General features: G+C 63.1%; 42 protein-coding genes (1 of these 42 cut by a window edge). 5 read left to right on the top strand and 37 right to left on the bottom strand.

Features of this window, described 5'->3' with window-relative positions; all coding sequences use genetic code 11:
- Positions 1–268: 268 nt before the first annotated feature.
- From GGR62_RS14530 to GGR62_RS14370, 33 genes are all read right to left on the bottom strand, one after another.
- A complete protein-coding gene (locus tag GGR62_RS14530; RefSeq protein WP_184408570.1) occupies positions 269–1,021 on the bottom strand; it encodes a 3-deoxy-manno-octulosonate cytidylyltransferase in 753 nt (250 codons plus the stop codon).
- A gap of 43 nt (positions 1,022–1,064) precedes the next feature.
- On the bottom strand, positions 1,065–2,339 hold the full coding sequence (locus tag GGR62_RS14525) for a hypothetical protein (protein ID WP_184408569.1): 1,275 nt from the start codon (positions 2,337–2,339) through the stop codon (positions 1,065–1,067).
- 112 nt (positions 2,340–2,451) lie between these two features.
- Positions 2,452–3,522, bottom strand: coding sequence for a hypothetical protein (locus tag GGR62_RS14520; RefSeq protein WP_184408568.1), 1,071 nt, complete (start codon positions 3,520–3,522; stop codon positions 2,452–2,454).
- A gap of 8 nt (positions 3,523–3,530) precedes the next feature.
- Positions 3,531–4,214 (bottom strand): class I SAM-dependent methyltransferase, encoded by a 684-nt coding sequence (locus GGR62_RS14515; protein WP_184408567.1) that lies wholly within the window; start codon positions 4,212–4,214, stop codon positions 3,531–3,533.
- A gap of 75 nt (positions 4,215–4,289) precedes the next feature.
- Positions 4,290–4,907 (bottom strand): acetyltransferase, encoded by a 618-nt coding sequence (locus GGR62_RS14510; protein WP_184408566.1) that lies wholly within the window; start codon positions 4,905–4,907, stop codon positions 4,290–4,292.
- On the bottom strand, positions 4,904–6,034 hold the full coding sequence (locus GGR62_RS14505; RefSeq protein ID WP_184408565.1) for an aromatic ring-hydroxylating dioxygenase subunit alpha: 1,131 nt from the start codon (positions 6,032–6,034) through the stop codon (positions 4,904–4,906). The genes GGR62_RS14510 and GGR62_RS14505 overlap by 4 nt, the downstream gene beginning before the upstream one ends.
- Positions 6,035–6,074: 40 nt before the next feature.
- Positions 6,075–6,722, bottom strand: a complete 648-nt coding sequence (locus GGR62_RS14500) for an acetyltransferase (RefSeq protein ID WP_184408564.1) — start codon at positions 6,720–6,722, stop codon at positions 6,075–6,077.
- A 14-nt stretch (positions 6,723–6,736) separates the two neighbouring features.
- Positions 6,737–7,504, bottom strand: coding sequence for an SDR family oxidoreductase (locus GGR62_RS14495; RefSeq protein ID WP_184408563.1), 768 nt, complete (start codon positions 7,502–7,504; stop codon positions 6,737–6,739).
- Positions 7,505–7,546: 42 nt separating this feature from the next.
- Positions 7,547–8,587, bottom strand: a complete 1,041-nt coding sequence (locus tag GGR62_RS14490; protein WP_184408562.1) for a ketoacyl-ACP synthase III — start codon at positions 8,585–8,587, stop codon at positions 7,547–7,549.
- Positions 8,588–8,592: 5 nt separating this feature from the next.
- Positions 8,593–8,817, bottom strand: a complete 225-nt coding sequence (locus GGR62_RS14485) for an acyl carrier protein (protein ID WP_184408561.1) — start codon at positions 8,815–8,817, stop codon at positions 8,593–8,595.
- Positions 8,818–8,881: 64 nt separating this feature from the next.
- A complete protein-coding gene (locus GGR62_RS14480; protein ID WP_184408560.1) occupies positions 8,882–9,991 on the bottom strand; it encodes a DegT/DnrJ/EryC1/StrS family aminotransferase in 1,110 nt (369 codons plus the stop codon).
- Between the two features lie 117 nt (positions 9,992–10,108).
- Positions 10,109–11,590 carry a sigma-54 dependent transcriptional regulator gene (locus tag GGR62_RS14475; RefSeq protein ID WP_184408559.1) on the bottom strand — a complete coding sequence of 494 codons (1,482 nt, stop codon included), beginning with the start codon at positions 11,588–11,590 and terminating at the stop codon, positions 10,109–10,111.
- Positions 11,587–11,967: a response regulator transcription factor gene (locus tag GGR62_RS14470; protein ID WP_184408558.1), complete on the bottom strand. Its 381-nt coding sequence runs from the start codon at positions 11,965–11,967 to the stop codon at positions 11,587–11,589. Before GGR62_RS14470 ends, GGR62_RS14475 begins: the two co-directional genes overlap by 4 nt.
- A gap of 8 nt (positions 11,968–11,975) precedes the next feature.
- On the bottom strand, positions 11,976–13,376 hold the full coding sequence (gene rpoN / locus GGR62_RS14465; RefSeq protein ID WP_184408557.1) for an RNA polymerase factor sigma-54: 1,401 nt from the start codon (positions 13,374–13,376) through the stop codon (positions 11,976–11,978).
- A 225-nt stretch (positions 13,377–13,601) separates the two neighbouring features.
- The gene (locus tag GGR62_RS14460) at positions 13,602–14,234 is read right to left on the bottom strand and encodes a response regulator transcription factor (RefSeq protein WP_055854470.1); all 633 of its coding nucleotides are present in this window, start codon (positions 14,232–14,234) and stop codon (positions 13,602–13,604) included.
- A 70-nt stretch (positions 14,235–14,304) separates the two neighbouring features.
- Positions 14,305–14,871: a PilZ domain-containing protein gene (locus tag GGR62_RS14455; RefSeq protein ID WP_184408556.1), complete on the bottom strand. Its 567-nt coding sequence runs from the start codon at positions 14,869–14,871 to the stop codon at positions 14,305–14,307.
- Entirely contained in the window at positions 14,871–15,164 is a 294-nt protein-coding gene (locus tag GGR62_RS14450; RefSeq protein WP_184408555.1) for a hypothetical protein, read from the bottom strand. Before GGR62_RS14450 ends, GGR62_RS14455 begins: the two co-directional genes overlap by 1 nt.
- 8 nt (positions 15,165–15,172) lie before the next feature.
- The gene (gene fliS / locus GGR62_RS14445) at positions 15,173–15,586 is read right to left on the bottom strand and encodes a flagellar export chaperone FliS (protein WP_184408554.1); all 414 of its coding nucleotides are present in this window, start codon (positions 15,584–15,586) and stop codon (positions 15,173–15,175) included.
- Positions 15,587–15,735: 149 nt separating this feature from the next.
- A complete protein-coding gene (gene fliD, locus GGR62_RS14440; protein ID WP_184408553.1) occupies positions 15,736–17,061 on the bottom strand; it encodes a flagellar filament capping protein FliD in 1,326 nt (441 codons plus the stop codon).
- Between the two features lie 236 nt (positions 17,062–17,297).
- Entirely contained in the window at positions 17,298–18,497 is a 1,200-nt protein-coding gene (locus GGR62_RS14435) for a flagellin (RefSeq protein WP_184408552.1), read from the bottom strand.
- On the bottom strand, positions 18,448–18,756 hold the full coding sequence (locus GGR62_RS14430; RefSeq protein ID WP_184408551.1) for a hypothetical protein: 309 nt from the start codon (positions 18,754–18,756) through the stop codon (positions 18,448–18,450). Before GGR62_RS14430 ends, GGR62_RS14435 begins: the two co-directional genes overlap by 50 nt.
- A gap of 57 nt (positions 18,757–18,813) precedes the next feature.
- Complete coding sequence (gene flgL / locus GGR62_RS14425) at positions 18,814–20,019, bottom strand: flagellar hook-associated protein FlgL (RefSeq protein ID WP_184408550.1); 1,206 nt, start codon at positions 20,017–20,019, stop codon at positions 18,814–18,816.
- A complete protein-coding gene (gene flgK / locus GGR62_RS14420) occupies positions 20,019–21,893 on the bottom strand; it encodes a flagellar hook-associated protein FlgK (RefSeq protein WP_184408549.1) in 1,875 nt (624 codons plus the stop codon). Before flgK ends, flgL begins: the two co-directional genes overlap by 1 nt.
- Positions 21,894–21,904: 11 nt before the next feature.
- Positions 21,905–23,089 (bottom strand): flagellar assembly peptidoglycan hydrolase FlgJ, encoded by a 1,185-nt coding sequence (locus GGR62_RS14415; protein WP_184408548.1) that lies wholly within the window; start codon positions 23,087–23,089, stop codon positions 21,905–21,907.
- A 1-nt stretch (position 23,090) separates the two neighbouring features.
- The gene (locus GGR62_RS14410; protein WP_184408547.1) at positions 23,091–24,209 is read right to left on the bottom strand and encodes a flagellar basal body P-ring protein FlgI; all 1,119 of its coding nucleotides are present in this window, start codon (positions 24,207–24,209) and stop codon (positions 23,091–23,093) included.
- A 10-nt stretch (positions 24,210–24,219) separates the two neighbouring features.
- On the bottom strand, positions 24,220–24,912 hold the full coding sequence (flgH, locus tag GGR62_RS14405; protein WP_184408546.1) for a flagellar basal body L-ring protein FlgH: 693 nt from the start codon (positions 24,910–24,912) through the stop codon (positions 24,220–24,222).
- 38 nt (positions 24,913–24,950) lie between these two features.
- On the bottom strand, positions 24,951–25,736 hold the full coding sequence (gene flgG / locus GGR62_RS14400) for a flagellar basal-body rod protein FlgG (protein ID WP_006452262.1): 786 nt from the start codon (positions 25,734–25,736) through the stop codon (positions 24,951–24,953).
- A gap of 942 nt (positions 25,737–26,678) precedes the next feature.
- Entirely contained in the window at positions 26,679–27,434 is a 756-nt protein-coding gene (flgF, locus tag GGR62_RS14395; RefSeq protein ID WP_184408545.1) for a flagellar basal-body rod protein FlgF, read from the bottom strand.
- 144 nt (positions 27,435–27,578) lie between these two features.
- Positions 27,579–28,802, bottom strand: coding sequence for a flagellar hook protein FlgE (flgE, locus tag GGR62_RS14390; RefSeq protein WP_184408544.1), 1,224 nt, complete (start codon positions 28,800–28,802; stop codon positions 27,579–27,581).
- A gap of 31 nt (positions 28,803–28,833) precedes the next feature.
- Positions 28,834–29,505 (bottom strand): flagellar hook capping FlgD N-terminal domain-containing protein, encoded by a 672-nt coding sequence (locus tag GGR62_RS14385; protein WP_184408543.1) that lies wholly within the window; start codon positions 29,503–29,505, stop codon positions 28,834–28,836.
- Positions 29,506–29,542: 37 nt separating this feature from the next.
- Positions 29,543–29,950 carry a flagellar basal body rod protein FlgC gene (gene flgC / locus GGR62_RS14380; protein WP_002813454.1) on the bottom strand — a complete coding sequence of 136 codons (408 nt, stop codon included), beginning with the start codon at positions 29,948–29,950 and terminating at the stop codon, positions 29,543–29,545.
- A 3-nt stretch (positions 29,951–29,953) separates the two neighbouring features.
- The gene (gene flgB, locus GGR62_RS14375) at positions 29,954–30,355 is read right to left on the bottom strand and encodes a flagellar basal body rod protein FlgB (RefSeq protein WP_184408542.1); all 402 of its coding nucleotides are present in this window, start codon (positions 30,353–30,355) and stop codon (positions 29,954–29,956) included.
- A 320-nt stretch (positions 30,356–30,675) separates the two neighbouring features.
- A complete protein-coding gene (locus GGR62_RS14370) occupies positions 30,676–31,620 on the bottom strand; it encodes a chemotaxis protein (RefSeq protein ID WP_184408541.1) in 945 nt (314 codons plus the stop codon).
- Positions 31,621–31,917: 297 nt separating this feature from the next.
- Here GGR62_RS14370 and flgA point away from each other — a divergent pair, with 297 nt between their 5' ends.
- From flgA to GGR62_RS14350, 4 genes are all read left to right on the top strand, one after another.
- Complete coding sequence (gene flgA / locus GGR62_RS14365) at positions 31,918–32,562, top strand: flagellar basal body P-ring formation chaperone FlgA (RefSeq protein ID WP_184408540.1); 645 nt, start codon at positions 31,918–31,920, stop codon at positions 32,560–32,562.
- A 66-nt stretch (positions 32,563–32,628) separates the two neighbouring features.
- Positions 32,629–32,940 carry a flagellar biosynthesis anti-sigma factor FlgM gene (gene flgM / locus GGR62_RS14360; protein WP_184408539.1) on the top strand — a complete coding sequence of 104 codons (312 nt, stop codon included), beginning with the start codon at positions 32,629–32,631 and terminating at the stop codon, positions 32,938–32,940.
- A 16-nt stretch (positions 32,941–32,956) separates the two neighbouring features.
- Entirely contained in the window at positions 32,957–33,289 is a 333-nt protein-coding gene (locus GGR62_RS14355) for a flagellar protein FlgN (RefSeq protein ID WP_184408538.1), read from the top strand.
- Between the two features lie 167 nt (positions 33,290–33,456).
- Positions 33,457–34,683, top strand: a complete 1,227-nt coding sequence (locus GGR62_RS14350; protein WP_184408537.1) for an ATP-binding protein — start codon at positions 33,457–33,459, stop codon at positions 34,681–34,683.
- Positions 34,684–34,821: 138 nt separating this feature from the next.
- Here GGR62_RS14350 and GGR62_RS14345 read toward each other — a convergent pair whose 3' ends face one another.
- A complete protein-coding gene (locus tag GGR62_RS14345; protein WP_184408536.1) occupies positions 34,822–36,543 on the bottom strand; it encodes an EAL domain-containing protein in 1,722 nt (573 codons plus the stop codon).
- 3 nt (positions 36,544–36,546) lie between these two features.
- On the bottom strand, positions 36,547–38,679 hold the full coding sequence (locus tag GGR62_RS14340; protein ID WP_184408535.1) for a PAS domain S-box protein: 2,133 nt from the start codon (positions 38,677–38,679) through the stop codon (positions 36,547–36,549).
- A 118-nt stretch (positions 38,680–38,797) separates the two neighbouring features.
- Here GGR62_RS14340 and GGR62_RS14335 point away from each other — a divergent pair, with 118 nt between their 5' ends.
- A complete protein-coding gene (locus GGR62_RS14335; RefSeq protein ID WP_184408534.1) occupies positions 38,798–41,584 on the top strand; it encodes an EAL domain-containing protein in 2,787 nt (928 codons plus the stop codon).
- 856 nt (positions 41,585–42,440) lie between these two features.
- Here GGR62_RS14335 and GGR62_RS14330 read toward each other — a convergent pair.
- Together GGR62_RS14330 and GGR62_RS14325 are read right to left on the bottom strand one after the other, a co-directional pair.
- Positions 42,441–42,764 carry a hypothetical protein gene (locus GGR62_RS14330; protein ID WP_184408533.1) on the bottom strand — a complete coding sequence of 108 codons (324 nt, stop codon included), beginning with the start codon at positions 42,762–42,764 and terminating at the stop codon, positions 42,441–42,443.
- A 129-nt stretch (positions 42,765–42,893) separates the two neighbouring features.
- Positions 42,894–43,452, bottom strand: partial view of a methyl-accepting chemotaxis protein gene (locus GGR62_RS14325; protein WP_184408532.1) — the end only. It continues 632 nt past the right edge of the window; the window shows 559 of its 1,191 coding nt (coding positions 633–1,191); its start codon lies beyond the right edge, outside the window; the stop codon is at positions 42,894–42,896.

The following is a 43,452-nucleotide window of genomic DNA, read 5'->3' as shown; positions in this document are numbered from 1 at the left end:
CCTCAGCGTCACCGAACGTCAGTTGCATGGATCACTCCTCAACATGAGGCGGGTAGTGTCGCGTATCTGTGGTGCGTTGTTCAGAGGTTCCCTAGAGCGGTTTCGTGGTCGTGTGGCTCTTTCGATCTGCCCAGCGGCGCTGACTGACCGAATATCCTCAGAAAAATGGCGATCAGCGGGCAGGCGTTGGCGTGTTCGGTTTCTCTTGCGTCGGCGGTACCGCAGGCCGACGATTATGCTTTTTGAGTATCGTTGTCTACTCTGTTCATTACTGCTCTGCTGGCGTTTCGGCTAAGGACTGGGCGCGCAGCGCCTGCTCCACGCGCTGCACATCCGCCGGCGTATCCACGGCGATCGACTTGTCACTCATCTGCACCATACGCACTTCAAAGCCAAGTTCCAGAAAACGCAGGATCTCGATGTCCTCGATTTCTTCCAACGTTGTCTTGCAAGATACCGACGCAAACGCCCGCAACGCCTGCTTGGGAAATGCATACGCACACACCTGCCGCCAGGCACGCCGAAACTCGCCTTGCTTGGTGATCGGGATCGACGCGCGCGACATGTATAACAGGCGCCCGTCAGGGCGTACGACCACCTTGGGCACGCTCGGGTTACGGAACTCGTCGATGTTGGCGACCTGGCAGTAACCGTTGATCACATCATTCGGCGCCGCTACCGCCGCATCGATCAGCAAGCGCACGTCTTGCGGATTGAATAGTGGGTCATCGCCTTGCACATTGATGTAGGTATCCACATCGAGCTGCTGCGCGACCTCGGCGACACGATCGGTGCCGGTCAGGCAGTCGCTGGAGGTCATCAAGGTGCGGATACCAGCCTGTTCGCAGGTACGTTGAATCACATCGCAGTCGGTGGCGACCAGAATCTGCTCGGCCGGCGCGGCCTTGGCGCATTGCTGATAGGTACGCACGATCATGGGCACGCCGCCCAGTTCGATCAGCGGTTTTCCGGGCAGACGCGAGGAGTCGCGCCGCGCAGGGATGATGATGGCGTAAGTCATAGAAGCCTCCTGGCAACCGATGGCGTTGAATAGCGAGGGCGGCTCAGCCGACTCTGCCTTGCCAAAAATCGGTGGAGTTGAGATCCAGCCGGCTGACTGCCTCGGCAGCCTCCAGCACTGCATCGCTGTCGGTGAACAGCCGGTTCCACAAGTCCATCGAGAAACCGTAGCTGTTGTCGCGAGCCACATTGAACAACGGGACGAACTTCAACGACGACCAGCTCAGATGCGGCTCCAGTGCCAGCAGCCGAGACTGTGCAAACCGGTAGCTATCGACCAGGGTCTCGGCTGGGAATCCAAGCCGGCGTGCGTAGTCCTTCCACAACGACGATTCGAACGTGTAATGGCTAAGATCCTGGAAGTGCCGCTCGGGTGCAAGTTCCAACATCGGCGACAATTCCTCATCTGCATAACTCGCCGGCCGCAAATCCTCAGGCATCGACCACAACGCCACCATGTCATCAGTCCTGCCGAGCATGGCTTTTTCGGTGAAATGAAATGGCATGTGCTGCCACGCGGCGGCCAGCGAGACGGCGATCTTTCCGCGATTACGCGTGCCGCGAAAGTGCGCGTTGATGGCCTCACGGACCGAGCCGGTCAGCACGTTGTCGCTGCGGCAACGCACGGCAAATTCGATGCCTTGCTCGGCAAGATGCTCGGCGCCCAGACGCGCGGAGCGCAGCACCGCATTGCGGTAGTGCAGGCCAAGATTGTCCGGCTGAGGAACAAGGATCAATGCATCCAGCCAAGGCCGGCAGCGATCGAGTAGTGCCCTTGGTTGGTGGTCCCAGGTCACCATGCACTGATACGCCCAAGGAAAACGCAGGCGATTCCAGGCCAGCACCAAGGGCGTGAAGTCGAACGCGAGTCCCTGCACGAAAATGCCCGTGTCTGGTGACTTCAGTCGACGCGATAGCTGCAACTCCGGTAGCAAACTGGAGAAGTCCTGCAGTTCCTGCAGCAGCGGGATGCTGCCTTGGTCATAGTCGACCGCACGCACCGTGCGGAAACGACCATGTGCCTTTGCAATCTGATTCATCACCTCCGGCGAGTGATTGGAGAAAATGACGATCAGCACATCGTCGATCGATTCCTCCTCCAGCGCCGAAGGTGATCTGACTGGTACACCATGGACGGTCGTGCCCTGATTCTCCGGCCGCGGGCAGATGGTGTAGTGCAAGTTAAGATGTTGGTTGACGCAAGGATAAAAGTCGCGGAAAAACTGCCCCGCGCCCCAACCGATTAGCTTGGTCTTGGCTGGATCCAGTCCTGGATACTTGATACTGGCTCGTGCGATGGAACCGGTAGCTAGCGCCATGATGATGCTTCCTTATTTTCTTTGCAGATGAAGCATAGCAGTCGCAATGCAACCTCTAAATGTGGCTTCGCATAGACAAGGCAGGCTTTGCTCATCAGGGCAGGCTGCTTGTTCATTGATTGCCTACAGCCGCCGGGGTCGGCAGCTTAAAAATCGTCAGTTCCAATCCGGCTGGCCCTGGTCGGTCGCAATGCAATGACAATTGCGGCATGGGAAACAGCTGCAGGCATTGCAGGAGATCGGCAGGACGTTTGATGCGTACCTTCGCCAGCAAAACGTCCGTGTTTGCGTTGAGCCACTCAAGTAGGGCGACCGGCTGCTCTACATCCAAACGAACGAACTTGTTTGTTGCATCGCTTTTCGGCAGTGGCGCAGTACCGATCTGGTGCTGGACGATCTCTGTAGTATCCGCACTGAAGCTGGACAGGGCAGGCACAATGCCGAGGCTGCCGAACAGCAGTGACAAGCGCTTGCCCTCGGCAAGCGCTTTGTCTGCAGTAAACGAAGAAAACCCGTAATCGAATGTGCCGATGTTGTTTGCGACCAATAGCTGTTCGAGAAATGCGCTGCGGGTATCGGCGATCTCCCAGATCAGGCCTTGCGTCGCGCATGCCTTGAATGCGTCAGTCTGCGGATTTCTGTTGCGGAAGAATGGATGTTCGGACACCTCGGCGTTGACGACATCGGCCAACGCCGACAGCAACCCACTCTGTAAAAACAGCAGATAGCCCAAAAACGTACGGTTGGACAGCGCATCGGGCCATGTTCCGGTCCAGGCCCGTAGCGTTTCGCAAACGTCATCGTCGAAGGCTTGCGGAACGGTGATTGGCCCCAGCGTACGTGTGGTGCCACGACTAGCCAGATGTGCCGCATAGTTGCGCAGCAACTCGCCTTGGTCTACAAGGCGCATGCCATGCTCGCGGATGCGGCGCAGCCACAACGTGCGGTGCACGCCATTCTTGATCTGCAATACCACGTTGATTTGCGCGAGGTCGTCACGTGCTAGGAAATCGTTGGTGCTCATCAGCGGAATGCTATCGACGCTATCAGTTAGCAGCACGTCGTGCACGATCGCCATCGCTGTCAACGGAAACTCCGGGTCCATCAATGCGCGCTTGAGAACGGTCGATGCCGGTGACGCGTAATCCCAGCCAATGAAAACCAGTGTGTCGGGCTTGCTCAATGTCTGCCTCACAGTGGCTTCTGGAAATAGTAGGTCTGCGTGTCGCCGAGTTGGCCTTCGCGTAATGTTCCGCTCAGTGGACTGTGGTGATTCGTTGCCACCACCTTGCCGCTGGCACCGACAATCGTGCAATCAGCACCATGCCAACTGATCAAGTTGAGCTGATGTTGGCGACCAAGTTCTAACATTTCATCTACGGTGAAGTGCTTGTAATGCCAAGCGTAGGGATTCTTCGCCAGATCAATGACGCTAGCATTTGGCGCTGAAATGATTAGCCGGCCGCCTGGCTTGAGCGCATGCACCATCAAGCCGAAGAACAGTGCGCCATTTTCCACGTGCTCAATGGATTCCATGGAGACGATAAAATCGAAATGCTCGGCAGGCAGCGCGAACGGGAAGAACTTGTGGGCAAACATCACGTTGAGGTCGACATAAGTCTGCGAGGCGCGGGCAATCGACTCGCCCGAACCATCAATGCCGATGATAAAACAAGGCAAACCTTGCGCCAATAAATGAGTGCCGTAGCCGCCACCGCAAAAAATATCGGCACCCAACAATGGCCCAGGCAAATCAATTAGCGATTGACGCGCGAATTCATACCGAGCCATGTGGTCCGGGGGGATATCATCAATCTTAAGGGCAATGACCCTTTCACCACTATCGAGCGCGAAATCACGATCAATCAATCCCATAAAATCGCTCCTTCTGATCGTCGCCGCACTGGCGCATGATCTTGAACTTCAAAATTAAAATCGGCGTGTTATTGATTACGTCAGAATATATGCGCCTTCTGGCATCAATGCATCGAAAAACGAACGGTCTTGCAATCTCGCCGGCAGCTTCCCTCCAAGCAACCATTCACAGTGCTTGCCTACCTGGCTCTTCGGTGCGGCGAAAGTGCCAGCTCCCAGAGTCGAACCTGAGCCTATCTGCACCTGGTTCGCCAATACGATCCCTGCGCGCAAGGTCACGCAGCTTCCAAGCTTGACACCATGGTCCAGGATCACTTGTCGATCTAACCAACTGCCCATACCTAACACACAATCCTTAGCGATATTGCAGCCGGCGCCGACGTGGACATTGCCCATCAGGCGTACGTTGCTTTCGATGACTGCGTTTGGTGACACCAGGTTGTATGTTTGATAACCGGCCAGCCTGATGTCTGCGATCAGTTTTTGGCGCGCGTAATTGACCGCGCGCTCATCCAGCGCCACGAAGACCTCTGTATCCTGAGAACTATAAGAGCCGCATAGAAGCCCTAGTTCGAAGTTATAGCTATCACTGCTGGACAACGAAATATACATACAGCCAGGCTGAAGTTGCTCGGCTAGTTCAAAGGCTTCGTCGAGCGCGCGACCATGTCCCACAACGATGCGTACCGTCATGACTGCTCTCCCAGCACATGCGTGCGATACCAAAGATGCTGGCTGACCAGATGCTCTTCGTAATCGCCGTGCATGAACTGTCGCGACTGTGGGCCGATGCCGCTTTGCAGGCGCTCCAACACTACCGTGTCTTCCGCGATCACAGTACGTTCGCCGCGAATCAAACTACTGAGCAGAGCAGTGAAATTTGTGCGTTGCTCCTTACGCCGGGCCGTCATCATCCACAAGTGGTAGTCGGTTTCACCTGGCGCGACTGGCTCGTATTGCTGTAGCAAAAAATGCTCGCCACGTATGCTGCAGAAGTTCACGTTCGGATAGACGAACCAGTTGTAGTAGATGTGCTCGCTGCCATAGGTGTCGCAGAGTTCGCGGAACCAGGAGGTGTGCTCTTGCAACGGTGCCTTGGTGGGATAACTGAGCGCGCTAAGCGCCGGCGCTTGAGCTTGTTGTATCAGTTCCTTTACTAACGACGGCGCATCGCTAGCTGCGCCAGTCGATTTCACAGGTGCAGTCATTGCTGGCAGAAAGGTCTTTGGATGCACAAATGGAACGTGGTTGTAGTCCTTCACGTTCTCCATGTTGAGCTTCCAGTTGTAGCGGACCCGGTGACGGCTGTAGATGACTTGTGTATCCAGGTGCGAAGATGCCTCGCGCAATTGGGTCAGAAACGTGTCGGAAAACTGTTCCTGCAGCGCAAGGGGGTGCTCGGATAGATTGACGAATAACAATCCGCCCACTTCCTCTATATGCAGCTTGTGCAGGCAGATGCGTTCGCGTTCCTCGGCATCGAACCGGTACAGCTCCTGATTCGGCATTGCACGTAATTCGCCCTCGGGTCCAAAAGACCATGCATGATAAGGGCATACCAGTGGCCGCTGGCCGGCGCTACTGGTCTGAATTGCGGACAGCCGATGCGGACATTGATTGACGAAAGCACGGATGCCTGCCGTCGTGCGCTGCACCAGCACTGGCACGCCAGCGATCGTTCGGGTGAAGAACTGATTACGCTCGCGTACCATCGAACTAAAGCCGGCGAAGTTCCACAGCCGGCTGAAGATCCGCTCACGTTCCAGCGCAAAGGTCTCGACGCTGGTGTAGTGCTGTGCGTCCAGTGCGTGGCGTGTCATGCAGAGCACCTTGTTGCGGTCATCGGTAGCATTGGCTGGTTCATGCTTGCGCTCGCGGCTTGTTGAAGATCGAGCGGGCCGGGTTGCCGATCACGGTCTGGCCGGCCGGCACATCGTTGAACACCACCGAGCCCATACCGACCACGGCGCCTTTCCCGATAGTAATGCCGCGCGCGATCAATGCACCCGTGTTGATCACCGCGCCATCGCCGACGGTGACGTTGCCGGCCAGTACGCAGCGCGGCCCAATATGTACGTAGTCGCCAATGCTCACGTCATGGCCGATCAAAGTGTCCTGGTCGATGAAGCCGTACGCGCCGATGTTGCAGTCCACACCGCAGTTCACGTCGTAACCGAAGTAGGTTGGGCCGTAGACTGTGCGCGCCCCAAGCGTGCAACGCGTGCGTATAGAAATGAACTCCGCGCCCTTCGCTAGTAGTGGTGTGACTTGCTGTTCCCGCATCGCCGGGTCGCCGATTGCTGCAACAAACAGCAGGTCGGATGTCGGGACAAAGGTCTGGGGATTGCCCAGCCATGGGTAATACAGCACAGGGGAGACGCTGTCCGCGCCGCGCTCGTCGAGAAATCCGGCAATGACCCAGTCGATCCCATGCCCGTAATCCACTTGCAGCTGTGCAAGCACCTGTCGCCCAAGCCCGCCGGCGCCAATGATGACAACGCGTTTCATGATCGGTTCCTTACTCAGCTGATGGTCAAGCCGCCGTCCATCACCAGGCTGGTGCCGGTGATCCAGCGGCTGGCGCCCGACAGCAGAAAGATGGCGGCATTGGCCACATCGTCAGGCTGCCCGAAACCCAACGGATAGTTGTTGCGTTCGGCTTCCAGTGAGCCGACGACTTGCGCGGTGGCACCCAACAGCGGTGTGTCGACGAGCGCAGGCGAGAGGCAGTTGACGCGGATGCGGCGCTTGATGACTTCCATCGCCAGGCAACGTGAATATGCAATCAGCGCCGCCTTGGACGCAGAGTACGCGCCCACTCCAGCGACACCGATATGCGCAGCGATGGAGGCGATGAACAGAATTGCGCCGTCGGCAGCGATCAGATTTCGCTTGAGCAAAGCTTGGGTAAGCAGCACCGGTGCATCGACATTGGTCGACTGAACCTCGTGCAGATGCGCTTCGCTGACCATGCGTGCCGGACACAGCCGCGAAATGCCGGCGCTATGCACCACACCTTGCAGCGGTGCAATCAATGCTGCGACCAGCGCGTCGCGCTCGGTTGCAACAGTCAGATCGGCGCGCACAGCTTGATGCGGCAATTCCGAAATCGCTTGTAGCTCGCTCAACGTCGCTTCCAGACGCTGCGCATCACGTCCGGTGACGATCAACTCGCCGCCCATGCGCGCGCAACTCAGCGCAATGGCTTTGCCCAGGCCCGAACTGGCACCGCTCACCAGGATGCGCCTGCCCGTCAGGCTGAAAGGATTGAAGGGAGTATGCTCGTTCACGTGGTCTCGTTATTCCGGAAAAGACAGGTGCGACTACCGTGCTCAAGCCTCGATCAAATCAGGAAACACCGCGCCCTCGATATCCACCAGGCAGGTGCCCCACGACAGCCCGATGCCGAAGCCGCATAGCAGCACGCGCTTGCGGCCGGATTCCAGTTCCTTGTTGATGCGCGCGGTCATGGTCACCGGCAACGAGGCGCCGCTGGTGTTGCCGAAGTCGCGTAGCGTCGAAGGCACTTTTTCTACCGGCAGGCCGAGCTTCTTGCGGATGGTTTCGTTGATCATGCGGTTGGCCTGGTGGAACACGAAGTAATCGATGTCCTCCTTGGCCACGCCGGTGTAGTCGAGCAGTTTCTGTACTGCCGGCGGGATGCGCTGGGTGGAGAAGCTCAACACCGCCACACCGTCCAGGATCAGGTCCACCCCACGACGCCACGGGCCGTCGGGTTCTTCGCGGAACGGAATCAGGTGCTGCATGGCGACCGGTTCGCGGTGGCCGCCCACCGGCAGGATGATCGCCTTGTAGCCGCTGCCATCGCTGTTGAGGTCGAAATGCATCGGCGGCGCGTCGGCGCTGAATTCTAGCGCCGTGGCGGTGCCAGAGTCGGAGAAGATCGGGTCTTCCAGATTGGCACTGCGGTCGCCGACCAGCAGCAGCCCTTTTTTGACGCCGCCGGCGGCGATCATCGAGCCGAGCAGGTTGATGCCGAACGGATAGGCCGAGCAGCCCAGGTTGACGTCGAAAGCGACCGTGGCGTGCGAGAGACCCAGCCGGTCCTGCAGGATGATGGCGGTGGCCGGAATCGGGTAATCCGGCGATTGGGTCACCACGATCAGTGCGTCGATCTCCTCGCGCTTCCACTGCAGCTTTTCCAGCAGCACCTGCGTCGCATCGAAGGCCAGGTCCGAAAAGCACTGCCAGGGCTGGGACATACGGCGGGTCTCGATACCGATATTGCGCACCAGGCGCTCGCGCTCGGAACGGATCTGCGGCCGGCAGTCGGTGAGGTTGGACACGACCCGCTTCGGCACGCATGTCGCCATGCCGGCAAAGCGAACATTGTGCAGCGTGGAGGTCGGCATGATGCTTACGCCTCGGTCAGTTTGTAGAGATCGCCTACGGTGCCGGCGGCAGTGAGATCTTCGCCGGTGATGGTCTTGCTGTACTCCATGTCGAACATCACGATCACGCCCAGCGCGGCGAGCGAATCCCACTCCGGCAATTCCAGCAGCACGGTGTCCAGCGTGACCTCCACCGGTTCCTGGAAGTCGGTGGCGGAGAGGAAGTTCTCGATAAATGTTGCCTGGGTCATGCGATCTCGCCTGGTTGCCTGTTGAAGAAATGGGAATCTGAAATGCACGTGCAGCGTGTTGCGATCATGTTGCCTGTTGGCCGGCGATCAGATCGGCAATGGTATCGACCTGGTCGCGGGTCAAGCCGGGAAAGATCGGCAGGCACAACACCTGCGCCGCAACCGAACGCGCCACCGGCAGCCATGCCGGTGCCGACGAGGGCAGGGCGCGATACATCGGGAAATCGCTGATCAACGGATAGAAGTAGCGTCGCACCAGTATCCCGTTCTCACGCATCAATTGGTACAGCGCATCGCGCGACAACGGGTAGTCGTCCTGCACGAGGATCGGAAAATACGCGTAATTGGCGCTGGAATGCGCGGGCCGCGCAACGCAGGTGATGCCGCGAATGTCGCCCAGGCGCTGGCGGTACTGCGCATCGATAGCGCTCCGCTGGGCGATGGCGTGATCGATGTGCTTGAGCTGCAGCAGGCCGAAGGCGGCGCTGATCTCGTTCATCTTGCCGTTGATGCCCGGCGCCACTACCGTGGTCTCGTCGACGAAGCCGAAGTTCTTCAGATGCCCGATGCGCTGATAGGTTCTTTCGTCGGGACAGACGATCGCGCCGCCTTCGAACGTGTTGAACACCTTGGTGGCGTGAAAGCTCAGCACGCTCAGGTCGCCATGGCGCAGGATCGAGCCGCCATCGTCGCGCACGCCGAAGGCATGCGCGGCGTCGTAGATCACCTTGAGGTTGTAGATGTCGGCGATGCGCGTGATGGCGGCGGTGTCGCAGCTGGTGCCGTAGCAGTGCACCGGCATGATCGCGGTGGTCTGCGGGGTGATGGCCGCTTCGATCTTGGACGGGTCCATGTTGAGCGTCACCGGGTCGATGTCCACAAATACCGGGGTGATGCTTTTCCATAGCAACGAATGCGCCGTGGCCACGAACGAGTACGGCGTGGTGATGACCTCGCCGGTGATGCGCAGCGCTTGCAAGGCGGTGACCAACGCAGTGGTGCCGTTGGTCAACAACGCAAGATGCGACACGCCCAGGTAGTCGCACAAGGCGCGTTCGAGCGCGCGGTGCATCTCGCCACCGTTGCTGACGATGCGGCTGGTCCAGATCTGCTCCAGATAGGGCAGGAATTCTTCCAGCGGCGGCAGCAGCGGACTGGTGACGGGGATGGGCATCAATGCCTCGGCAGGTGCTGATGAAGGTCGGGATTCCGGCGCAGCCGATGACTGCGCACGGATCAATCCAGTTGAAGCAAGCGCCATGCCAGTGAGCGGATCAGTGTGCGTATCCGCTCAGTTCGCCAGCTCGGTCTGCTCGCGATCGATGCCGTACTTGCGCAGCTTTTCCACCAGCGTGGTGCGGCGCAGGCCGAGTAGCTGGGCCGCATGGGCCACCACGCCCTGGGTGCGTTCAAGCGCCTCGTTGATCAGCGCCAATTCGATGTTGGCCATGTGGCCGCGCAGATCGATGCCGTCGTCGGGAAGGTTGGATGCGGTAGCCGCGTCCGCATCCGCAGTCTTGGATTGCAGCGTCACCACGTTGCCCGGCAGGCTGGCGTCCTCGACCGGCGCGGCAACCAGCGTCGGCTCCGCAAGCTCGACCGGAATCGCTGCGGCAAAATCGCCGCGATAACGCGCCGGCAGATCCTGCACACGCACCAAGCCACCCGGATGCAACACCGCCAGGCGCTCCACCAGGTTGGTCAGCTCGCGCACGTTGCCCGGCCAGTCGTAGCTGCGCAGCGCCTGCAAGGCTTCGTCGGCAAAGCGCACTTCGCCGCGCCCGGTGCGCGCCAGCTGGCCGGCAATCGTCTGCACCAGGATGGCCAGATCGTCCACACGCTCGCGCAGCGCCGGCATTTCGATCGGAAACACGTTGAGGCGATAGAACAGATCCTCGCGGAACTGGCCATCGCTGATGCGGGTCTCCAGGTTGCGGTGAGTGGCAGCGATCACGCGCACATTGCAGCGGATGGTCTGGCCTCCGCCGACGCGCTCGAAGCTACGCTCTTGCAGCACGCGCAGCAGCTTGACCTGCATCGGCAGGCTCATGTCGCCGATTTCGTCCAGCAGCAACGTGCCGCCTTCGGCCATTTCGAAGCGGCCCTTGCGGGTGCTCAGTGCGCCGGTGAAGGCGCCTTTTTCGTGGCCGAACAGTTCGCTTTCCAGCAGATCCGGAGGGATTGCGCCGCAGTTGATCGCCACGAACGGCCCATCGCGGCGCGGCGAGTGCTGATGGATGGAACGGGCGACCACCTCCTTGCCGGTGCCCGATTCGCCCAGCACCAGTACGGTGGTGTCGAAGGCGGCGACCTGGTCGATCAGACGGCGCAGGCGGGTGACCGCCTCGCTGTTGCCGGTCGGGCCGCTGTCCTGCTGCACGCCAGCCTGGTGTTCGGCATCCAGACGCTTGAGGCTGGCACGGCGCAGCAATGCTTCCAGCTGGGTATGACGCAGCGGCGTGTCCAGCGTCCACACATTGGCTTCGTGCAGGCCGTGGGTCTGCGCAAACGTGCTCGGGCTGCCTTCCATCAGCAACACCGGTGGCGGCAGCTTGGCGTCGGCCAGCCAGTCGAAGAACTTGTCGGCCTGCGCGGCGTCCTGCGCCGAGCCCACCATCACTGCCATCCACTCGTCGTGGCGATGACGGCCAGGATTGATGTCGGCACCGTCGGTGACCCAACGGGGGTTGAAGTCCATGAACTCGAGCAGCGACACGGTGCGCTCGGCGCGCACGGCATCGCTATCGATCAGCAGAATGCGGGACTCACTCATTGCCTGGCTCCTTCCGTCAGGCCCTCCAGGATTGGCATGACTTCCTGGATATAGGACAGCTTGCTGACAAAATTGTCAGCACCCGCGCGAAGAGCATGTTCACGATGCTCTGCATCGTCGAAGTGACTCGCGATGACAATATACGGCGGATCGTCCTGTGTCTTGATCAGCCGGGTCGCCTGCAACCCTCCCATCTCCGGCATCGCCAGGTCCATCAGCACCACCTTGGGACGCAGCGACTCGGAGCGCTCGATCGCTTCCAGTCCATTGGCGGCACTGCCGACGATATCCAGCCATTCGACCTTGCGAAAATGTCGCATCGCAGCGTTGATGAAGCCCTCGTGGTCGTCGACCAGCAGCACGGTGAGTTTGCTCATAGTAATCCTTATCCTGCCCGGGCAAGCAGCGGTTTGGTGTTGCGGCGGCGCTCGCGTGCCGGGGCGATGTCGAGTTGTTCGCGGTACTTGGCGACCGTGCGACGGGCGATATTAACGCCCTGACGCGACAGCAGCCCGGCAATGGCTTCGTCTGCCAGCGGCCGGCCGGCCGGCTCGCTTTCGATCAGCCTGCGCACCATTGCCTTGACCGCTTGACCGGAGACGCTTGCGCCTTCCAGTCGTACGGCAAAAAAGTGTTTGAGTTCGAATGTCCCGCGCGGGGTTTGCAGGTATTTACCTGTGGTGATGCGCGAAATCGTCGATTCATGCATGCCGATCTCATCGGCAATTTCTTTCAGCGTCAGCGGCGCCATCGCTTCCTCGCCACGCGCCAGGAACGCGGCCTGACGCTCGACGATGGCGCGTGTGGCACGCAGCAGGGTTTCGTAGCGCATCGACAGGCCACGGGTCAGCCAGCGCGCTTCCTGCAGCATCTCGCGCAGCGGCTGGGCGACGTCGCCGGCCTCGGCCAGTGCGCGCTCGTGCACCGGGTTGATGCTGACACGGTGGGTGGTGGCCGGATTCAACGCCACCCGCCAGCTGCCATCGGCATGCCATGCGAGCACATCCGGGATGACGCTGGCATTGCTTTCCTGCAGCAGATCGTCGCCCGGGCGCGGTTGCAGCGACAGGATCAGCCGTACGGCCTCGCGTGCGTCGTCCAGCTCGGCATCGTGCGCACGCGCCAGCACCGCGTAATCGTGGCTGGCCAGCAACTCCAGATCGCCGGCGAGGATGCGTGCGGCAAGATGACGGGCCGGCACGCGGCCGGGCAGGGCGCTCAGCTGGGCCTGCAGGCACTCGCGTAGATCGCAGGCGGCCAGGCCCGCCGGGTCGCCGTGCAGCAGGCGCTGGCGGATCGCTTCCACTGCCTCCACGGTCATACCCAGGCGGGTGGCACCGAGCTGCTGCAGCGTCGACAACGCCTCGGTCAGGTAGCCGGCGTCGTCGGTCTGCTCCAGCCAGAACGCGGCGGCCCCCAATGCGGCCTCGTCCAGGTCCAGTGCCAACTCACGCAGGATGCGCACATGCGGATCGGTGGATTCGCCGGCGGCCACGCGCTGCATGCGGTCGTCGTCGCCGTCGTTCCAACTGCTGCTCTGCACGTCCCACATCGTGCTTTCCGGCAACTCGTCGAACGCGGCGATGTCGTCGGCGCCATCGCCAGCTGCGGTGTCGTCGCTGCTGTCAGCAAGCTCTTCCAGTTCCAGCAGCGGGTTGGTTTCCAGCGCGCGACGAATTTCCAGTTCCAGCTGCATGCCGTCCAGTTGCAACAGACGGATCGACTGCAGCAACTGCGGGGTCAGGTGCAGTTGCTGGCCAAGCTGGGCGGAAATGGTCGTCTTCATTGAAGCGCTTCCGGAAGGCGCCGCGCGTGGCAGCGATGGAACGCATCTTGCAGGACAAGGCGACGGGTTTCTAATCAGGGAGTCGTGTGAGGTGACTCGTGATATTCCTGACAGTGCGTCAGGAATTCCCTGACACAGTGGCGGACTCAAGCATGTCCGCCGGGATCTCGTCACGGTTTTGATCGGCGCTCGTTTCTGCTGCGATCGCCGACGGAAAACGCTGGCTCAGACCAGCTCGTTGTGGTGCTTGGCAGCCAGCAGCACCAGATCGTTGGCGCGTCGGCAACCGAGTGATTCCATCATGCGTGCGCGATGCGTTTCCACCGTCTTGACGCTGATGCCCAGGTCCGCCGCAATTTCCTTGTTGCTCTGACCGCGCCCGATTTCGCGCAGGATCTCGCGTTGACGCGGCGACAGTGCGGCGATGCCGACCGGTTTTTCGCGGCCCAGCATCGGTGCAATCATCTTTGACGAAATCTGCGGGCTCAGGAACACCTGGCCGGCCGCTGCGGCGCGCAATGCCAGTTCCAGCTCCAGGGGCGCGGCGTCCTTGACCACGAAACCGACCGCGCCGCGATCGAGTGCATCGCGCACATGGACCGGGTCGTCGTGCATCGACATCATCACCACATGCGTGCGCGGCGCAGCGCGCAAGACATCGGTCATGGCATCCAGGCCGCTGCGACCGGGCAGGGACAGATCCATCAACACCAGATCCGGCCGGTGCAGGGAGGTCATATCCAGGGCTTGTTGCGCGTTACTGGCCTCCGCGACGACATCGATGCCGGCGAAGGTTTGCAGCAGCCTGGAGAGGCCTGCACGCACAAGGGTGTGATCGTCGACGATGATAACTCGCACGGCGGAGAAGAGACCTATTTTCGGTATAGGGCACCTTAGCCGACCCGACGCCTGCCGCCAACTAGCTGTATCAGCGCTGACGACGGGCGTCGGCGATCTGGCGGCGATGCAGGCGGAACAGATGACGTTCCAGGGCATCTTGCAGGCCTGGTGCAAGCGGGGCAAACCGCAGCCACAGCCACTGATCGTGCCCATCGCTGGCGCTTGCCAGCACCTCGGCGGGAAGCTGTACAAGTTCAGGGAGCCAGTCGGACGGTTGCAGGCAAACACTGCCGCTGGTGCCCGGCGGGTGGCCGGTTGCGCAATTCAGGCGGATGCCACGCACCGACCAGCGCACGAGCGCCTGGTTGAGTCCGCGATCGCCCTGCTGCACCAGGCGGCCGATCAATGCCAGCATCAGATCGAGTTTGGCATCCATGCGTTGCACCAGCAGCGGCAGTTCGCCGCGATCTTCGCTGGCTTCTTCGCTGCGCAGGTCTTCGACTTGGCCAAGGCTGCGCAGCAGGGTCTCTGCGGCGCTATGCGATCCGGCATCGCGACCCGCGTGGAAGCCGGCTGGCAGACGCAGTTCGCAAGTGAGCGTGTCGGCGAACAGTTCGGCATCGGCGGAGGGCGCGAGCGTGCCGAGCGCAGTCATCAGATCCGTCCGACCCGGGCGTAGGCGCGGCTGGCCGACGACGAGGTGCGCTGGGCGCGAATCAGGTCCAGCAGCTTGCGGCGACGGTCGAGCATCATCCGCATCAAATCCTGCTGCATCGTGTGCAAGGTCTGCAGCGCGTCGCGGTCCTGGCTTAGATCCACGTGCTGCGCATACTCGCGCAGGTGCAGGTCATGGCTGTCGAGCAGGAACGGCATCGCCTCGAAATCCTCTTGCGCCATGGCAAGGCGGAGGTCGGCGATTTCGGCTTGAAGGCTTTGCGCGCTGTGCATGGCTGGACTCAGGAAACCGCAGCGAGGCCGCGTTGTTCGAGGGGGATGGAGTTCCACGCCGAATCGATTTCGCTGAGCAACTCCAGCGCTTCGGTCAACGCAGACTCGTCGTTGTGCAGGTTGGCTGCGGTCAGGCGCTGCATGACGTAGTCGTACAGGGCCGACAGGTTACCAGCGATCTCGCCGCCGGCTTCGTGATCGAGCGAGCCGTTCAAATGACCGACGATCGCGCAGGCTTCGCCAATGGCTTTGCCCTTGCGCGCCTGGTCGCCCTGCGCCAGGCAGGCCTGGGCCAGACGGATGCGCTGGCAGGCACCGGCAAACAGCAGCGACACCAGCTTGTGCGGGTCGGCTTCGGTCACGCTGGTGGACACGCCGACCTTGCGGTATTGCTCGGCATATTGGCGATTGGAACCGTACATGGATGACTCCTCAATGGGCTGACCTTCGCTGCTTCCGGAGCGCTGCGCTCGGGCGATGACGCTCCTGCCAGAAGGCAAGGCCGAAATCACGATAGGCCCTTCTTGTATCGGCAAGACCCTTGCATGACTTGAGGATCGTCATCACCCAATTACCGTGTCAGCAGGCTGCTGAGCGACCCGGCGCTGCTCTGCAGCTTGCTGATCATGGTTTCCATCGCGGTGAATTGCGCGGTGTAGCGATCGGTGAGTTTCGCCATGCGCGCATCGAGGTCGTCCAGATCGGACTCGTAGCCCTTGATCTGCTTGTTCAAGCTGTCCGAGCGCAGTGTCAGGGTGCCGTTGTTGACGTTGACGTTGCTGTCCAGCAGCTTGGTCATGCCGGAGCCGAACTTGCTGTCCTTGCCGAACACCTCGGTGGCAGCGCCGCCGTCGGACGCGATGGCGGTGTCGAACTTGGCACCGTCGAAACTCATCACCCCATCCTTGTCGATGGTCAGGCCCAGCGCCTTGAGCTCGTTGACGTTGCCGCTGACCTGGCCGCGCAACTGCTGCTGCAGGCCGCGCACCAGCGAGTCGCCGGTCAGTGCCGAGGCGGTCTTGGTGGTGGCGTCGTAGGCGCTGCTCTTGGCCAGCAAGGTATTGGCGGTGTTGTACGCGGCGGCGTACGCGGTCAGATTGGCCTTGAGGCCGCTGGTGTCGGCAGCGACGCCCAGGTTGAACTTGGTGCCTTCGGCGGCCTTGGTCAGGTTGAGTACCACGCCCGGCACGATGTCGCTGACGGTGTTGGAGCTGGAGGTGCGCTCGAAGCCATCCACGCGCACCAGCGCATCGGCAGCGGCCACCTGCTGTGTCAGGCCGCCGGTGACGCCGGCGCCGAAGGTGAGGCTGCTCAGGCTCGGGTCGCTGGCACTGACAGTCAGCGCGCCCTTGGTGCCGGAGTCGACCGCGTTGAAGACCAGGTGCTGACCGTCGTTGGCGGTGACCACGCTGGCGGTGACGCCCTTGCCGCCGGCGGCCTTGTTGATGGCTGCAGCGATGTCGGTGAGCTTGTCGGTGCCGCTGATGTCGACGGTGATGCTCTGATCGCCATAGCCGATCGTCAGCGTGCCGCTGCCGACCGTGGCATCGGCGGTGAATGCGCCGGAGGCCAGTTTCTGCGATGCGGCCAACGACACCACTTCCACCGAATAGTTGCCAGGCGCTGCCGAGCTGGTGGTGGTGGCGGTGAAGCCGGCATCGGTCGGGACCGTCGCCTTGTAGGCGTTGGTATCGGCACTGCTGACAACCTTGTCCAGCGCAGACTTGAGCGTGGTCATGCTGCTCTTGATCTGGCTGATGGCCGACAGCTGCGTGGTCGCTGCGGTGCCGGCCTTGTTGATGCGCGCCTGCTCCGGATCCTTCTGACGGGATACCAGGGTGGACACCACGGTGGGGATATCCAGCCCGGAGCCGGACGTACTGATCACCGATGCCATGTTGCATTCCTCGTCTGGGCATCCGGACAGCGGATGCATGGGATTACGAGACGGGTATCGGCCGCATCCGGGAGGACTTTAGCGGGGCCGACGCGTCTTGCTGACCCACAGCCCGATGCAACTTCCGTGCCGGCCACGCCAATCCACTGGCGTCAAAAAAACCGCACCCACAAAAAAAGCCCCTCCGAAGAGGGGCTTTTGACTTGCTGAAAAGCGCTGCTGCTTTACTGCAACAGTTACTGCAGCAGGCTCAGCACGTTCTGCGGAACCGACTTGGCCTGGGCCAGCATCGCGGTACCGGCCTGCTGCAGGATCTGCGTGCGGGTCAGTTCGGCGGTTTCCTTGGCGTAGTCGGTGTCGCGGATACGGCTACGCGAGGCCGACAGGTTTTCCGAGGTTGCGCTCAGGTTGGCGATGGTGGAGGTGAAGCGGTTCTGCACCGCACCCATGTCGGCGCGCGAGGAGTTGACCGCGGTCAGCGCCTTGTCGACGATTTCCAGTGCCTTCTGCGAGCCGGAGAACGTGGAGATATCCAGGGTGCTCAGGGTCGAAGCGGTGGCGCCGGAAGCGGCCGAAGCGGTCTGGATGCCGGCGCCGACGGTGATGCCGGTAGCGCTGGAGGTACCCGCCGACAGCGAGGTGAAGTCCTGGCCAGCCTTCAGCGATTCGATCTGCACCGTACCGTCGGACTTGATCGAGGCGTACATGCCGGTCTGGTCGAGCTTGTCGTTGATCGCCGAGGCAACCTTCTTGTTCACATCGGCTGCGGTGTCGCCAGCGCCGACCTTGACGTCAGCGATGGTGACGCTCTTGGACGAACCGCTGGCGTCCTTGAACGACAGGCTGATGCCGGTGACCGAACCCGAGGCGGTGGCGGTGCCGGTGACGCCGGCAGCGGAGACCGCAGCGGCGAAGTTGGCCTTGCCCAGCGAATCGACATTGGCGTCGACGATGCTGTTGATGCCGATGGTCTGGCCGGCGTCGGCGCCGACCTGGAACAGCGCGCCGGAGAAGTCGCCGTTCAACAGCTTGGTGCCGTTGAAGTTGGTCTGGTTGGCAACGCGGTCGATTTCAGCGGTGAGCTGCTTGACTTCGGAGTTCAGCGCGTCACGGTCGGTGGACGAGTTGGTGGCGTTGGACGACTGCACCGACAGCTCGCGGATACGCTGCAGGTTGCTGCCGATTTCGACCATCGCGCCTTCGGCGGTCTGGGCCAGCGAGATACCGTCGTTGGCGTTGCGCGAGGCAACGTCCAGGCCGCGGATCTGCGTGGTGAAGCGCTCGGAGATCGCCAGACCTGCGGCGTCGTCCTTGGCGCTGTTGATGCGCAGACCCGAGGACAGACGCTGGATGCTCGTCGACATGCTCGCGCTGCTGGTGGTGAGGTTACGCTGAGCGTTCAGCGACATTACGTTGGTGTTGATTACCTGTGCCATTTTGATTTCTCCTAAGCGATTTTTCCGGCAAGGGGGACTTGCCCGGAGCCTCCGCAGGGGGGCCATCAAGTTGGCCGTTGCCGCTGCTGAGATGAATAACGGCGTTGCGTCGGGAACCTTTAGCGAAATCCAGTATTTTTTTCTGTTTTTCTGCTTCGGGACGAAATACGGAAACCTTGTGTATCAAGGGGTTTGGTTTATTCGGCAGCACCCCGTGGATCTTTAGCGCTTGTATAACTTTTTTACAGATAAACTCCATTCACCTGCGCAAGTCCTCACGCAGGGGTGCAGAAAAAAGCTGGTTTTCTGCTGAAAATCAGCGGAGCAGGTTGAACAACGACGACGACTGCATCTGCTGAAAAATCGTTTGAGCGGCCTGCAACGAGGCCTTCTCGAGTTGGTACTGCCCAATCGCCGAGGCGTAATCCAGATCGCGGATCGACGACAAGGTGGTCTTGAGCGTGACTTCGTTGGATTCGAGCAAGGAGTTGGCGTTGTCGATGGCCGACAACTGCGCGCCGCCCGAAGCGCGCGCGTCGATCATCTTCGACGAGGCCTGGCTGATGTCGCGCATGGAGCTCTGCAGCGTATTGATCATCGCCGCCTTCTGCGGCTGCGTCAGCGTGTCGGAGTTGAGCGCGCCGACCAGATCGTCGATGGTGGAGAACACGTCCTTGGTGGTGGAGGCGCCGATCTGGAAACTGTCGCCCACCGCCGGTGCGCCGCTGATGCGCATGCGCACGCCGGCGGCGGTGATGTCTTCGCCGTCTTTATAAGTGCCGGTGCCGACCACGGCGTTGGTGCTGTCGCGCACCTCGTAGGTGTCGGCGGCGGTGAACTGCACGCTGTAGCTACCGCCATTCCAGCTGCCGGTGCTGGCATCGCGGCTGAAATCCAGCAGCAGCCCGGTGCCGGTATTGGCGTTGGAGGGGTGCGCGTCCACGGTGCCGTCGCCGGTGCGGATACGCATGAAGATTTCGCTGCCGGGCAGGGTGTCGCTGACAAAGGTGTCCGGCGCCACTTCGACCTGCTTCTGGGTCTGGTCGCCGTTATAGACGACGCCGCCATTGCTCTTGATAAACGGCGCGCTGCCATCGGCGGTGCCGCCGAACAGATAGCGTCCGGTGCCATCGGTGCTGTTGGCCAGGCTCACCATGCTGTCGCGCAACGCGGTCAGTTCCGAGGCGATCGCCTTGCGGTCGTCGGGGCTGAGCGAGGAGTTGTTGGCCTGCACCGCCAATTCGGTGACGCGCGCCATTTTGTCGCCGGCTTGCGACAAGGCGTTTTCCTGCAGGCCCAGCCGGTTCTGCACATTGTTGGCGTTCTCGCCGAAGCGCGTGATCGCGGCCAGCGCACGGTCCAGGCCCACCGCGGTGCCTGCGGCGACCGGATCGTCCTTGGCGGTGACCAGGCGCTGCCCGCTGGAGAGCTGCGATTCGAGCTGGTTCAGCCGTGTCTGCTTGGCGCCCATCGAGGCGACCGACTGGCTGTACATCATGCTGGTGGAGATACGGTCGGTCATCAGCGTACGGCGCCCAGGATGGCTTGGAAGATGGTGTCGGCGGTGGAGATCATTTGTGCGGCCGCCTGATAGGCCTGCTGCAGCTTGAGCATGTTGGCGGCTTCCTCGTCGAGGTTGACGCCGGAAATCGAATCGCGGCTGGCCTGCGCCTGGTCGTTGATGACCTTCTGCGCGTCGGCGGCGTAGTCGGCCGCACGCGCGGCCGAGCCCACCGAGGTGGTCAGGCCCGAGAGCGCGCCGTTGAGCGTGACGGTGCCGCCGCTGAGCGCTTTGGCATCGTCGATCTTGGCCAGCAACTTGGCATTGCCGTTGTCGCTGGAGCCGGCGCCCATCGGGCCGACGCCGAACGTATCGCCGGCCTTGGGCGCGCCATCCAGCGCGAAGCTCCAGCCATTGGCGCTGATGGTCTGGCCGGCGGTGTAGGCGAACGGACCGGTGCCATCGATGGTGTATTGATTGGCATCGATGAACTCCACCGACGACGGGGTCAGCAGCGCCGGGTTCTGCGCATTGGTGACCTTGACGTCGCTGATCTTGCCGGAGCCCAGGTTGGCGACGGTGGCGGTGGCCTTGACCGGCGTCGCTGCGGCGATGCGCGAGGGGTCGGTGATGGCCACCGACACGGTGCCGGCCAGTCCGGCGGTGGGCTGCAGCAGGAATTTGTCGCCGCTGGCGGGCGTGCCGCCGACCACCATGCTCACGCCATTGAGCACCAACGGGTTGGCGACGGTGCCGGTGCCGGTCATCGGCACGGCCGCGCCGGTGCTGGCGCTGGTGGCCTTCCACGCGGTGCCGTCGAAACTGAGCGTGACGTTCTGCCCGTCCACCGCCGACATATTGCTGAAGCTGGCGGTCAGCGCAGCGGTGCCGGTGTTGCTCGGATTGGCCGCGGTAGTGGGCGAGCCGATAGTGAAGAAGTTGCCGCCCATCGCGCCGTACAGGTCCATACCCTGCGCGTGGCCGGCATTGAAGGTGCTGGCCATGCCCACGGCAAGGCGGCCCAGTTCGGCCTGGGTCGGCTCCAGCACGCTGCTGCGGAATTCCAGCAGGCCGCCGATCTGGCCGCCCAACGAATTGGCGCTGAGGCTGACGTTCTGTCCCTGGGTCTGCATCGCCACCTGCAGCTTGGTCGGCTGGTACGGGTCGGCGACGGTGGTGAGCTTGGACGAGGTGGTGCCCACCACCAGCGCCTGGCCCCCGGCGGTGAAGACATTCATGAAACCGCCGTCCTGCATCACCGCAGTGCCGCCGGTGTAGCCCACCAGCTTGCTCACCAGCGCGTCGCGCTGGTCGAGCATGTCCGGCGAAGCGTTGGCCGCGCTGTTGCCGATGGTGCCGTTGAGCTTGGCGATCTGCTGCGTCAAACGGTTGACTTCGTCTACCGAGGACGTCAATCCGCTGTTGACCTCATTGCTCAGGCTGTCCATTTGCCCGTTGAGCTGCTTGAAGCGCGTGGCCAGCGAGTTGCCGCTGTCGAGCATGCTCTGGCGCTCGGCGGTGGACGAGGCGTTGGACGACACCGCGCTGGTGGAGTCGAAGAAGTTCGACCACAGCCCGGCCACGTTGGTGGCGGTGTTGGAATACAGCGCGTCCACGCGGTTGGACAGCGACGACAGCTGCTGCAGCCGCGACAGTTCGCCGCCGCTGTCGAGCAGGCGCGAAATGGCCAGCTGGTCCGCCACCCGGCCCACATCGGTGATCTTGGCGCCATTGCCCACGAACGCGTAGCCCATGTCGGTGGGCGTGCGCGTTGCAAATTCCACGCGTTGGCGGCTGTAGCCTTCGGTATTGATGTTGGCGACGTTATGGCTAACGGTCGACAACGCCCGTTGGAAGGCGATCAGCGCGCTGGTCCCGGTGGACATGATGGACATGGGCGTTTACCTCAACGACGGATGGTGCCAAGCCCGGCAGGCTCGGCGGTGCTGGCGTAACGGTTGGACAGATCTGCCGCTGCGTTGCCGATGGCGGCGACCGCACGGTCGATGGTCGGGCCGTTGGCGATCGCCGCGATCTTGGCTGCGTAGCCCGGATCGGTGGCGTAACCAGCCTGTTGCAAGCCGCGTGCAAAACCGCGGATATCGGTGCCGGCCTGCAGCGCGGGCTGGTAACGACTGTTGTTTTTCAGCAGCCGCACATAGTCGGCAAAACTCTCCTCGGCCGAGCCGTAGGCGCGGAAATCGGCGGTTTCGGTGGTTTTGACGCCGTTGACGTATTCGTGGGTGCCGGTGGTGACCTTGTTGCCGCTCCAGCCGGTGGCCTTGATGCCGAACAGGTTGTTGGAATCGCCACCGTTGCCGATGCCACGCCGGCCCCAGCCGGTTTCCAGCGCGGCCTGCGCAACCAATGCACGCGGGTCCACGCCGAGTTCGCGCGCGGCTTTCTGCGCATGCGTCCAGATCTTGGCGACGAAGCCTTCCGGCGTGCGCTCGCCCAGGCTAGCGGCGGCGCTGCTGGCGGCGCTGGCATTGACTGCGGCATTGGCATCGGCGGCATCGCTGACGCTGACGTCGCTCCACTGATCGTTGGCCGATGGCCAGCTCAGCGCAGCAGCGTCGTCGCTGCCGGTGCTGCTGCTGCGCCCGGCGATCAGATCCAGTACCTGGCTCATGCCGATACCGGTCAAGCCGCCTGCGCCGATGCCTGCAGCGGTGCCGACAGCTGCGCCGAGGCTTGCACCGACGCTGCCTGCCGCGCCGTCGCGTGCCGGCAGCGGCAACGAGGCGTCGCGCTTGCCGGCGACCAGGGCATAGGCCTTGGCCGCATCGGCAGTGCTCAACGAGGTGTTCAACGCTGGGCCGCCGGTGTCGCCGCTCAGCTGCTTGGAGATCATCGCCGACAGGCCCAACCCCTTGCCCTGCGTCAGCGCCTTGGCCATCTGCTGGTCGTACATTTCGCGGAACATTTGGTTTTCGCCCGGAAACATCGGGTCGCCGGAGCTCGCATCGCGCATGCTCTTGACCAGCATCTGCGCGAACTGGCCTTCGAGCTGACGTGAGACCTTGTCGATCTTTGCGGGATCGGCCTTGGTGCTCGGGTTGAGATCTATGGGCGAGGCTGCGATACGCATGTCAGATCACCTCTAGCTCCGCCGTCAGCGCGCCAGCCTGCTTCAGAGCTTCGAGAATGGCGACCAGGTCGCCGGGAGCCGCGCCCACTTCGTTGACCGCGCGAACGATCTGATCGAGCGTGGTGCCGCCTTCGAACTTGAACATGCGGCTGCCTTCGGAGGTGGCCGTGATCGTGGACTGCGGCGTCACCGCCGTGCGGCCGCCACTGAAGGCGCCCGGCTGGCTGACATTGGTGTTTTCGCTGATGGTGACGGTGAGCGAGCCATGCGCAATCGCCGCCGGCATCACCCGCACCAGCTGGCCGATGACCACGGTGCCGGTGCGTGCGTTGACCACCACCTTGGCCGGCGCGTCGCCCGGCGACAATTCCACGTTCTCCAGCCGCGACAGCAGGCCGATCCGGGCGCTGGGGTCGGTCGGCGAGCGTACCGACACGGTCACCCCATCGACCGCACGTGCGGTGCCGGCGCCGAAGCTGTTGTCGATCGCTGCGACCATGCGCGAGACGGTGGTGAAGTCGTTCTGATGCAGGTTGAGGGTGATCTCGCCGCTGCCGGCGAACACGTCCGGCAGGGCGCGTTCGACGGTGGCACCGTTGGGAATGCGGCCGACGCTGGGAATATTGACCGACACCCGCGAGCCATCCTTGCCCTGCGCGCCGAAACCACCGACCACCAGGTTGCCCTGAGCCATCGCGTAGACCTGGCCGTCGGCGCCTTTCAGCGGTGCCATCAGCAGCGAGCCGCCACGCAGCGACACCGCGTTGGCGATCGAAGAGACGGTGATGTCGATCGGCTGGCCGGGCTTGGCGAACGGCGGCAGCTCGGCGTGGATCGCCACGGCCGCGACGTTTTTCAGCTGCGGGTTGACGTTCGCCGGAACATTGACGCCCAGCTCGCCGAGCAGGTTTTTCAGGCTCTGCACGGTGAAGGGCGCCTGGCTGGTGCGGTCGCCGCTGCCGTCCAGGCCAACCACCAGGCCGTAGCCGACCAGCGCGTTGCCGCGCACGCCGCCGACCTGGGCGAGATCCTTGATGCGTTCGGCCGATGCCGGTGCGGCGATCGCGCACAGCGCGACAGCGGCAGCGAGCAGACGGAAGGGCAGGGAAGACAGATTCATGGTCGCAGGCTCAGTAGGGCGACAAACGGGAATTGAAGAAGCGGCTCAACCAGCCCATCGCGTTGGACTGCGCGATCGCGCCGCGGCCGCCATAGGCGATGCGGGCATCGGCCACCTTGCTCGAGGGCACGGTGTTGTCCGGGCCGATGTCGGCGGCGCGCACGATGCCTTGCACCTGCACCAGTTCGTCGCCCTGGGTCAGGCGCAGATTCTTCTGCCCCTGGATCACCAGATTGCCGTTGGGCAGGCGCTGCATCACGGTGACGGTCACGCTGCCCTGCATGCGATTGCTTTGCGCGGTATTTCCCTTGCCGCCGAAGCTGCGGTCGCCGCTGGTGGAGTTGCGCAGCACATCGGTGCCGTTGACGGTGAGCGGCACACCCAACAGCGTGGGCGTGCTCATGTCCACGGTGTCGGCCTTGCTGATGCTGGTATTGGCAGTGGACGAGGCGGTGGTGCTTTCCACCAGGTTCACCGTCAGCAGGTCGCCGACATCGCGTGCGCGACGGTCGCCGTAGAGATTCAGGCTCGGGCCGGCAGCGTAGATCGCCCCGGCGGTGGGCTGCGCCACCGGCGCGACCACCGGCACGATCGGCGCCAGTTCGGCGAACGGCCGCACGTCGCCGGCTGCCACGCAGCCACCCAGCAGCACGCTGCAGGCGATGGCGAAGCACAGGGAGGAGAGAGAGGGCAGGCGGGACATGGCGTGAGTTCCTGAGAGGGCGATGAGCGGCGAGCCGATCAGACGTTGTTGTTCAAGTAACCGAGCATCGAGTCGGTGGTGGAGATCGCCTTGGCATTCATTTCGTAGGCGCGCTGCGTCTCGATCATGCTCACCAGCTCTTCCACCGTATTGACGTTGCTGCCTTCCAGCGCACCCTGCACGGTGGTGCCCAGGCCATTGAGGCCGGGGGTGCCGTTCTGTGCGGGACCGGAGGCGGTGGTTTCGACGAACAGGTTCTCGCCCTTGGATTGCAGACCCGAGGGGTTGATGAAGTCGGTCAGCGTCAACGCGCCGATTTCCTGCGCGGCGGCCTGGCCGGCCAGGGTCACGCTGATGGTGCCGTCGTTGCCGATGGTCAGCGACTGCGCGCCTTCCGGCACCTGGATGCCCGGCTGCAGCGGGTAGCCGCTGTTGGTGACCACTTCGCCCTGCGCATTGATCTGAAAGGTGCCGTCGCGTGTGTAGGCGGAGGTACCGTCGGGCATCTGCACTTCGAAGAAGCCGCGGCCGTTGACCATCACGTCGAGCGCGCGGCCGGTCTGCTGCTGGCTGCCCTGGTCGAAGCCCTTGAAGGTGGACACCACGCGCACACCGGTGCCCAACTGCAGGCCGGTGGGCAGCTGCGTCTGCGCGGAGGTGGAACCACCTGGCGCGCGCACCTGTTGATACAGCAGGTCTTCGAACGCGGCACGGTCGCGCTTGAAGCCGGTGGTATTGGTATTGGCCAGGTTGTTGGAAATGACCGACATGCGCGTCTGCTGCGCATCCAGTCCGGTTTTGGCGACCCACAAAGCCTGATTCATGACCCGATTCCTCGTTAGACCCGGGGATGTGTTCCGGGTACGGCTGGGTATATGCACGTGCCGTGCCAAACCCGTGCCGGATTTTTGCCGGCTGTGCGGTGGATCACGCGGGGTTGGGGCGCGGCGGCCTGCGCAGGGCAGGGCTGGCGGCGGGTAGGCAGCTTCTAGGCGGAAGCGGTGGAAACCTGCGCGGCAGATCAGCCGCGGTAGATCGGTTGCCGGTCAGCGATGTGTTCGACGACGTGTGAACCTTTGGCGCTGCGTGCGGAAGGGTTCTTGGGATTTGCCGGCTGGCATTGCGACACAATCAATAGCCTGGTTGGTTGAGCGCGCGGTGCCCTCAACAGCCTGGTCAGTCAAAAGCCTGGTCTGTCGAGGGCGCGGTGCCCTCACCGCTCGCGGGACACGCCGTGAACCCGTCCCTGGGGGCTCGGTGTCGGCATCCATGCCGCCACACGGTCCCGCAATCGGCGAGGACACCGCACCAGGGAGTTGGTCGGTTGTTTTCTTAGAATCGTGTCCGTTGCTCGGCTTTCATTGAGAAGATGATCGGACGCGCCGTTATCTAAGCAACCCACGTCAAGCATTGCTTGCACCATGCATGCCGACCATCTCGACTGGTCCTTGCCCGCCCACCGTCGCGGGACCTTACGCGGCATGGATGCCGCGTAAGAGCTTACAAGGACGTACTTGCAGCGTGTCCCGCGACGGTGGGTGGGCCAGGGTCCTGCAGCCAAGGTGGGTGGGCCAGCACGCTGCAGATCAGCGGCAGCGAGAGCCCAGATCATTCGCTCAGCAGTAGAGCTGCGTGTGCATGACGATAGTAGCCAAACGACATGCCGATTGCGTAAGCCTGCCATGCCGCCTCGCGCCTGCTTTCGAATTGGCTGGCAAAACCCGGCGGGCCGACTGGCGATTGCGCAGTCGCCTTGGCGATGACGTTTAGCCACTCACACGCAGCAGCGAATTGGCCGACTGCGCATTGTCGTCGCCATTCTTGATGATCTTGACCTGCATTTCGAACTGGCGCTGCAGCTGGATCATCTCCACCAGCGCGCCGGCGGCATCCACGTTGCTGCCTTCCAGCATGCCGCTGTTGACGGTCTTGCCGGTGGCCACCGCAAATGCCTGCGCGGGGTCGGTGCTGGTGTTGCGCATCAACCCGTCCGGGCGCCGTGTCAAACGGTCGGCGGGCGCATCGACGACTTTCATCTTGCCGACGATGGCCATGGTCTGCGGGCCTTCGCCCTGTGGAATGATGGAAATGCTGCCATCGCTGCCGATTTCCATCGCCTGGTGCGGCGGAATCGTCATCGGCGCGCCGCCCTCATCCAGCACCGCGTGCCCGTTGGCGGTGACCAGCTGGCCATTGGCGGTGAGCGCCAATTCGCCGTTGCGGGTGTAGGCCTCGCTGCCGTCGGGCGACTGCACGGCCAGCCAGCGGTCCTGCTGCAGCGACACATCCAGCGGATTGCCGGTCACCTTCTGATGGCCCTGGCTGCGATCGAAGCCCTGATCCACGTGCAGCGCATCGATCCGCGACGGATACCCCTTGCCCTGGATCTTGAAGGCCTCGGTATTGGCCAACGCGGCCTTGAACCCCACCGTATCGACGTTGGCAAGGTTGTGCGACACGGTGCTTTGCGCCTGCAGGGAGGCGCGGGCACCGGTCATTGCTACGTAGAGGGCTTTGTCCATTTGGCACCGGGAATCGTGAATCGGGAATGGGGAATTGCAAAAGCAGGATTGCTGGAGTCTGGGAGAAGGGGGGCAAGGCCGGCATCCGATACACGAGATGCCTGCTCTTACGATTCCCTAATCCCGATTCCCCATTCCCAGCTCTTAACGGATATTGATGATCGTCTGGGTGACCTGGTCCTGGGTCGAGATCATCTGCGAGTTGGCCTGGAAGTTGCGTTGGGCCACGATCATGTTCACCAGCTGCTCGGTCAGGTCCACCGTGGAGGCTTCCAGCGAGCCGGATTCGATCTGGCCCAGGTCCGAGGTGTCCGGCGCGCCGGTGCGGGCGGCGCCGGAGGTGTAGCTTTCGGCCCACATGTTGTTGCCCTGCGACTGCAGGCCCTGCGGGTTGACGAAGCTGCTCAGCGCGACCTGGCCCAGCGGCTTGTCGGCGCCGTTGGAGTAGCGGGCGAACACCACGCCGCTGGTGTCGATGCTGATCTCGTTGAGCTTGCCGCTGGCGTAGCCGTCCTGGCGGGTGTCGCGCAATGCGAAGGCTTCGCCGTACTGGGTCGAGCCGCTGACGTTGAGCTGCATGTTCAGCACGCCGGCACCGGTGCTCGGGGTGAACGGGTCCATCGCGACGATGCCGTTGGCCGGGGTGGTCAGCGAACCGGTATCGGAGAACTGCAGCGTGGTCGGCGCACCGACCGCGGTACCGTCCACGTAGTTGTGCACCTGCCACTCGTTCGGGTTGGCGGTCTTGACGAAGTAGGAGGTCTGCACGTGGCTGACGCCCAGCGAGTCATAGACATTGATGCCGCCGGTGGAATGGCTGTAGGTCTTGTCGTCGGCCGGGCTGAACGGGGTCACCGTCGGCGCGGTGGCGTTGCCGGGCAGGGTGAAAGCCAGGTTGACCGTGGAGGTCGACTTGGGCGGGCTGTCGGTGGTCAGCAGCTGCAGGTCCGACAGGCGGCCCACGTCGAAGCCATTGCCGCTGGGGTTCGGCGCAAACACCTGCAAACGCGCGCCCTGCGGGTTGATCACATAGCCGTTGGAATCGGTCTGGAAGTTGCCGGCGCGGGTGTACATCTTGGCGCCGTTGGACGACACGGTGAAGAAGCCTTCGCCGGAGACGGCCAGGTCCAGGCTGCGCCCGGTCGGGTCGATATTGCCCTGCGAGAACTGCTGCGCCACGTTGCTGACGCGCACGCCGGAGCCCACCGCATTACGCGACAGGCCGTAACTGGTGCTCTGGAACATGTCGGCAAACTCGGCGCGCGATTCCTTGAACCCGGTCGTGTTGACGTTGGCGATGTTGTTGGAAGTGACGTTCAGATCGGCATTGGCTGCGTTGATGCCGGACAACGAGGTATTGAAAGCCATGGATGAGTTCCTTTAAGTGTCGGTTGCCGGCTCAGCTGACGCGGAGCACGTTGGCGAGCGGGGAGGTGCCGAGCCCCGTCAGGTTGAGATACAGGCCGTCCGAGCCGATGGTGACGCTGTCCACTGGTGCATCGACGTAGGTGGGCAACTTGCTCTTGGCGCCAGCGGTGTCGGTTTGGGTTGCGGTGATGCCGTATTTGCCGGCCGCCATGCGGTTGCCGTTGGCGTCGGTGCCATCCCAGGCAAACGACACCTCACCGGCGGCGCTGGCCGGCACGCTGAGTTGTTTGACGAAGGCGCCGTTGGCATCGGTGATTTCGAAATTGACGAAACCGGCCGAGGTCGCGGCGACCACGCCCTTGGCCGAGCCGGTGGCGTCGATCGCCACCTGCGCCGAGGGCACCAATACGTTGTGCCCGACCAGCGCTGCGCCCTTGAGCACCTGATCGCTGCTCTGTGCTGCGGAGAAGCTGCTGACCTTGGTGTTGAGATCGCCAATGCCCTGCACGGTGGAGAACTGCGCCAACTGGCCCAGAAACGCGCTGTTTTCCATCGGTTTGAGCGGGTCCTGGTGCTGCAGCTGCTCGGTCATCAACTTGAGGAAGTCGGCCTGCCCGAGTGATTCCTCCTTCTTTTTCGTGGAGGCGGCGCTGCTGGTGCTCAGCCCGAGGCTGGCGTAGAGGTCACTGCCGATCGTGCTCATCTGGAATGGTCCGTTAGTAAAGGTCAGCTAGGAAGGGTCAGCGACCCATCGTGAGGGTCGCGAGCGCCAGTTCCTTGGCGGTATTGAGCATTTCCACGCCAGCCTGGTAGTTACGCGAGGCGGAAATCATGTTGACCATCTGCGAGACCGGGTCCACGTCGGGCGAGAACACGTAGCCGTCGGCGTCGGCCAGCGGGTGGCCAGGCTCGTAGCGACGGATCGGCGGTGCGTTGGTGGTGGTGATCTCCTTGACGTTCACCGAGGTCAGGCTGGGGTCCTGGCGGTTCTGCTGGGCCTGGAAGATCGGCTCGATCGGCTTGTAGGTCGCCTCGGCCGAGCCTGCGACCGAATCCGCATTGGCCAGGTTGGAGGCGATGGTGCTCAGGCGGACCGACTGCGCATGCAGCGCCGAGCCGGCCACATCGAAAATGGGAAGATTGCTCATGGCTTATTGGCCCGTGATTGCGGTGAGCATCGAGCGCACCTTGGATTCGATGAAGCTCATCGACGCGCGGTATTCCAGCGCGGCGCGGCCGTAGGCGGCGCGTTCGGCGTCGGGATCGACCGTATTGCCGTCCAGGCTGGGCTGGTCGGCTTCGCGGGTGATCTGGAACGGATTGAGCCCGGCGTTGCCGCCGATCTCGTAATGCTTGGCGTCGGTGGTCTGCAGCAGGGTGCCGTCGCGCACGCCTTCGGCCGATTTGAGCGCCGCCTCGAAATTCAGATCCTTGGCCTTGTAGCCAGGGGTGTCCACATTGCTCAGATTGCTGGCAATGAGCTTCATGCGCTGCTCGCGCAGCGGCAGGGCATCGCCGTGGATGCCTAGAAAGGACGAGATTGAATTGGACACGGTGCTCTCCCGCGAAGTGTTACCAGGGAGGAAGCAAAGTCTGTGCCAGATCGGATGTATTGCGGGCCGCAGGAGGGCTGGGTGCCTAAATCGGCCGACGAACGGCGGTCGGGCGATGCAGAGCGCCCGATCGGGATCGACGCCTTACGCCGTGACACATCCCGAGACAGGGCAGCGTGCCGGTGTCGGCCATCAGCCGCCGTGCGGCGCAGCGCGTGGACCGGTGTGGCCAGTGAGAATGCATCGCGCGTGCCAGGCACGGCAGCGCAGTTGGGCAGGGTGCAACGGTCGTCGGCCGCATCGGCGGCCGATCGGCGGGCTCAGGCCGCTTCGGCGACCACTTTCAGGCGGGCCAGCACGTAGTCGGCCAGCTCGTGGGCGCTGTACTTGGCCACGAAGGCGTTGGCACCGACCTGTTCGACCATGGCGTTGTTGAACACGCCCGACAAGGAAGTGTGCAACAACACGTACAGGCCTTGCAGCCCCGGCGTGCGCCGGATTTCTGTCGTCAGCGTGTAGCCGTCCATCGCCGGCATTTCGATATCGGAGATCACCATCGCATAGCGATCGGCCGGATTCTCGCCCGACGCCGCCACCTGCAACAGATGGTCCAGCGCCTGGCGGCCGTCCGACAACAGGGTTGCCGAGACGCCCAACTGGTCGAGCACGCTGCGGATCTGCTGGCGCGCCACCCGCGAATCGTCCACCACCAGCACCTGGAACTGCCGGTCGTAATGCACCAGCTGCAGCGACGGGTCCAGCTGCACGTCCTTGCTGACCTTGGCGATATCGGCCAGCACGCTTTCTACGTCGATCACCTGGATCAACTCGCCCTGGAACCGCGTCACCGCCGTCAAATAAGTGGCTTCGGCGCCGAGTTCCGGCGGCGGATGGATGTCTTCCACCGCAATATTGACGATGCGCTCCACACCGCTGACCAGGAACCCCTGGACCGAGCGGTTGAACTCGGCCACCACCAGGTAGCCGGGGCCGTCTTCCGAGTGCGCATCGCGTTCCGGGTGGCCGATCGCCAGCCCCAGGTCCAGCACCGGCACCGAGCGCCCGCGCACGTCGGCGACGCCGGCGAACTCGGTCGGCAGGCCGGGCACCTGGAACAGCTCCGGGCGGCGCAGCACTTCCTGGACCTTGAAGACGTTGACGCCAAAAAGCTGGCGCCCACCCAGCCGAAACAGCAGCAGGGCCAGTCGGTTGTGGCCAGCCAGGCGCGTGCGCTGGTCGATTCGGTTGAGCAGATCGTGGGTCATGGGGCAGATATCGACAGCGCCGCCTGGAAACTTGAGGGCTTTGTGGTTGGTCGGGGGCGCTGTGGGGAATGGGGAGTCGGGAATGGGGAATCGCAAAAGCGGAGGGCTTTGCGCAGCAAGCCCGAGGCGAAGGGCCGTGCTCTGACGTACTTACGGTGTTCACTAAGCAAATCGCACAGCAGCAACGAAGACCGACCAAGGCTCAGTCCCCGACCGATTCCCAATTCCCGATTCCCGATTCAAAAAACAGGCACACCTCTTGCACTGTGTTCCGGGTCTTCTTCCGGATCTGGTCCCATGCGCCTGCTCCTGCTTGTCATCTTGTTGGCTGCCGCTCCGGCCTGGGCCCAGAGCTACCAGTCTGTCGATTCCATCCGTGCTGCGGCGCTGGCCACCGTTGGGCCCGATGCCGAGGCCGAGGCCACGCTCGATCCGGGTCTGCGCATGCCGGCCTGTCCGATCGCGCTGCAGGCCCAACCCACCGGCACCAATACAGTCGAGGTGGCCTGCCCGCAGCCGGCCGGTTGGCGCCTGTTCGTGCCGCTGAAGGTGCGTCGCAACCAGGATGTCCTGGTGCTGCGTCGGGGCATCAGCGCTGGAGAAACCATCTCGCTGGCCGATATCAGCATCGAGAAGCGCGATGCCGCCCGCATCGTCGGTGCGGTACTGGCCGACCCGGTGGCCGCAGTGGGCAAGTCCGCCCGCCGCGTCCTGCCGGCCGGCTCGCTGCTCTCGGCCAATGATCTGGTGTCGCAGCGGCTGGTCCGGCGCGGTGACACCGTCCCACTGGTATCGCGCAATGGCGGTCTGGAGGTGCGCATGAGCGGTCGCGCACTCTCCGATGCCGGCGAAAACGAGCGGGTTTCGGTTGAAAATTCCTCGTCCCGCCGTGTGGTGCAGGGGATTGTTGAAGCGAGCGGAACCGTTGTGGTCTCCAGGTAAAAATTTTCTATAAAGTTTTTTTTCTGGGTGCCGTTATCCCCTACGACCTGTAGAGGAGTTCCTGACATGACCCAGAAAATCGAAGGCAATCTACCGACCGCTGCGACCGTTCGCACCGCGGCCCCGAGCAGCAAGATCGCTTCGGCCGGCGAAGACCGCACGTCCCCGATCGCCGCATTGCCGCCGACCGACAGCGTCAAGCTGACCGGCGAGGCGACCAACCTGCAGAACCTGCAGCGCGAGCTTTCACAGTCCTCGGCGATCGACACCGGTCGCGTCCAGGCAGTGAAGGATGCGTTGCAGAACGGCAGCTACTCCATCAACCCGGATGCCATCGCCAGCCGCATGATGGATCTGAATCAACAACTGGCCGGCTAATCCCCGACGGTAAAGGATGAACGTGAACGAGTTCCTGCAACGTCTCAGCGATGCGCTGGCCGGCGAACGCCAGGCATTACTCGAGAACGACATCGATGGGTTGATGCGGCACACGCAAGACAAGCTGTCGGCGCTGCGCGCGCTTGAAGCGCGAATGCCCGAAGGTGAAGAAGACCGCCTGCGTGAGCTGGCCGAAGCCAACCGCGCCAACGGCGCACTGCTGGCACGTCGGCGCCGTGAAGTGAATTGGGCACTGCGTCACCTGGGCCGCACCGAAAGTGCGCCTTCGTACGATGCCAATGGCCAGTCAAGCGTACTGCGCGGCGGACGTTCTCTGGCCGTTGCCTGAGCAGGCGCAACTGCGCTACATGCAGGTGCTGGCGGTGCAGCACACACGTGCGGGATAGCGCTGTTTTGCGCGGCATGCAGGCTTGCTGTGGTCGCTGAGGCGATCCGGCACTGCGGCGCGTCGGCGGTTCGGCGTATATTGAAGCGCCCTTTACGCCTTCTCGCCCCGTGACCGCCAAGTTCTTTTTGAATCAAACGCTGTTGCCGTCCTCGGCCATGCTGCGCGCCTTCGGCGACCAGATGCTTGAGGGCTTGTTGCTGTTCCGCGCAGACGGGCAGCTGATCCTGGCCAACGCCATGGCGCGCCAGAGCCTGTGCAAGGAAGATCCCACCGACAATCGCAACTTCGGTGAGCGGATTTCGCAGGTACTGCCATCGGATGCACTCAATCAAGCGCGCACCAAGGGCAGCTGGACCGGCAGCCTGCCGGTGGCCGATCGTGTCGTCATCGCGCATCTGTACTACAACGAAGATCAGGGCGTCGGTCACTTTCTGGCGTTGTTCCACAACATCGAAGGTCAGCAGGACTACGAGCGCGAGCTGCAGCAACGCCACGCCGAACTGCGCCAGGCCTACCTACGGTTGAACGGTGCGCAGGACAAACTGCTGCAGTCGGAAAAGATGGCCTCCATCGGCCAGCTCGCCGCCGGCGTGGCGCACGAAATCAACAACCCGATCGGTTATGTGCACTCCAACCTCGGCAGCCTGCAGGAATACCTGCGCAGCCTGTTCACGCTGATCGAAGCCTATGAGCGCGCGCTGCAGGCGCCGGACCCGAAGGCGCTGATTCCCGAGATCGACGAGATCCGCAACCGCGCCGACATCGACTTCATCAGCCGCGATCTGCCGCAGCTGATGGCCGAGTCGCGCGAAGGCATCGAGCGGGTGACCCGCATCGTGCGCGACCTCAAGGACTTCTCGTATTCGGACCGGTCCGAGTCGTGGAAGATGGTGGACCTGCACGCCGGTCTCGAATCCACCATCAACATCATCTGGAACGAGCTCAAGTACAAGGTCACGCTGGAGCGTAATTACGCAGAGTTGCCGCTGGTGGAATGCCTGCCGTCCGAGCTCAACCAGGTCTATATGAACATGCTGCTCAACGCCGGGCAGGCGATTGTCGAGCGCGGCACCATCACCGTCACCACCGGGCGCGACGAAGCGGAAAACGTCTGGATCCAGTTCCAGGACAGCGGCGCCGGCATCGCCCCGGACCTGTTGCAGCGCATTTTCGACCCGTTTTTCACCACCAAACCGGTCGGTAGCGGCACCGGCCTGGGCCTGTCGATTTCCTACGGCATCATCAACAAGCACCACGGCCGCATCGATGTGGAGAGCACCCCGGGGCAGGGCGCCAGTTTCCGGATCGTGTTGCCGGTGCGGCAGCCGCGGTAGCGCTTGGAATCGGGAGTGGGGAATCGGGAATCGGTAGAGCGGCGTTTGCTTGTGATTTGCTCTTGACGCGTAAACTGGAAATATTGGGGAACATGCAGAGCCAGCGCACTGCCTTGCCGATTCCCCAATCCCGATTCTCTATTCCCTGCCGTTACGCAGCTCATCGTGGGTGCGGAAGGCCTGACGGATGTGTTCGCGCAGTTCGTCGTCGTTCCAGGGCTTGGTCAGGAAGCGGTAGATCGCGCCGCGGTTGATCGCCTCGGTGACGGTGGCCAGGTCGGTGTAGCCGGACAGCACGAGGCGCACGGTGTCCGGGTAAAGCATCTTGACCCGGCCCAGGAACTCGGTGCCGCTCATGTCGCTCATGCGCTGGTCCGACAGGATCACCTGTACGTCGTTGGTTGCCAACAGGTCGAAAGCATCGCGCACGTTGCCGGCGGCCAGGATGCGATAGCCATCGCGGCGGAACAGGCGCACCAGCGAGCGCAGCACGTTTTCTTCGTCGTCCAGAAGCAGCAAGGTGCGGTCGGGGCGACTCTCGGCGAACGATTCCGGGCGCAGATAGCGGCGTCGTAGTGCCATGCCGGCCGATTCGGCCGACATTGGTTCGCCGAACAGGTAGCCCTGGAAGATGTCGCAGTCGTTGCGGCGCAGAAAGCCCAGTTGCGCCTGCGATTCCACGCCATTGGCAATGACCGTCATGCCCAGCTGATGGCCCATCGCAATGATCGCGCGCGCGATCGCCGCTTCGCGGCTGCCGGCCGGCGCGCTCTTGATGAAGCTGCGGTCGATCTTCAGCCGATCCACCGGGTAACGCACCAGCGCGCTGAGGCTGGAATCGCCGGTGCCGAAGTTGTCCAGGCTCAGGCTGATGCCTTCGTTGCGCAGGTTGGCCATCGTCTCGTGGACGAAATTGACGTTGTTGGTCAACGCGCTTTCGTTGATTTCCAGGGTGACGAACTGCGCCGGCACGCCAGCGGTCTGCAACATCGCCATCACTTCGTTGAAGAAGCCCGGGCGCAGCAACTGCAAGGTGGAGACATTGACCGCGATGCTGAAATCGTCGAAGCCCTGGTCGCGCCACAGTCGCGCCTGGCGCACCGCGTTCTGCAGCACCCATTCGCCGATCTGCACGATCACGCCCAGGCGCTCGGCGGTGCGCATGAAGCGCTCCGGCACCAGCATGCCCAGCGTGGGCGATTGCCAGCGCAGCAGCGCTTCCATGCCGACGATGCGGCCGTCACGCGCGCTCACCAGCGGCTGGTAGCGCAGGCGCAGTTCGCCGTGCGGGATCGCATCGACGATCTGGCGCGCAATGATGCTTTCGCTGTGTGCGTTGGTGGTCGAGTTGCGCGAGTACAGCCGCACCGTATTGCCGCCCTCCCGCGCAGCCTGATAGCTGGCTTCCTCGGCGTAATCGAGCAGGATGGACAGCGAGGTCGAGTGCTCCGGACACAGGCTGATGCCGACCTTGCCGGTCATAAACAACGTGTACGGCAGTACCGATAACGGCAATTCCAGCTGCTGGCGGATCTCTTCGGCGAAGTCTTCCGGCAGCGGGGTGTCTTCGCGACGCACCGCCACCACCACCATTTCATCGCTGCCGTGACGCCAGAGCTTGCCGCGCGTGCCGAGGAACTCCTGCAGCCGGCGCGCCGCCAAGGTGAGCGCCTGATCGCCGACCTCGCCACTCATGTTCTCGTTGATCGAGGCGAAATGGTCGATATCGATGTGGAAGATCATCAGCGGCGGGCCGCCGGACGTGGCTGCGTCCACCAGGTGCAGCAGTTCGGGATTGCCCGCGCCCAGGCGGGTGGGTTTGACGATTTCCAGTCCGGGCGGGATTACGGGGCTCCACATGACTCAACGTCCACCATCGTCGTGGACGGACTCGCCGACCGGGTGATAGGGCAGGCGCAACGTCACGCGCGTGCCTGCTCCGGGTGATGATTCTATCGCGAGTGCGCCGCCGACGGTTTGCGCACGCTCACGCATCACGATCAGCCCAAGCCCACGCGGGCCTTCGGGCTCGAAACCGTCGCCGTCATCACTGACTTCCAGCCGAAAACTTTCGCTGTCGATCGACTGCAGGCGCATGCGCACTTCGCCCGCACAGGCGTGCCGCAAGGCATTGGTCAGGCTTTCCTGCGCAATACGGAAGCAGGCTTGTTCGATCTCGTTGCCCGGCCGCACCTCCAGCGGCTGGATGTCCAGCTCCAGGCGCACCTGCGATGCGCGAAACAACATTGACGCCTGCCAGCGCAACGCCGCTTCCAGCCCCAGCGCATCCAGTTGCGGCGGACGCAGCAGCATCGACAGATTGCGCAGCTTGGTGACGGTGCTGTCGGCCAGCGAGACCACTTCCAGCAGATCCTCGCGGCGTGCGTCAGGATCCGGCTCGTCCAAGGCGGCATGCGCCGACAGCTTCATCGCGGTGATCGCCTGACCGATATCGTCATGCAGATCGCGCGAGATCGCGCGGCGTTCGTCCTCCTGCAGCGAGAACAGCCGCTTGGCCATCGCCTGCAACTCGGCATTGCTTTCGGCCAGTGCATCGCGCATGCGCTCGGGTTCGCTCAGGTCGCGCACCACCAGCAGCTTGCAGCTGCGCCCGCCGTAACGGATATCGCCGGCCGACAAGCCGGCGTAGAAGGTGCTGCGGTCGCGGCGCCGCATCGCCCGGGCGCTGGACACCGGCTCGTTGCGGTCGCTGCCGGCGCGCAGGTACTCGCGTACCACCGGCAGGTCGCTCTCGGTGACCAGGGTCTGCAGCGGCTCGCCCAGGATGGTCTCGCCCTGAAAGCCGAACTGCGCCGCCCCGGCCGAATTGGCGTACATCACGTGCTCGTCGGCCAGGATCAACACCCCGTCAGGCAGCACCCGCACCAGTTCCCGGAATTGTTCCTCGCGTTCGCGCAGCAGGCGACGTGATTGCTCCCGCTCGCTCACGTCCTGCAGCGTGCCGTGGATATGGCGTGCGCCGCTGGGCGTGGTCACGCTTTCGGCGCGCAGGTGAATGGTGCGCGGCTGTGAATCGCCACCGGTGAGCGGCAGCAGCACATCGATCTGCATCTCCCCGCCGCTGCAGATGTCTTCGATCATGCGTTCGATACGCGCCTGGGTGGCGGTGTCGGAGGCGGTCAGCAATTCTTCCAGCCGATGTTCGCGACGATGCATCGGCACGCTGCGGCCCAGCAGCCGATACACCGCCGCCGAATAGCGCCCCATGCCGGTGGCGCGGTCCAGTTGCCACGAACCCAGCCGCGCGATGCTTTGCGCTTCTTCCAGTCGCTGCAGCGCTTCGTCGCGCACATGCTGCGCGTGATGTTCTTCGCTGCGATCGACAGTGACCACCAGGCGGGCAGGGCCGCTGGCCAGGTACAACTGATTGCTGCGGATCTCGACGTGGCGTGGACCGTTGCGGGTCAGCAGTTCCTCGTTCATGGCGCAGGTATCGTCGCCCTTGGCGCGGATCTGCGTGATGATCTCTTCCAGCCGCATGCCATCGGCATTGGGCCAGATCGCCTGCAGCGTCTGCTGGAAGAACGCGTCGCGTTCCCAGCCGAAAAATTCCAGCGCCGCCGGGTTGGCGTCGAGAATGCGCAACGTGGCCAGGTCGTAGATCAGGGCAGGGCTGGGCAGCGCCAGGAACTTGGCCTGCAGCAGCGCCTCGGACTGCGCCAGTTGGGCATATTCGTCCACGATCAGCTTCACGAAGCGCCGCAGCACCAGATGGATCACGATACTGGAGATCACCAGGAAGCTGGCATCGGACCAGCGCTCCGGCAGTGCCGCACCGGTCATGTTGAGCAGCCGGTTGCCCAGCAGCAACCAGACCACGCCCAGCAACAGGTACAGCCCGGTCAGCGTCCACAGGCCTTGCTGCAGGCGTTGGGCCAGGCGAAGTCGGGAAACCGGGGGGGACGAAAACGCGGGCGCTGCGACAGGTTGGTGCATGAGTCCGCGGACGACCTTTGAAGCGGGCGATGGGTCCATCTTAGCCGCAATGCGACCTGCTTCGGTTGCAGCCGAACCGGGCGGCTCAACTAATCCGGAAAGCGGCCGTTATCCATTGCGACTCCGAGTCCGGGGTCGATCTTCGGAGTGTTCCAGAGTGGACTCAGGCGTCATTGCAAGCATGCTGCAGCACCCGCTGACCTCGGCGGTGGTGTTGTTGGATGCGCATGGCCAGCCCCTGGCCGCCAACCGCGTTGCGCAATCGCTCGGATTGCCGGCAACCCTTGGGGCGTATGCCGAAGTGCTGGACAGCAGTCGTGCCCAGCTGGCGCACAACGGCGGCATGGCCGCCTGCGTATTGCCGGCAACGGGCGGTGGACGGCTGGAAGGCTGGTTGCGCGCGGTCTGCGATGAACAGGGCCAGGTGATGGCGTTCACCCTGAGCATTCCCGAGCCGGTGGGCGCCGATGGCACCAGCCGCTGGGAAATGGGGCTGGACAGCGCCGACCACGGGTTGTGGGACTGGGATATTCCGGCCGACGTGGTGTACCGCTCCGAACGTTGGACACGCATGCTCGGCTATTCCGAGCAGCCACTGCCGAACAATCTCACCGCGTTGTCCGGGTTGATTCATCCCGACGACCACGCTCAGGTCAGTGCCGCCGTACAGGCGCATCTGGATGGGCGTACCGATACCTACGTGGCCGAGTTCCGGCTGCGTCAGCATGACGGCCAGTGGCGCTGGATCCTCGATCGCGGTCGTGTAGTGTCGCGCACCGCCGATGGCCGCCCGCTGCGCATGGTCGGCACCCATACCGACGTGCATCACCAGAAATTGCTCGAACAGCAGCTGCGCGAGCAGCAGGCTCAGCTGGAAGAGGCCCAGCGCATTGCCAGCATGGGCAGCTGGAGCTGGGACACGCTCGACGACGCGTTGTGGGTATCGCCGGATTTCCTGCAGCAGCTCGGCATGACGGAGCTGCGCCTGCAGGGCCTTCGCGACATCTTGCGGTTGCTGGGTCGGCCGTCGCTTGCGCAGTTGCGCAGCGCCTGGCGCAAGATCAGGCATGAAGGCATGCCGGTGCAGTTCGAGCTCGAGATCGATGGCCTTCCCGGCGTCAATCCGCATCATCTACGGGTCTGGGCACAGCCGGTATTCGACGGCAACGGCGGCATGGTACGCCTGCTCGGCCAGCTGCAGAACGTCACCGAACAGCGCCAGACCGATGCATTGATCCGCTGGCGCACCGAATTGCTCAACCGTGTCTCGGCGCTGGGCAAGATCGGTGGCTGCGAGATCGAAGTCGATACGCGCCGCATGCAGTGGACCGAGGAGTGCTACCGCATCCACGGCCTGCGCAAGGAAAACATCACCCTGGAGCAGGCGCTGGCGCTGTACACCCAGGATTCGCGCGACGCCTTCGAAGCGGCGCTGCTACGCATTTCCGATGGCGGCCTGCCCGAGCAGCTGGAGTTGTGCTTCTACCGCAACTCCGGTCAACGCATCTGGGTGCAGGTGCTGATCGAGCTGGACCGGCGCGAAGGCCTGCCGCCGCGGTTTGTCGCCTTGTTCCGCGACGTTACCCGCGAACGCGAAGCCAACGAACGCATCGAGCTGCTGGCCCATTACGACCGTCTGACCGGCCTGCCGAACCGTTTCCTGCTGCGCGAACAGGCAGAGACCGCGATTCGTGAGGCGCACGAGCGCGGCCAGGTGCTGGCGATGTTGCTGATCGACCTGGATGGCTTCAAGAGCATCAACGATTCGTTCGGCCACGCCACCGGCGACAATCTGCTCAAACTCGCTTCTGCGCGGCTGCATCAGCATCTGCGCAACAGCGATCTGTTCGGCCGTTTCAGCGACGACGAATTCATCGTGCTGTTGCGCGATCTGTCCGATCCGGAAGACGCCGGCCACGTCGCGCGCAAGCTGATCAACGCGCTCGGCGAGCCGCTGCGCAAGGAGCATGTCACCCTCAAGCTCGGCGCCAGTATCGGCATCGCGTTGCAGGGCGAAGGCCTGTCGGATTTCGACAGCCTGCTACGCGCCGCCGATGCGGCGATGTATGCAGCCAAGGAGTCCGGCCGCAATACCTTCCATTACTACAGCCAGGACGTGTTGCTGCGTGCGCAGCGTCGCCTGGAGTTGGAGCATGCGCTGCAAGGCGCGCTGGAACGCGAAGAATTCACGCTGGTCTATCAGCCGCTGGTCAATACGGTGGGTGAGTCATCGCCTGCGATCGAAGCGCTGATGCGCTGGAATCGCCCAGGACATAGCCAATGCAGCCCGGTCGAGTTCATTCCGATTGCCGAGGAATGCGGCGAGATCGTGCGTCTTGGCGAATGGGTGATCGGCGAAGCCTGCCGCCAGGCGGTGGTGTGGGATCGCGCCGGACTCAATTTCAGTCGCATCGCGGTGAACGTCTCTGCCGTGCAGCTGCGCGAACGCGGCTTTGCCGAGCGCGTGCTGGAGATCTGCCGCGACAACGGTTGGTCACCACAGCGCCTGGAACTGGAATTGACCGAATCGGCGTTGATCCGCGATTCCGATTCGCTCCGCCGCTGTTTCGAGCTTTTCGAGCAGAACGGTGTGCTGCTGGCGGTTGACGACTTCGGTACCGGTTTTTCCAACCTGCATTATCTCAACCGCTTCCCCGTGCAGCGTTTGAAGATCGACCGCAGCTTCGTGCAAGGCATGCTCGACGATGCCAACACCGCTGAAGTGACCCAGGCCATCGTGCATCTGGGTCACGCGCTTGGCATGCAAGTGGTCGCAGAAGGTGTGGAAACGGTGCAGGAAGACGCCTTGCTGCGCCAGCAAGGCTGCGACGAAATCCAGGGCTACTTCTATTCACGCCCGCTGTCGCCGCGCGATATGGCCCAGTGGCTGCGCGAAGCAGAAGCCGGCATGCGCCTCGGTGCGCGGCTGGTCGTTGCGGGCTGAGCCGCAAGACGCCTGTGTGATGATTGGTGGTGCCTGACGGCAGCGGTGTACGAGCCCGCTGCCTCATAAGTCTGTGTGTCCGGGGCTATCGACCCCCTCCCGCAACACACCGCAGTCTTGCCAAGCCCGTAATGACCCTGCGTGCAGGTCTCCAGTCCTTGATGACGCGGCCTGCTGCGACAATCGTCGCATGACACGTACCTTCCGCTGCATCCCGGATCGGCCATGACCTCGCGTCGTTTCCGCTGTTCGGGGGCCGTGGCAGAACCAGGGATCCAGACCCACTGAACGCCCACTGCCTTCTGAGCCCGATGCAGGCGGAGTTGCCAACGCCTCGACGGCCTTGCGGAGCTTTCTCTGCTCTGTCTGCCGGCACAACCACGTCCGGGAGCGTCATGGCGCACAAGCGATCGCGCTGCGGTGCTTCTCGCAATGCTTCTCGACGCAGGCGACACCCAGGGCTGCCAACGTGCTGCGTCGTGCGAAGCGCTCAGCCTGCGATGCCACCCACATTGCGATGCGCACCTGCATGCATGCGAGGCGAGGAAGGATTCGCCCGATAACGGATGAAATTCTGGCCTAGCACCGGGTTGGGGATCGATCGCAGCGGGACGCAAGAGCGGGCGCAGGGTCCCGTCAACGATCCGATTCCGATCAACCGATCGAGGCTGTCACCAGCGTCGTGCAAGCGTGCGTTGACGCATGCGCAAGCGAGCGGGGGAGTGGTCACCCTGGTTGCCGCAATCGGCCACTGGCATGCAATTCACTTGCTGCTTGCGTGGCCGGATCGGCCATGCATTGCAACGTCCGGCAGTGTGCACGGCAGTCTGGGTGACACTTGCAAATCACGCCGCGCTTATGAGGGGTCGCGTCCAGACAGGTCGATGGCGGCGCCGTCCAACCCCAGATCCCACGCGACGGTGGCGAACAGCAGCGCTTCTTCGCTGCAACTGCGGCGCGGATGGATCATCGCCTGTACTTCTGCGCGCGCAGCGCGCTCCAGGCGTTCCAGTGCCGCCGGCATGCGCACGCTCCGCAGCGCAGGCCGGGCAGCCTCGCTTTGCGCGATGCGCTCTGCGCGTGCGGCCGCCAATGCCGCAGCTTCCAACGCAGCGGCTTCCCGGGCGGCCGCTTGCAGGGCTGCGCCGGATGCATCGGGTGTAGGGGCGAGTAACGTCATGGACAAACACCAGGCTGGTTGCGGAACGACGAATCCCCGGGAAGACCGGGGACTGTCGAGATCAGAGCGTGTGCGGCATCGGTCTTGCGAGTGGCCAACACGACATCGCTGTCGTGCCGGTGCCCACGCTTAGAACAATTCGACCGTGCCAGCACCCATGCCTTGCTGCGCGACCGGCTTGTGCGGCGGGCGTTCCCATTCCACGCGCAGATCGCGCAGACGGGTGGACACCTTTTGCAGCGAGGCGACCAGTTCGCCGTCGTACACGCCACCATTGCGATGCAGCAGTTCCTGCAGCGCTGTCGCTTCGCGGTTGATCGCGGTGAGGCGATCGAGGTGGGTGTGGATGCCGCTCAGCGTCTGCGTGGCGATGTCCTCGAACTGCAGGGCACGCACCGCTTCGGCCACGCTGCCATCGATGGAGCGAGCGCATTCGGAGATTTCGCGCATGCCATCGCCCAACGAGGCGTTGATCTGGGCGACGTTCTCCAGCATCGCGGCCGATTCATGGCGCGCCTCGCGGGAGCGGTCCATGTGACGCGAGGCCAGCTGCGAGACCGTTTCACGCACCTTGGCGATCGATTCCTTCGAGCTGTGTGCCAGCTTGCGGATCTGTTCGTTGAAGGTGGTGGAACGTTCGGACAGGTTGCGCACCTCGTCGGCGACCACCGCGAAGCCACGACCGGCT

Origin of the sequence: Xanthomonas sp. 3075 (assembly GCF_014197275.1) — a bacterium.
Classification (GTDB): Bacteria; Pseudomonadota; Gammaproteobacteria; order Xanthomonadales; family Xanthomonadaceae; genus Xanthomonas; species Xanthomonas campestris_B.
The sequence above is the reverse complement of the archived record's forward strand: the minus strand, read 5'-3'. Positions and strand labels throughout refer to the sequence as shown.

What these genes read in the sequence shown, in the direction of transcription:
- flgM (WP_184408539.1), top strand. Translation starts at nt 32,629, where the DNA reads ATGACCCAGAAAATCGAAGGCAATCTACCGACCGCTGCGACCGTTCGC.
- flgF (WP_184408545.1), bottom strand. Translation starts at nt 27,434, where the DNA reads ATGGACAAAGCCCTCTACGTAGCAATGACCGGTGCCCGCGCCTCCCTG.
- GGR62_RS14500 (WP_184408564.1), bottom strand. Translation starts at nt 6,722, where the DNA reads ATGAAACGCGTTGTCATCATTGGCGCCGGCGGGCTTGGGCGACAGGTG.
- GGR62_RS14475 (WP_184408559.1), bottom strand. Translation starts at nt 11,590, where the DNA reads ATGAGTGAGTCCCGCATTCTGCTGATCGATAGCGATGCCGTGCGCGCC.
- flgG (WP_006452262.1), bottom strand. Translation starts at nt 25,736, where the DNA reads ATGAATCAGGCTTTGTGGGTCGCCAAAACCGGACTGGATGCGCAGCAG.
- GGR62_RS14435 (WP_184408552.1), bottom strand. Translation starts at nt 18,497, where the DNA reads ATGGCACAGGTAATCAACACCAACGTAATGTCGCTGAACGCTCAGCGT.
- fliD (WP_184408553.1), bottom strand. Translation starts at nt 17,061, where the DNA reads ATGGCATCGGTGATCAGTACGTCCGGCTCCGGGCTGGATATCCCCACC.
- flgL (WP_184408550.1), bottom strand. Translation starts at nt 20,019, where the DNA reads ATGACCGACCGTATCTCCACCAGCATGATGTACAGCCAGTCGGTCGCC.
- GGR62_RS14330 (WP_184408533.1), bottom strand. Translation starts at nt 42,764, where the DNA reads ATGACGTTACTCGCCCCTACACCCGATGCATCCGGCGCAGCCCTGCAA.
- GGR62_RS14415 (WP_184408548.1), bottom strand. Translation starts at nt 23,089, where the DNA reads ATGCGTATCGCAGCCTCGCCCATAGATCTCAACCCGAGCACCAAGGCC.
- GGR62_RS14355 (WP_184408538.1), top strand. Translation starts at nt 32,957, where the DNA reads ATGAACGTGAACGAGTTCCTGCAACGTCTCAGCGATGCGCTGGCCGGC.
- GGR62_RS14505 (WP_184408565.1), bottom strand. Translation starts at nt 6,034, where the DNA reads ATGACACGCCACGCACTGGACGCACAGCACTACACCAGCGTCGAGACC.
- GGR62_RS14340 (WP_184408535.1), bottom strand. Translation starts at nt 38,679, where the DNA reads ATGGACCCATCGCCCGCTTCAAAGGTCGTCCGCGGACTCATGCACCAA.
- GGR62_RS14410 (WP_184408547.1), bottom strand. Translation starts at nt 24,209, where the DNA reads ATGAATCTGTCTTCCCTGCCCTTCCGTCTGCTCGCTGCCGCTGTCGCG.
- GGR62_RS14510 (WP_184408566.1), bottom strand. Translation starts at nt 4,907, where the DNA reads ATGACGGTACGCATCGTTGTGGGACATGGTCGCGCGCTCGACGAAGCC.
- flgK (WP_184408549.1), bottom strand. Translation starts at nt 21,893, where the DNA reads ATGTCCATCATGTCCACCGGGACCAGCGCGCTGATCGCCTTCCAACGG.
- GGR62_RS14455 (WP_184408556.1), bottom strand. Translation starts at nt 14,871, where the DNA reads ATGACTGCGCTCGGCACGCTCGCGCCCTCCGCCGATGCCGAACTGTTC.
- flgE (WP_184408544.1), bottom strand. Translation starts at nt 28,802, where the DNA reads ATGGCTTTCAATACCTCGTTGTCCGGCATCAACGCAGCCAATGCCGAT.
- GGR62_RS14470 (WP_184408558.1), bottom strand. Translation starts at nt 11,967, where the DNA reads ATGAGCAAACTCACCGTGCTGCTGGTCGACGACCACGAGGGCTTCATC.
- GGR62_RS14450 (WP_184408555.1), bottom strand. Translation starts at nt 15,164, where the DNA reads ATGCACAGCGCGCAAAGCCTTCAAGCCGAAATCGCCGACCTCCGCCTT.
- GGR62_RS14385 (WP_184408543.1), bottom strand. Translation starts at nt 29,505, where the DNA reads ATGAGCACGATCGGCAGTGACCTCTACGCCAGCCTCGGGCTGAGCACC.
- flgH (WP_184408546.1), bottom strand. Translation starts at nt 24,912, where the DNA reads ATGTCCCGCCTGCCCTCTCTCTCCTCCCTGTGCTTCGCCATCGCCTGC.
- GGR62_RS14490 (WP_184408562.1), bottom strand. Translation starts at nt 8,587, where the DNA reads ATGCCGACCTCCACGCTGCACAATGTTCGCTTTGCCGGCATGGCGACA.
- GGR62_RS14345 (WP_184408536.1), bottom strand. Translation starts at nt 36,543, where the DNA reads ATGTGGAGCCCCGTAATCCCGCCCGGACTGGAAATCGTCAAACCCACC.
- flgA (WP_184408540.1), top strand. Translation starts at nt 31,918, where the DNA reads ATGCGCCTGCTCCTGCTTGTCATCTTGTTGGCTGCCGCTCCGGCCTGG.
- rpoN (WP_184408557.1), bottom strand. Translation starts at nt 13,376, where the DNA reads ATGAAGACGACCATTTCCGCCCAGCTTGGCCAGCAACTGCACCTGACC.
- flgC (WP_002813454.1), bottom strand. Translation starts at nt 29,950, where the DNA reads ATGAGCAATCTTCCCATTTTCGATGTGGCCGGCTCGGCGCTGCATGCG.
- GGR62_RS14525 (WP_184408569.1), bottom strand. Translation starts at nt 2,339, where the DNA reads ATGGCGCTAGCTACCGGTTCCATCGCACGAGCCAGTATCAAGTATCCA.
- GGR62_RS14530 (WP_184408570.1), bottom strand. Translation starts at nt 1,021, where the DNA reads ATGACTTACGCCATCATCATCCCTGCGCGGCGCGACTCCTCGCGTCTG.
- GGR62_RS14515 (WP_184408567.1), bottom strand. Translation starts at nt 4,214, where the DNA reads ATGGGATTGATTGATCGTGATTTCGCGCTCGATAGTGGTGAAAGGGTC.
- GGR62_RS14485 (WP_184408561.1), bottom strand. Translation starts at nt 8,817, where the DNA reads ATGACCCAGGCAACATTTATCGAGAACTTCCTCTCCGCCACCGACTTC.
- GGR62_RS14430 (WP_184408551.1), bottom strand. Translation starts at nt 18,756, where the DNA reads ATGGAGTTTATCTGTAAAAAAGTTATACAAGCGCTAAAGATCCACGGG.
- fliS (WP_184408554.1), bottom strand. Translation starts at nt 15,586, where the DNA reads ATGTACGGTTCCAATCGCCAATATGCCGAGCAATACCGCAAGGTCGGC.
- GGR62_RS14370 (WP_184408541.1), bottom strand. Translation starts at nt 31,620, where the DNA reads ATGACCCACGATCTGCTCAACCGAATCGACCAGCGCACGCGCCTGGCT.
- GGR62_RS14480 (WP_184408560.1), bottom strand. Translation starts at nt 9,991, where the DNA reads ATGCCCATCCCCGTCACCAGTCCGCTGCTGCCGCCGCTGGAAGAATTC.